This window comes from Erythrobacter sp. S267 (assembly GCF_057365045.1).
In genome coordinates, this window is sequence record NZ_CP200298.1 from 336,914 (window position 1) to 394,584 (window position 57,671).

The following is a 57,671-nucleotide window of genomic DNA, read 5'->3' on the forward strand; positions in this document are numbered from 1 at the left end:
CGAATGGTCCCGCAACGACGAGATTGCGTCCACCAAAGCGGCGCAAGGGGCGCAGTTCGGGGTCTTCGCCCGCGGCCCAGCTGGTGCCATCAGGTTCAAACTGCACGCCGTAGGCTTGATTGCCGGTTTCCCCCCAGAACAGGGCCGTGCGGGTCGTATCCTCAGGCTTGTCGGAGGGTGGCAGCAACACCATCCCCAGCGCGTCGAAGGACACCTTCAGCAGCGGCGTGACCGCTTTGGTGTCGAGCGTGACGAGGAAAAGCGCCGCCGGGCCGCCATCGCGGTGGTCGAGGATCACGACGTGATTCTCGTCCAGCTGGAACAGGCCAATCGGCTCATCAATGGCGGAGAGGTCAGCGAACCACGGATCGCCGACTGGCTTGTCGGTCTGTTCAGGGCCGTCCTCTGGCTGGAAGAGGGTGGGGGAGGGCTCTGCCGGTTCTTCAGTGCACAGGCTCAGCCGGTCGGTGACGCGGTGGAGCCTTTTCGCCGCTCCATCGAGCAGGAACGCACCGCCGCCGCATGCCGGAGCAAGCGCGGTGATGGTGAGATCTTCGGGCTGAGAAATGACAATCCGGTCAGGATCGCCGCCGCTGACAAGGTCAAACCGCAGCAGCTCGCTGGTGTCGAGAAGGGCGAGCAGATAGTCGCCTTCCAGCGCGATGAGGTCGATGATGCGGCGTGTTTCTTCGCGGCGCTCACAATCGACAAAGGCGCTTTCGCAAGGTGCAGGCTCGCTGCGTGGATCGGGCCAGAAGGGGGAGACTGTGCGCGTGCCCGCCGCTTGGACGGTCATGCCCGTCATATCGTCGGAGACCGCGTAGATATTGCCGTGCCGATCCGCCGCCGCGCCGCGCCTGTGGCTAAGGTCAAAGCGGACCTCTCCCGGTGTTGGCGGCAGATCCTGAGGCAGGCGCGCAATCGCAATCGCGGCCAAGTCCCCGCGCCATTCGGGCACAAAGCTGCGTTCTTCAAGCGAGAGCGGATCGTCCCACACCTCGTTCAAAGCGCGCACGCCATCGCCCGCCGCGACGCTGCATGCGCCCCAATCGGCTTCGCCCAGCAGCAGGTGGAAGAGAGAGCCGTTGGCGTTCATCAGCACGTCTCCGCCACGATGGGCACAGGCAGCAGACGGGTTGAGCTGTCGCTGCCATCGCCGCTGTCGTCACCAGTGCCTGCGCCGCGCAAGCTGTCGATGGGAGAAGCCGCGCCGACCGAAACCGAAATGCCCAGCACTTCGGGAAGCTCAATGCCCTGGATGGCGACCTCATCGACCACCGGCCCGGACCCTTGCGCCAGCAGCAATTCCGGCACTGAGACGACGCCGGGCGCGCGGGCCGCTTCGGCGAGCAGAGCAGCGGCGTGAACCGGGCGGTTGAGCGGCCAACCGCGCAATGCGGGATCAACCTCTGGACCATAGAGCTGCGGCATCAGCGCCGCGCCGCGCAGGGCTTCATTGGGCAGCGGGCTGAGGAATGCGGCAAGCCGCGCGCGCACAGCCTCAACCGTCTCAGGCACTGAATGGCCGCCGGCGACCTCGATCCCGACCGACAGCCAAATGCCTTTGTATTTCGGCCCATGCAGCGCGACCTCAGTCGTCACCAGACGGCGCGGTTCGAGATAGGCGCACAAAGTATCAAGAAAGCGTCCATCGGGTCGCGGCGCAGCGGGGTGAGCGGGATCGCTGCCCGGCACCACCATCAGTGTGACCGATCCGGGCGCGCTGTCGGGTGTCACCGGCACCACCGAAGGATGCGCGGCAGGGATCACTTCGACCCGGCCCAGCGCAATGCCCGGCGCGCGCCAGGCGATTGAGCGGAAATCTTCGGCGGTCACAAGCCGGTCGCGGTGCTGGAGCACGCGGCGCACTTGTTTCTCGCCATCCTCGGTGCTCTCCGCATCCGAGCCGCCCCATGTGGGAACGACGTTGGTGCTGGTCACGCCTGCGGGGATGTTCACGCCTTCCTTGAGCGCGCCTGCCCCGACATTGCCCGCGCTGCCCTCAGAATAACTGTAGCTTGCATAGAGCGTGTCACCATCGCGCGGGCGGCGGCCATTCATGCCGTCGCCAAAGCGGACAAGGCCTGCCTCTGCGTCGAGGGTAAAGACATCGGTTGGCGTATCATCGCCCGGAGCGCCATAGCCTTTGATCTCGGCCCCGGCTGCGCTCAGGTCGTCGATTGCGCTCCAGTCGCGCCGTTCATTGTTGCCAAGACTGATGATTGAGACGCTGCCTGCCAGCACCGGCGCGCGGCCCAGTTGGAAGGTCTGGTTCGGGCTGCCATCGCCTTCGCCCAGTCGCTCACTGCCCACGCTGATAAACTGGCGCACAGGAGCAGCGTTGATGCCCATCCAGTCGAAGCTGAAGTCGGCGCTGCTATTGGCGCTGACCTTGATCCAGGTGATGACTTTCCCGGCGAGCGCTGTGTCCTCAATCTGAGGGGGCAGGTCGCCCACACCAGCCTCCAGCGGGTCAAGGTCCGACCAGGTTGCAATTGCGCCCGCATCGCTGGGCATCTGCACTTGTACGACGCCCGATTGGCGCGTTGGATCAAAGTCGGCTTGCGTCTCCAGATCGCGATAAGTGGCAAGCGGGCGGTCATCTGCGTCAAAGGCGATCCCACCGGCAACCGACGGAAGCGCGAAATTCAGAAACTCGTCCGCATTGCTGCCCGGCGCGATGGGAATGAGCTTCTCCTCGCGCATTTGGCTCGGCACAAGACCCAGCGACAAGGTGCGCCCGGCAAGTGCCTTGCGAACATTGCCCCAAGGGTCGCTCGCGCCTTCATCGCGGTCACCATCGCGGCCTGCGAGCGCGATCCAGATTGAATTGTCGACCGTGCCGGAAAAACCAAAAGGCTGGCCCGGATCAATTTCGCGCGTGTCATACAGCGATAGCTCTGGCGGGACCTCTTTCCCGAACGAGGCATAGAGCAGCTCATAGCTCGCCAATTGGTTGGGATCGGGATTGAGAATGGGGACCTTGCGATAGAGCCGCGCTTCGAGCGGCAGCGCATCAATCGTCAGGCCGGTGCGGAACGGGACTTTGCCTGCCAGCAGCTCTGACCCCGATGCGATGGATGTTTTCTCCAGCGGGCCACGTTCGTTCTGGAAGGCAACCATACCGCGCGCTTCGCGGGCAGGCTCCAGCGCAATGCCGAGCAATTGCAGGAACTTCGCGCGGTTCAGATCAGGCACCTGATTGGCGCGGTAGATCATGCTTTCGGTCAGATGCGCATAGAGCTGGAGCAGCGTGATACCGGGGTCGGATGGGCCGAAATTGGTCCATTCCGGCGTGTGAACCGGGATCCGCGCGACCATATCATCGACGAGCTCGCGATAGGTGCGATTATCAAGCAGGGGAGCGGGCAGAGGCATCTCAGACAACCCCTTCAGCAGTGGCAGCCACCGGCACGTCGAGCGAGATACGCTCCACTTCGCCCGTCGCGACCAGCGAGTATGTGACCCTTGCAAGCGCTGTTTCGCGGTCGCTTGGGTGCGCGGTAACTTCGACATCCTGGACGTTGATCCGCGGCTCCCACCGGGCGAGCGCGTCCTTGATATATTTGGCGAGGCTTGCATGGGTCGCAGCGTTGTTGGGCTCGAACAGCAGGGTCGGCAGACCCGCCCCGAACTTGGTCAGAGCCACTCTTTCGCCGCGATCGGTCTGGAGAATGATGGCGATGCTTTCGCGGATGTTGCGCTCACCCTGCGACCAGGCGATCCGGCCATCGGCTCCGGCCATGAAGGGAAACGCGACACCGCGTCCAAGAGGATGGGTCATGTCGATCCCTCCTTTGCTTTGAAGTTTGGCAGCGGGAAGCAGGCGATCAGCCACGGCACCCACTTGAAGATGAAGTCGAGCAGTTGAACGATGATCATCAGCAGGATCAGCGCGCACAGAGTTACAATCGGGATTGAGAGCGAGCAGATCATGCCGATATCCTGGCCCCCGCCGCTCTTGCAGCCGCCGCCTGCGCCCATGTCGATGTCCTTGTGGAGCGGCCAGGGGAGCACTTGGCGGATGAGGTCGATCAGCCCCAATCCCTTCGCCCGCTGCACCTGTCCGCACAGCATGTCCGACATCACAAAAGCGGTGCCGCGTGAATGTTTGCGCAGGCCCGCCGCGCTGGTGTCGCGGGGCAGCATGATCTTGATCTCACGCGCCGGGGCGTCGGAATCGAAGAAGCTCGCCATGCGGAACAGCTCGGTCGGCTGAGAGAGCGTGGGCGGGTGGAGCGGCCCGCAATCCTCGTTCACATGGACAAAGCGGATGCAGAACAACCCTTCATCGCCTGCGGTGTCCTCCATGACTTTGGAGAGGCGTTCGGCGAAGGCCACAGGGCGCGCGCCCTCTTCCTGCGAGGGGCTGAGGGCATCCGCGATCAGCTTGGTAACGCCATCGACATTCGCGCATTGCTCGCCCGCCAGACCCATCAGGTCGCAAGCGGGGCAATCCGTTTCATCGTCATCGCATTCCTCGCAATCAGGTTTTGCAATCTGATCGGCGCGGGTTGGTTCGGGCAAGTCGCCTGCATTGGTGAATGGGCCGTCAATGTCGACACTTGCCCGCGTCCCATCACTCTTGAATCCGGCAAGGAGGAAGTGGAAATCGGGCCACGTGGTCGGATCGTCGGGCGGCAGATCGGCCACATAGTCGGTTTCGATGGTTTCGAGGATCTGCTCATTTTGAGTCTTCGACGCTTCGACGAGCGCTTCGCCGAGAGTTTCGAGGTAGTCCGTTCCAGCTGGCGCGGGCGCAAAGACATCTGCCATTGGGCCAATGGTGAGCGGTGCCTGGAGCCACTCAAGCAGCTCCGTTTCTCCATCCGAAAGGCCGGTCGTGGCTTCACCTCGCAAAGTGGCGATCACTGCCGGAATATGCCGTTCAAGGAACTTGGCGAAATCAAGCAGCAACAGCCAGCTCTGCATCTGCAATTGGTAGTTGCGAATGCGGATTTGCGGGCCGGCATTATCGGGCGTTGCGCCCTCACCAGTGTCGGTAGAAATGTCCTCAGCTTCCTTGGCAATCGCCCGCAAAGTCGCTTTCCATGGCTCGGCCACATCCATGCGGAATTCTGAAAGGCGGGCGCGGACATCATCGGGTTTGGTGATGGGCGCAGGCGGGATCAGCACGCCCTTCTGCCCCTCCACCAGCGAAACCGCCTCCCGCGTTACGGGGGCCGACAGATAATCCTCGCGCCGTGCGACGGGGATCGTTCCGCCCCAGGTCTTGCGCTTGATATTGTCGCCTTCAACGTGCCCCATCGGGAAGACGGGGAGCATCTCTTCACCCGGAGCGAGGGCTTCTGGCGCGGTGTCGGAGACCTTTTGCCAGCGCGGCTCATCACCCGGAATCCAGGCATATTCGACCACCTCGCCGCCATCCTTGCTTGCAGGCATCAAGCGGCGCAGCAGCATTCCGACCCGCTCATGCGCGCCGCCCAAAGCGCGGTCGGGCAGGCCCGATGTGGCGCAAGCGAGCGTTGCAGTGGCGACATAATGGCGCTGATGCGCGGGCTGGTAGAGTTTGAGGAGCGGCGTGTCGGCCTCCGCTTCCTTGATCGGCGTTGGCTCTTCCTTGCGCAGCAAAGCGCGGCGGTTTTGCTTGATCGTCGCAGGCAGCGGAATGCGCTGCGCCAGGTCGGGCGTCTGCGTTTGCGCGGCAGGCGTGCGCCAATCCTCGTACCGCGCAACGAAACTGCCGATGGCTCCCGGATCACTCGCCATCGCGCCAAGCAATTGGTCCGCGAAATCGTCCCGAGCAAAGCGCAGGATCGCAGGCTGCATCCCGGCTTGGCCGGCAGCGCGCCAGAGCGGGCGGGGCGAGGCCCAGGTGAGGGGATGATCGAGCTGCGTCACCAGATGTTCCCCGCACCCGGCGTGTAGGACGCACCGACAACGCTGTTAGCGATCAGCGTGTCCGCCTGCACCACTCCTGAAAACTTCGAGATGCCCGCGTTCACTGTCACCGCAGTGGCGTCGATCTGGACTGTGGTGGCCTCAACCTTGACCATCGCCGACGCCGTGACCGAGATACCAGAGGGGCCAAGCTTCACCGAATTGCCATTGCTGTCCTCAATCAGGATCTCGCCCGGACCATCGGTGAGGTGGAGCTTTTGCCCGCCTGGCGTTTCCAGCTGGAACTTCTCCTGACCCGACGTGTCATCCATGGTCATCTTGACCCCATTGCGGGTGCGGATGACCTTCTTGTTGTTCTTGGCGGAGTGCTCAGCCTCAGGCGGCTTATCCTTACCGTTCCACAGTCCGCCAAGGATATAGGGGCGGCGCGGGTCGCCTTGCTCGAAGGCAACCAGCACTTCGTCGTCTTTGTCGGGCAGGAACCAGCTGCCGCGATTCTTGCCCGCAAACAAAGTCGCCATGCGAGCCCAGGCGAGATAGCGCTCCGCATCGGGATCGGGCGACCATGGCAGCTCCACTTGCACGCGGCCCTGCCCATCGGGATCGTCGAGCGAAGTGACGATGGCGGGCGCGACGCCGTGGAACAGACCGCCAAGCCCTTCGGCTGAGCGCGGATCGCCGCTGGCTTGCGCGACGCCGGGATAGAACAGGCCGGGCTTCATGCCGCACCCCCAAGACCGGGCCGGTCGCAGCGGAATTCCGTGATCGCGCCGGAGGTCGGGTCGAATTGGTGAGTGACGCTGGTCGCGCGGTAGGTGCCGTTGAACAGCTCTCCCAGCCCGGCAAGCTCCAGCTTCGCGCCCACGTGGATCAGCGGATCGGTCTCACACAGGCCCTCTCCGGTCACGAAATCGCGCGCCATTGTGCGGTAGGCGGTCTCTGCAATTTCGCGCGCTTCGGAGTTGGAGGCAGGCATGCAATGGGCGAGCGTTTCGGGCCGTTCGCCCAGTTTCTCGTCCAGCAAGGCAGGGCCGCCCGTGTCGCTGCCAAGGTCGGAGCTGAGGATGGAGGCGTCGGCCGTGTGGCTGGCAATCGCCTTGCCTCCGACATCCCAGCCCGAAACGGTGATCGTGCTGCGCTGTCCCGAAAGGTCGGCGCACACATCAAAGGCGCGCAAAGTGCCTGACCAGCGCAGTTCAACCGCTGGCGTGCCGGGATCGCGGCGCACGAACAGAGTGCCATCCTCGACCGACACAGTCCCGCCAAAGCGGCGCGCGAGGTCGAACAGGAAGGCAAAGTCGGTCTGGTTGACCTGCGCGATAAGAGGCGCAGCGGCAGAATTGATCTCCACATCGGCAGCGAGCCCGTGACCCTGCGCAATAGCCTGCGCCACGTCCTCCAGCGTCGCGTCCTCGAAACTGCGCGTGCGCCGCGTCATGCGCAGCGCTTGCAAAGCGTCCTCTGCGCAGACCGAGATCGTCGGAGGCCCACCTTCGGGATAGTGACCGCTGATGGCTGAGATGCGCCCTTTGAACAGCGGCTCATCCTCTATCGCGACTTCGATCTCAGCCCCGAAATCAAGCAGAGCGCGGTCGTAATAGGTGAAGCCGTCATTTTCTTCTGAACCCCAATTGCCGAATTCGAGCTGGGCGCTGGCCATGTCTTCGAGCGAGGCGTGCAAGCGGTATCCGACCAGCGCGGCTTCGAGACGCGGCTGAGCCTCTCCGTTGATGGAGATCGTTGGCCTTGAAGGTCTACTTGGGAGGCGGGCTACGCTTGCGGTCATCGATGATCCCTCAATTCCGCGCCATGCGCAGGTGGCGGCTGGCGGCCATGCGCGCGCGGCGGCGGGCGGCACGCTCAGTCACTTCCGGAGCCGCGCCAGTGGCAGCTCCCGAGGTTGGAGGGGCCTCTCCCAAAGTCTCAAATTCGTTGATGACGACGGTCACTTGCGGCTCCTATTCGATCTTCAGCTTGGGCAAAGGCGGGGGGATGAGGCTTGGCAGAGCAACCTTGGGTGCCTGCGATCCAGCATTTGCCGAGAGGGTCGCGCCTAGGCCTGTGCCAGAGCCGGTTCCGGGCAGGCCAAGCGCTGCATTGGCCGAAGTGCCCAGAGCCGCGCTTGCGCCCCCAGGGCCGAGCGAGACACCCGCTCCCAGACCAATTGCTGCGCCCACTTTTGGCAGTTTGACTTTGGGCGCTTTGGGCAGCTTGGCGTTCAGATCGACGAGCTTGCCGGGCTTCATCCGCAGCGGGTCAGCGATGCCATTGGCCTGCGCAATGCCCTGCCATTTGCCGCCTTTGCCCTTCTGGTCGGCCATCTTCTGGACGCTGTCGCCTTGCTTGGCCTGCTCGCGCGGTTTGGTGCCGGGAAGCGAGACCTTGCCGCCGTCTTTGTCGTAGCCTTTGACGAGGATCTTCTGCTGCGTGAAACCCAGCGCCAGATTGGCGCGCAACGGGCGGCCTTCGGAGGAGAAGAATTCGAGATTCTCCTCAACCGAGGTGATCAGCCCGTCGAAAATCAGATCGCCCCAATGAAATTGCACGCCCGGCGGGACGAGGCGGGTGGCATCGCTCTCCGCTGCGCGAGGGGTCATGAAGAAGAGCACCTTTTCAGTCAGGCGCCGCACGTCATTGACCGGATCGGTCTCCATCGCGGTGACGTCGAACCAAAGGGTGACGGTCAGAGTGGTACTGCCCGCGCCGACAAATTGCTGGCCCGAAGTGCCGCTTTCCTGATCGCCCCCTTGCGGTTGTTGAACCTCGTTTGCAAAGGCGAGTTTGAGCGTTTCGGGGTTGAACTGAACTTCTACCTGATGGCCGCCTTCTTTTGGGGTTACGAGGTCATCCTTGAGCTCTTTCAGCTTGGCTTTGGCGAGTGTTTTCTCGGTCATGCCGCCGCTCCCGCAGCATTTGATGCTTGATCCTGCGATGGCTCTTCGACCAATTCAAACTTGTCGTAGGCGAGCTGGAATTCCTCGACCGCAATCGCCCCATCCTTGGCATTGAGTGCGGGCGCTTTCAGCTTGATCGGCAGACAGCGGGAGAGGCGGAAACGGGCGAGCTCTTTCTTGCCGTCATCACCCAGCATCACGACCTCTGCATCGGCGCGCAGGAACGGGTTCTCGATTGAGCTGCGGAACCACTTCCACAGCTCCATATTGCCCGTCATCCCGCGTTTGAGCGTCAGATTGGCGTAGTTGATGACCGCCGGCACACGCCAAGTCCGATCATTCGCGCCGCCTGATCGGATGGTCTGCACATCCATCGTCATGTCGAGCCCGTCGCACTCGGCAAAAGAGGCGTCGCACAAAGGCTTACTCTCGCCTTGCGGGATGATCTCCACGAGGAAGTTGAACGTGTTCCAGGGGCGGTCTTCGATTGCCATCAGGCCGCCTCCTCCAATGTCAGCCGCTCACCTTGCTGGACCAGCGCGACCTCGATGAACTCCATCGGATGGGAGGGCGCGATGCCAATGTCGGCAAGGATGCGGCCATTGTCGCGATCACCCCGCGTGCTGCGCAGGCGGATGAAATAGCTGTCGCGCGAGACTTCACCGGAGAACGCGCCTTGGCGTTGCAACAGGTCGAAATGGTTGGATAGGGTGCGCTCTATAGAGCGGCGCACAGTCGGCCCGTTCGGCTCAAACAGGAAGCGTTCGCCAACAATCAGCAAAAGCCGCCGCAGGAAGATAAACAGCCGCCGTACATTGACCTGCTGCCAATCGGCCTCGCCTGAAAGGCTGCGTGCGGCATGAGCGAAAAAGCCATCGGGGCGCGGCAGGACGAGATTGATGCGGGCATTGTCGCTGTCCAGCCAGTCTTCGCGAGCGATGGCAGGGTAGAGGCCCAGCGCATTGGCAAAATCGCGATTGGCAGGCGCGATCCATGCGCCGCGTTCGCGCGCGATTGTGGCCATATGCCCCGCGACCGCGCCTTCGGGCGGCAGAGTGATCAGCGCGTCCTGCGCGCCTCCGGCGATCCAGGGGTGGAACAAGGCTCCATAGGAAAGGCTGCGCGCCTCGCGATCATTGAGCGCCATGTCGCCCACACCCGGCGTGACCAAGTCGAGGGCATAGTCCTGAGCCTCATTCGCCTTGAAGCCGCGCGGCAGGCTCAACAAGGCGGTCATTGCAGCGGAGCCCGCGGCCAGCCGCAGCATGGCGATATGGATACGCAGCGTCGCCGCCGTATCGATCTCAGCGGCGACAAAGTTGGTGGCGCGCAGCACCACCACTTTGGCGGCAAAGGGCGAGATGTTCTCAGCCCTCTGAGTGCGCAGGCGGTAATAGTAGATGCCGTCAGTGCGGCCTGTCAGGATCAGCTCGCTGTCGGTCCCGCGATAGATTTCCGCTGCGTCGGCAAAGTCGTGGCGCGCCGCTTCCTCGAGCACGAATTCTACGTCTGTATCGGATGAGGAAAAGGTGAGCCGGATGCGATCATCGACAATCTCTGATCCAGCCGGGCCCAGCGTCGGCGTCGCGAGGACCACGACATCACTGTCGAGGAACCCGGCATAGTCCGGCGCGCTCAGCTCTTCATCCGTATCGACCGGGCAAGGGCCGGTGTGATCGCGCCAATTGGGCGGGGCGAGCGCTCCGGCATCAGGCTCAGGCAAGTCCGCACTGTCTTCAGCTAGCACCCATCCCGGCTGCACCGCGTCAGGCACGGCGAGGATGGAGGCCTCGCCCACGCTCTCGCCCGGAATGTCGTAGGCGGCGTGGATGCCGAACAGTTCTTGCTCATCCAGATCGTGCCGCTGGATCGCGTGCCGGTCGATGTTCTGGGTTGCCATGCCGGCGAAAGCAGGGTCGATGAACAGGCGATGGTCGAAGGGGACAAGGCCTGATTGCTCAAGCGGTTCCTCTGCCTCCATTGCCAAGGGGACGCTGACAGGCCGGAAGCTTGCATCAAGGCCGAGCGGCAGAAATGCCTCGCTGAAGATCAGGCGCTGTTTGGTTGCAGCGGTTTCCGCGACGAAGGTGGCGGCGAGGTCACTATCGCTCTGGTCCGGGGCATGGGCAACGCGGAACGCGTCAACCTCGGCGCCCGTTGCAGCAGGCAGCGCAAACAGTGGACGGCTGATCCCTTCACGCCGGTCTTCATCGGCATAATGCGCGTCGTCGCTTACGAAGTCGTAGAGCGAGTTGGCCGCTTCAGGTGTCAGACCGATGCGCCCGTCGATCCGCGTGAGCGAGCCCAGCTCGCTGCGCAGGTCGAGGGTCACATGTGTCGCGGTGAATGTGCTTGCGTTGCCGAGCCGCGATCGGCCCTGCCGCCATGCAGGCCCAAACGCTTGCCTGCCCTGCACCCGGTCAGCGCGCAGCCAATAAGTCGAGCCTGAATGGGTGATCTTTACCCAAGTGCCTGGAACTAGTTCACTGGCTTCGGCGTCGAGCACCACCCGGCTTTCAGCCCCTTCGAAGAATTGCGCTCGGACCCGAACGCGGCGTCCGGGCAGATGGGCAAAGCCATTCTTGGGTGGGCTTGTTTCTGAGATGGGCCGGAAGGAGTTGCACCACGCGGCCCAGTAATCCGATCCGTCGCGTTCAATGATCTTGACGTAGCGAAGGATGCCGGTGCCCTCTTCGCGCAGCTCCAGCAGATCGCCTTGGGCAAGCCGCGCGCGGGTGGAAAAGCGCACACCCCATTTGTGCTTGCGAAGCGCCGTGATGGAGACAGGCGCTTTGAGGACGCGGGCACTGAGCGCCAGCCCATCTGCCCATGCCCCGTGCGAGGATGCAGCAATATTGGCAGCCACGGTTTCGCCTCGCCCATTGGCAGCGATGCCATGAACGCCGAGCATCCCGCTGAGCGTGAAATGCTGGGTCTGCGCCGGTGTGACGCTGGCCGAAGCTCCCCAAGCCTCCACCAGCTCGCCTGTCCATGCGACCCGGATCACCCAGCACTCTTCGCCGCCATTGGAGAAGAAGGCGCGCACCGATGGCGCGAGATTGGCGGTGAGCGTCGTCCCGCTGTTTTCGTCGAAGGCTAGCTCGGTGGTCCCACCAAACACCGCTTCGAACGCGGCAACGGACTCGATCCGCACCGGGCGGTGGCAGGGCCCGCGCTCTGCGATGCCGACGAACACCGCCACATCCATGCGCGGGAAGCCCGTGCCCGGCGGCGCCGGCAGGCTGGTATCCACGCGGATACCGGGAAGGCGAGAGCGCAGGCCCATCGCGCTTATTCCATCTCCAGCCGTTCGTAGGCGAGGACAAGTTCCTCCATCGCCACATCGGTGCCCTTGGCGTTTAACGGCCCGCTGGTGTGCTTCATGATCCGCGCTTCGATCAGCTTCCAGGTCATGATCGTTTCGGAGTGATCCTCGCTTTGCAGCTGGATCTTGACCGTGCGGCTTGCATCGGTTGCGCCGTTGCGGATCGCGTCGAGCCATTTGTAGAGCGAGAGCGAGCCGATCACGCCGCGTTTCAGCGTCACGTCGGTGGCCTTCACCAACCCGTTCACCTTGATGACCGAGTTTTCCTTGCGGTTGCCGTTGCGATATTCGGCGATGGCCACTTCCATGCCCATGCCGCTGACTTCCTGAAAGCCCGCATCCACTCCGTCGGTGCCGGCACCGACATCGACTAGGAAGTTGAACTGGTTGACGGGCCGCTGTTTGAGGACTGCCATGATCTATTCTCCTCAGGCTTTGCTGTCGGCCGTCCATTGGCCGATGCGGAAGATGACAAATTCTGCGGGTTTGAGAGCGGCGACGCCGATCTGGCAGACGAGCCTGCCGTTATCGATGTCGTTCTGCGTCATCGTCGAACGGTCGCATTTGACGAAATATGCGTGCTCGGGACGCTCACCCAGTAAGGCTCCGTTCTGGAATTCGTTCAGAAGGAAATCCTCGATCGTGGTGCGCACATTGGCCCACAGCCGCTCGCCATTGGGTTCGAACACGGCCCATTGCGTGCCCTTGTCGATGGAGCGTTCGAGATAGGCGAAATAGCGCCGCAGATTGACGTATTTCCACTCCGGATCGCTGGTCGCACAGCGCGCGCCCCACAACCGGTTGCCGCGCCCTTCGAAGAAGCGGAAGCAGTTGATGCCTTCCGGGTTCAAGACTTCCTGCTGGCCGGTGTTGACGGTCTTCTCGAAGCCCAGCGCCAGGTTCACGACCTCGTTCGCTGGAGCCTTGTAGACCGCTCGTTCGACATCGTTGCGGGCGTAGATGCCAGCGACAAAGCCGGAAGGCGGATAGACATTCTCCAACCCGGTCACAGGGTCGATGGTCTTGACCCAGGGGTAGTAGAAAGCGGCATATTTGCTGTCGAACTTGGCGCGATAGCCGCGCACATCAGAGATCGACTGACCCTTGATGCTGTCCAGCACCGCGATGCGATAACGCATCCTTTGTGCGTGGCTGATCAGCAGGTTGCTGACCGATTGGCCAATTGTCGCGTCAGTGGTCGATCCGGGCGCTGCGACGATTGAGATGTCTTCAAGGTCCTCAAACGCTTTCAGACCCGTTGCCGCATTGGCGGTGTCAGCACCTTCGCCTTCATAGTCGGTGGCCTCTGGCCGATTGCCGTCATTGCCACCTTCAAGCTCAAATGTGACTGTCAGTTGGTCCGGCGTGCTTTCGTCGCTGAGGAGATTTTCCAGATAGACAACGGTCGTCGTGGTGGGGTCAAACGGACTGGCGCTGATGAAGTTGTTTGCGATCTCCAGACCCGTGCGGTTCGCTGCAGTTGGGGTGATAACGATCGGTGTTCGCCGCGCATCACCTGCATTGGGCAAATCCTGCGCAAACACGGCCAGCAGACTATCCGGTCGGCCATTGCTCAGATGGGCTGGGTCGAGCGGCAGGTCTGCCAAAGCAAAGGTGGGGATGTCGCTCGACACCGCTTGGAACAGCACCGACACGGTGAGTCGCCGAATGCTGGCCTCGGAGGTGAAGACCGCATCATCGCCTAGTTCAACATCGCTGGCGCCTTCGAAAGTGTAGCTTTCAGAAATCGCATTCCACGCGGCGGTGTAGAAGCCGTCGTCGACGTTATCGCCCGCAATGTAGACGACATCGCCGTTCGAAATGCCTTTGACTTCCTGCTCGCCTTGATTGTGGATGAAGCGATTGGGGCCAAGATTGAACTGGAACGACAGGCGGCCATTGCCTGCTTGTCCGGGGAAGCGGGCGGAGTAATTCAGCCCGTGCTCTGCCGTACTGCGGGCTGCACGCCCATCATCAGAATCGCTCGCTGAATTGAATACTCTTGAGACATAGAGTCGCTTGCCGCCTTCTTGAAAAAACGCTCGGGCGGCGTTCCACATGTAATTGTCGACGGACCCGCCGCTCAGATCTTCAAAGCTCAGCTGTTCGCGGCTGCCATAGACGCGCTCAAACTCGACCAGAGAGGTGATGATCTCAGGCTCTAGGTTGGTCGGGCCGTACCGCGTTGGGCCAACAAAGCCGGTGGTGGTTGTGCTTACGCCTTCGATGGATTTCGCGCGGTATGAAACCTCTTCCACGAATACGCCCGGGGCCAGATATTCAGGCATGGTCTTGCCTCCTTTGCTCAGCTCGCCTCAAGGAAGAGGCTGGATTGCGGTTGGTCCGAGGCGTCCAGCGTGCGCAGGATCAGCCTCTCTCCCAGCACCAGATCGGTGGCGGGGAATGCGGTTGTGTTTCCGAGTTTGCGAAGCGCCTTGGTCGTGCCGGAAAGCTGCCCAAGGATCGCGTCGAATTTGGGCGGCAGGTCTTCGCCCGTGCTCGACTTTTCAGTTGCCAGCGCGCCGTAATGCACTGCCACAGTGACCTGCCAGGACACTTTGTCACGTCCCGCAGCGGCTGCGGCAGGCGAAGCGAAATCGGGAAGGGCGGGGTAGGGAAAGGCAACTTCGGCATTGCCATTCGCGTCGGCGAGGCCGAGGCCAATGACGTTGCCTTGCAATCGCACGCTCAAAAGCGCCCAGGACGCAGCATGGTCCTTCCCATCGGCCTTGCGCGTCGCAATATGCGCGGCGACGCGGGCGATGGGCACTTCGTAGCTGCGACCCGTGCGGTTGAAGAGCGGGATGTAGTCCGCCTCTGTTTCCCCTGGCAGCAACAGAGTTGGGATATCTGCGGGTGCGGGCGAGCCCCAAACCGACCACAGACGCTGGGTCGGCTCAGGCATAGTGAAGTCGAAACGCGCAGGTAGATAACGCCCCAGCGTGTCGCTCACTTGCACTTCGAAATCGCGGGCCTGACCGGTCCATTCGGCGGGGAATTGACCGATAGTGGCCGGGTCAACCGGATCACGTTCGCCAATCGTCTTCAGCGCCAAGGGTGGGAGGAAAGTGTCGACACCTTTCACAGAACCCGGAACCCAGAAGCCCTTGCCGCGCGGGCTTAGTACATGTGTGTTGGCCGGATGCGCCTGGTCGATCATGCGCACGTCCAAGCCGGAGACCACCGTCGCCAGATTGCTCGCATCGACAAAGCGCAGCGCGCCAACGCTGCGCATCCGATATTTGTCGGGATTGACCAGGAGGCTCATGACGCGCCGCTCCGATCTGGCGGGGTCATCGCGCCATACTCAAACTCGCGTTCAACAACCGGCGGGTTCTCGCTCATCGCGATGTCGCTATCGATCAGCACCATGCGCAGCTGGTAGCTGGCGTAGAAGGGATGGCGCTTCATCCGCTCCCACAAGGTCAGGTGATCGGCGAGCGGGAGAGGGTCGGCGACCAGCTCCACGTCCTCTGTCACCGGGAAGATATCATCCTCCGCCAGATTTGCGTTGAGCATTGCGGGTGAGATGTGGCCAACATCGGCGAACATCCGCATCACCCAGCCCAGCATCCGGTGCTGGCGCTCGACCGAAGTGGCCCATGGGATCACCATGTAATGCAGGTCGAGCGGGAGCGAGGGGCGGAAGACTTGTCCGAAAACATCCTCACGCGGAGGCCTTGCGCGCAGCTCCTTATTGATCGTCACCCGCCATAGAAGGACCGAGAAGCCTTCTTGCGTACGGTGTGGAGAGCCATCGTCGGTGAATTGGTAATCATCGACCAGAAGAGTGTTGAATTCCGTGCGCGGATAGCGTTCCTCTATCAGCGCTTTAAGCGCAGCGCTGGTCGCGGCGATGGCTCTGTAATGCGCCATCAGCTGCGCCCCGCCGCAAGTGTGATCGCCTGTTCGAGCGCCATATGCGCGGTGCTTTCAAGGCTGAGCTCGTCATTGATCCGGCGGAAGACGGCGGCTTTGCGCCCTTCATGCCCGACCATCACGATGCCGTGCGATGGGCTGGGCGAATTGTAGCCGCTGGCCGACGCCTCTTCCTCAAGCGCGTTGAGCAACAGGACGTCATACTCGTCCAAGTCGTCAGCTTCGTTAGCCGTCACAATCTCAATATCGGGGGCATCGCGAAGGACATCGCGAATGATCGAATCGATCATCTTTGGCACCGCGCCGAGGACGACTCGGATGCGCTTCAAGGGAGGGTCACTTCATAGGACATAGCCCCATATTCGATGCGTTTTCGGCGGCGCGCATGAACCCAACGGTGAAATAATGGCCTATTTGATGGTCCAGATCATCGCGCTTTTGAGCCGGCGAACGCACGCCGATCGAGACCCCGCACCGCGGCATAGCCAACGGCAAACCCTTTGATTCCGGGCGCAAAGAGACAACGGTCTAGACCGTTTGTCCCGGACTGTTGGATCGATGCTTATGGTCTGGATGAACCGGCCAAAACGAACTTCGACGCATTCCTACAATCTGTCTGAACCGAATCGGATATGTTACAAGACATCAAATCAAATAATCGTCGTCGCGCTTTCTTGTTTGGCTATTCCGATGTCATGTCGGGAGAGGTGGGGTCATGTCCAATTTAGTTTCGAAGACTAACGGTAAGGTAAGAAGAGGTGCTCTTCCTACTTGCCTTATAGTCAGTGATGTACTTCTTTATAGAGAGGGCCTCGCTGGAGGATTACGGCGAATTGGCAAGGTGGATGTTGCCGGTTCGCTTTCCTCAAAAGAGGCTTTGGCGGCTCTTGAAGAGACTGCTCCCGACATTCTGGTGCTTGATGTCAGCCGCCGCGCAACGCTCGACGCTGTGCGACCCTTGCTGCACCGCGATCCGGCGCTCACCGTTGTTGGCTTTGGCATTGACGGGCAGGCAGACGCCCTGCGCTGCGCTGAGGTCGGGATCGCCTGCTTTGTCGGGCGCGAGGAAAGCATCGAGGATTTAAGCGGTGCGATCGAGAAAGCCGCACGCGGAGAAGCGGTGTGCAGTCCCACTCTTACCGCCCGTCTGATCCGGCACATGGCGGCTCTGATCGACAACGCGCAGGTCCAGACCAACAATTGCCTGACCCAGCGCGAGCGAGAGGTGGCGACTTTGGTCAAGCGCGGCCTGTCGAACAAGGAGATCGCCAACGAGCTCGGCATCAGCCCAGCGACGGTGAAGAACCACGTTCACATGATCCTTGAAAAGCTCAACATGCCGCGCCGGACCTCTATCGGCCTGGTTGTCTAGCAGGCTTGGCGCAGCACTGTCTAAACCGGTTTCGCTAGTCCTAGGACCTTAGCAAAAATCCACCCCCCAATCCCTCCGGCAAGCACTTGCGAGGCAAAGCCAGCGGCCGAACGCGCTCCGCTGATCGGGACGGTCTGGAAGATCATATACATCAGCCCCAAGGTGACGCCGATGGCAGCGGCCCCTGCGACCGGATAGGCAAAGCGCGAAAGAGCAGGCAGCAGCTTCTTGACCAAAGCCGCGATCAGAAATCCGATCAGCAAAGCGACCGCGATGATCGCCAGATAGAGCCCCATATTCGACACATCGAAGGCGGTCATGTTGAGCCGGTCGCCGATGCTCACCGGAACGCCATGTCCCGCGATCACGAATTGCGCGTTGAGGATCACTGCCAGCACATAGGTCGCGACAGCAGCGACAAGCAGAGCGGCAATCGAAAGGGCAAAGCGCAGCATGGATATCTCCTTGGACAGCTGCGAGCATGGCGGGGTTTGGGCAAGCGGGTCAAGCATGTCCGGGCAAGAGTGGACAAACGGCTGCCGCAATCTGATAGGTGGGGCGAACGTACATTCTCGAAGGAAACACGATGCGACGCCTCCCGATGACAGCCGCCCTTGCGATTGGCCTGATGGTGACGGCGTGCTCCAATCAGGGCGCTTCGGATGTTGGCGAGAAGACCAGCGTGCTCGCAGGGCGTGTGGATGCGGGGCCGATCAATTACACGCTCGACACGGTGGTAGAGGGGCTGGACCAACCTTGGTCGCTCGCCTTCCTGCCTGAAGGTGAGATGCTGGTGACACAGCGGACCGGTGCTCTGCTGCTGATCGGAGCGGATGGTTCCAAGACGCAGGTCCACGACTTCAACGACAACAGCGCACTTGGTGGAGACTTGCCGCCCGTCCACTTTGGCGATGGGATGCAAGCGGGCGTGTTCGACGTCGTGCTCCACCCGAATTTCGCGGAGAACGGCCAGATATTCATCGCCTATGCGGGAAAGGTGAGCGCGGACGAAAACACGCTGATCCTGGCGCGCTTTACCTATGCGGACGGCGCCCTGTCCGACGCGCGGCAGCTTTTCACAGCCACGCCTGCGCGGGTTCAGGGCAACCATTATGGCGGGCGGATGGTGTTCCAGCCTGATGGCACTTTGCTGCTGACCACGGGAGAAGCCTTCCACTTCCGCGAGGAAACGCAAAAGCTCGACAACCACTTTGGCAAGATCGTCCGGCTCAGTGACGATGGCACGGTGCCTGCGGACAATCCCTTTGTCAGCGAAGAGGGCGCTCTGCCGGAAATCTGGTCCTATGGGCATCGCAACCCGCAAGGGATCCTTCTTGCTAGCGATGGCCGCGTGCTGGCGAATGAGCATGGTCCGGCGGGCGGGGACGAAGTGAACCATATCAAGCCGGGTCTCAATTACGGCTGGCCCACCGTGACCTATGCGCTCGATTACTCAGGCGGGCGCGTCTCTCCCTATGAGGCGCTGGACGGGACCGAGCAGTCGCTGGTCCACTTCACCCCTTCCATCGCGCCATCAGGCTTCGCGCAATATGCAGGGGAGGCCTTTCCCGATTGGCAAGGCGACCTGTTTCTCTCCGCCCTCGCGCTTCAGCATGTGCGGCATATCGACATGACCGCCGATGGGTCTTTGGGTGAGCAAGCCGAGCTGTTCGAAGAATTGGGCGTGCGGTTTCGCGATGTTCGCACCGGGCCGGATGGCTATCTCTACCTGCTCACCGAAGAGCCTGATGCAGCAAGCCGGATATTGCGGGTTCGACCTCAAAGCACTCCCGCGAGTTAAGTTGCGCTGCACAGTATAAGTTCGGCGTCTACTTCAAATTAACCAATATTGACTAACCCCTTGACTGTTGGGCGTTTACTCGCTTGGTAAGCGCCCTTGGGGGTCGCAAATCATGCCATCACGAAGTGACATGCCTTTTGGGCAAAGGGCACAAGGCGTGCCTGACGATGCGTTGGTCGAAGGATATGTCGCACCGGGTTTCAAGCCGGTTGCTCACGCATTCGAAGCATCGATCCGGTCCGGGACTGCTCTGGGAGCTGCCTGCACTATCATGCACCGGGGGGAGGTCGTCATTGACCTTTTTGGTGGGTGGAAGAACGCGGCACGCGATGCGGCTTGGAAAGCCGATGACATTGCTCTGGTCTATTCGCTGACCAAGGGGCTGACCGGCATGGCGGCCGCTGTCGCGGTGTCGCGCGGACTGTTCGCCTATGAGGATAGGGTGGCCGATATCTGGCCCGAATTCGCCGCCCACGGCAAAGGTGAGGTGACAGTGGGTCAGGCCTTGTCAGAGCAAGCCGGCCTTGCCGCGATCGACTACAAATTGACGCTCGAAAATCTCGGGGATGAGCCCGCGATCTGCGCAGCGATTGCGGCTCAGAAACCCAATTGGAGGCCGGGCGATCATTCAGGCAATCACGCCTATACGCTCGGCTGGATCGCCAGCGAGCTGATCTTCCGCACCGATCCCGGATGCCGCCGCCTGCCGCAATTCTTTGCAGAGGAAATCGCGCAGGCCGTGGGCGCTGACGTCTTTGTCGGCCTGCCCGAAAGCTTTGACCGCAACCGCATTGCGCGGATCGCAGGGTTTGGGATGGCAGACCTGTTCCTTCACCACACCACCATGCCCTGGGCGCTCACGCTGGCAATGTGCATTCCCGGCACGCTCCAATTCCGCACCCTCAACAACCCGCTGGTTCTCGCCGGACCCGGAGCGCTTGATACCGAAGAGTTTTGGAAGGTCGGGCAGGGCGCGGCTGGCGGCATGGCGTCAGCCCGCGGGCTCGCCACGCTCTACAGCGCCTTTGCCATGGGCGCGGAGCAATTGGGCGTGACGCCGGAAGTGATGGCGAAACTCTGCCAAGGCCACCCACATCCCGCCAAGGGCCTCAAAGACAAAATCCTGACCGAGGACATGTATTACTCCTACGGTTTCGAGAAACCCTTCAGCGGCTGGGAGTTCGCCCGCACACGCAGCGCTTTTGGCAGCTTTGCAGTTGGCGGCAGCCTCGCCTTTTGCGATCCCCATGACAGCGTATCCTATGCCTGGATCACCAATCAGCTTGGCACTGGCAAATGGGATGACCCGCGCGAGAAGATGGTGCGCGATGCGTTCTACACCTGTCTGGCGAACCGCAAGTAAAGCACGTTTTCGTCTGGCAGTGGAATTGGGGACGAGGCTGGTCTAAGCCCTTGCGCATAGACGATTCCCACCTCTCTCCAGGAGCCGCCATGCTGCGCCGCTTTCTTGCTGCTTTTTCTGCCGCTTTCGTTCTCACCTCCGCACCCGCTGCCGCTGAAACGGTCGAGTACTTTCAAGTCGATGGCGTCACTTACGACGAAAGTGTGCCCTTCTTCGAAGACGTAATCCCCTACGAGATCGGCGAGAAAACCGTCCGCTTTGATGACATGCTCACATACTTGCGCGGGATTGCAGCCAGTTCTGACAGGATCACGGTTGAGACGATTGGCTACTCGCATGAACGCCGCCCGATCCTGACCTTCACCGTCACCAGCGCGGCCAATCACGCAAACCTTGAAGGCATTCGCCAGACCCACCTTGCCCGGCTCGAGGGCCGCGCCGCTGCGGATGCGGCACCCATGGTGCTGTGGATCAATTTCGGTGTGCACGGGTCGGAGACGTCTTCGATGGATGCCGCGATCCCGCTGCTCTACCACTTTGCCGCGGCGAGTGAGGCCGATGTCGGCGCGCAGCTCGACAATGCGGTGATGATCTTCACTGTGGTTTACAACCCCGATGGCCATGCCCGCCGGATCGATCACACCGAGAAATTCGGAGGCTATGCCGACAACACCGACCCCAATGATGAAGCCCACAATCTGTGGGTAGAGGCGCGGACCAATCACTATTGGTTCGACCTCAACCGTCAGTGGCTGTTGCTGACCCAGCCTGAGGCGCAGGCCTGGATCGCCAAGTGGCATGAGTGGAAGCCGATGGTCTCTGCCGACTATCACGAGATGGGATCGGCCAGCCCCTATTACTTCCACCCCGGTGAAGAGAACCGCCGCAATCCGCTGATTCCTCTGCGCGCGCGTGAGTTGACGCAAGGGATCGGAGAGCGGCACGCCGCCTTCCTCGACAGCGAGGCGCGGCTCTACACCACGGAAGAGCGCTTCGACAATTTCTACATCGGCAAGGGCTCGACCTACCCGCAGATCAACGGCTCGCTCGGCATCCTGTTTGAGGCGGGCAATTCTGGCGGCGGCGCGGTGATGACCGAGCGTGGGTTAGTGACCAATGCCGACAACACCCGCACCCAGTTCCGCACTGCGCTGACAACGATCCAGGGCTCGCTCGATCTGCGCTCAGAGATCACTCAGTATCAGCGCGATTTCTTTGCGGAGAATTCACGCTTTGCCTCGGGCGGAGGCGGATATGTCTTCACAGCAGACGGCGATCCCGAACGCGCGCGGCGCTTTGTGCGGCTCTTGAATATGCACGATATCGAAGTGCGCGCGCTCTCCTCCAACCTGTCCGCAGATGGCCGGACTTACCCCGCAGGCAACAGCTATTTTGTGCCGCTGGCGCAGACCAACAACCGCATGATCCGCGGCATCTTTGAACGCGTCACTGAGTTTGAGGAGGAGGTCTTTTACGATGTCTCCGGCTGGACGATGCCGCTGACCTATGACCTTGAATATTCATCCGTCAGCCGCGCTCCGTCGGGATCAGCGGCGACCGGAGACTTCCAGAGTGCCGCTGCGCCGGGAGAGGCACCCTATGGCTATGTCTTTGACTGGTCGCACACCTATGCGCCGCGCGCCCTCAACCGCGTGCTGTCTGCCGGGCTGATGGCCCGCGCGGCTACTGAGGGCACGGTGGTCAACACGCTTTCGGGTCAGGTGACTTTGGGCAGAGGCGCGATCTTTGTGCCGCTCGCTCGCCAGAAATCCGACCCAGAGGCGATCCACCGCATCATGACGACCATCGCTGCCGAAGACGGTGTGCCGGTCTATGCGGCTACCTCTGGCCTGACGCCTGTCACGGGGCGCGATCTGGGCGCGACCAACATCTTCCGCACGCTCACCGCGCCGCGCGTCGTGTTGGCCTTTGACGGTGGCATTTCGCGCTATGATGCGGGTGAGGTGTGGTGGACGCTCGACCACCAGCACCGCATGCCGATCACGCTGGTGCACAAGGATGATCTGGGCGGCCTTGATTGGGACAATTACACCCACCTCGTACTGGTCGGCGGCAATTCGGGGTTGAGCGAGCGCCTGACCGGGGGCTTGCAGACATGGATCCGTGGTGGCGGCACTCTGATTGCCACGCGGCAAGGCGCGCGCTGGGCCGAGCAAGCTGTGCTGGGCCGTCAGCCGGAAGAGGATGAAGGCGAGGAAGAGAGCGCTCCTGAGCGACTCAATTTTGAGGATATGGGTATTCGCGATGCCGAGCATGTGATCGGCGGGGCGATCTTCGCGGCGGATCTGGACACCTCACACCCGCTGGGCTTTGGCTTTGCCAATCGCGACCTGCCGGTGCACCGCAATGTCAGCTTCACCCTGACGCGGCCGGAGGAAAACCCTTACGCCGTGCCGGTCGAGTATACCTCAGACCCGCTGCTGTCGGGCTACGCGTCAGAGCGGCGGCTGGAGGAGATCGCAGGCACGCCTTCTGTCGTTGCCGAGCGGATGGGACGCGGCGCGGTTATCTTGATGGCCGACAATCCCGTCTTCCGAGGGACCTATCCGGGCACCGAGAAGCTGCTGATGAACGCGATCTTCTTCGCCGATCTGATCGACCGCCCGAGGGGTGATTACTCGGACGAAGAGGAGTAGGCTTAGGCCGCCTCTGCCACGTCCTCAGCCGGTTCGTTGCGGATGAGGTAGTCGAACGCGCCCAGACCTGCCTTCGCGCCTTCGCCCATGGCGACGACGATCTGCTTGTCCGGAACTGTGGTCGCGTCCCCTGCGGCGTAAATGCCCGGCAGGTTGGTCGCGCCATGCTCGTCGACGATGATCTCGCCATATTTGGAAAGCTCAATGCCGGTGCCAGCCAGCCATTCGGTGTTGGGCACAAGGCCAATTTGCACGAACACGCCTTCCAGCGCGATTGTGCGTTCCTCACCCGACGCGCGGTCTTTCAGGACCAAGCCGTTGCAGCGTGAGCCATCGCCGGTGATCTCGGTCGTCTCTGCGTTGAGGATGATTTCGACATTGGGCATCGAGCGCAGCTTGGCTTGCAGCACTTCGTCGGCGCGCAGCTTGGTGTCGAATTCGATCAGAGTGACGTGGCCGACGATCTTGGCGAGGTCGATGGCCGCTTCGACGCCGGAATTGCCGCCGCCGATGACCGCGATGGGCTTGCCCTTGAACAGCGGGCCGTCGCAGTGGGGGCAGTAAGCCACGCCCTTGTTGCGATATTCGGCTTCGCCCGGAACGCCCAGATTGCGCCAGCGCGCGCCGGTTGAGAGGATCAGCGAGCGGCTCTTGAGAACAGCGCCATTGGCCATAGTGACCGTGTGCATCCCGCCTGCTTCGCTGGCTGGCACAAGCTCGGTTGCGCGGGTCAAGTCCATCAGGTCGATGGTGTTCTCAGTGGCCTGCGCTTTCAGGCTGTCGGACAGCTTCGGCCCTTCGGTGTAGCTCGTCCCCGGCAGGTTCTCGATCCCCAGCGTGTCTTGCAACTGCCCGCCAAAACGCTCGGCCGCGATGCCGGTGCGGAAGCCTTTGCGCGCGGTGTAGATGCCGCTGGCGACGCCCGCCGGACCGCCGCCGATGATGAGGACTTCGAACGGATCCTTGGCAGAGAGCTTCTCCGCCGCCTTGGCGTCAGCGCCGCTGTCGAGCTTGGAGAGGATTTCGGCCAGCTCCATCTTGCCGTTGTAGAACAGATCGCCGTTGAGGAAGGTCGAGGGCACGGCGAGAATGTCGCGCGCCTCGACTTCGTCCTGGAAGGTGCCGCCTTCGATTAGAGTGGCGGTGATGTGCGGGTTCTCCAGCGCCATCAGGGTCAGCGCCTGCACCACGTCGGGGCAGTTGTGACAGGTGAGCGAGAAGAACATCTCGAAATCATAGTCGCCTTCCAGCGCGCGGATCTGCTCGATCAGATCGGCGTCAACCTTGGGCGGGTGACCACCGGCCCACAGCAGGGCGAGCACCAGAGAGGTGAATTCGTGACCCATTGGCAGGCCGGCAAAGCGGACCCACTTGGTCGCGTCAGACCCACGCCGGATGATGAAGCTGGGCGTGCGATCATGCGTACCGTCGAAAGAGGCCGTGACCATGTCGTGCAGCTCGGCGATCTCGGTCAGCAGCTCGCGCGTCTTGGCCGAGGTCTCACTGTCATCAAGCGAGGCGACAAGCTCCACCGGCTCGCGCAGATTGGCGAGATATTGCTTGAGCTGTGCCTGCATGTTCGCGTCGAGCATTATGGTCTCCAGAATCGCAAATTGTGTGGTCTTTAAAGGGCAGTGTGGGCCGAAATGTCTCCTCACGTGGTGAGAGACGTTCCGGCCCATCTGCGCGCCCGAGGTGTTCGCTCGGGTGGGTTGAGGCAGCGCAGCGGGGGGAGAGGGAGAGGGGCTGCGCTGCCTCTGGAGGGAAGGGTTTAGATCTTGCCAACCAGATCAAGCGACGGGGCGAGGGTGTCTGCGCCCTCTTCCCATGCTGCCGGGCAGACCTGACCGGGATTGGCGCGCACATATTGAGCGGCCTTGATCTTGCGGGTCAGTTCGTTTGCGTTGCGGCCAACGCCTTCGCAGGTGATTTCCATGATCTGGATGACGCCGTCCGGATCGACCACGAAGGTCGCGCGGTCGGCAAGGCCAACGCCTTCACGCAGCACGCCAAAGTTGTTGGTCAGGACGTGGTTCTGGTCGCCCAGGAACGGGAAGGTCAGCTTGCCGATCTTGTCGGAGGTGTCGTGCCATGCCTTGTGGCTGAAGTGGGTGTCGGTCGACACGGCGAACACTTCTACGCCCATCGACTGGAGCATCTCGTACTTCTCGCCCAGGTCTTCCAGCTCGGTCGGGCAGACGAAGGTGAAGTCAGCCGGGTAGAAGAAGAACACGGCCCACTTGCCTTCAATGTCCTTTTCAGTGACGTTGTAGAAATCTTCGCCAGCCTTGAATGCGGTGGCGGTGAACGGTTTGATGGTCGAGCCGATAATGCCCATGGTTTAGTCACTCCTAGTGTTTGAGAATTCGGGTGTCAGATAGGCAAGCAACGCGCGAAGTGCAGTATTTGTTGCGTCGCACAACGATGCATTGTTGCGATTGCACAAATCGCTTTTTCCGATCAATCAGGGGGAAGCCCTATGTCGTAGCGTCAATTGCCGATTAAACCGGCATCGCCTTCGATCTTGGCGGCTTCATAGCGCTGCATCACAAAGTCGAGCGCGTCGCGTAAAGTGCTCTCACCCATGTCGCGCAGAATGAAGACGATGCGTGAGCGGCGGTCTTCGCTTGGCCATTCAGGCATGACAGCGGGTGGGTGCCAGACATGCTGGACGCCGTGGATGACCAACGGGGTCTCCATTTCGGCAATATGGATGAGACCCTTGACCCGCAGCATGTTCACGCCCGCCAGCTGAGAGAGCAGCCCGAACCACTGATCGAACACACTGGCGGGCAGCGGCTCGTCCAAGGTCAGGCTGATAGAAGTGATGCGGTCGTCGTGACGGTTGATGTCGTGGTGGTGGTGGTCGTGGTCATGGTCGTGATGATGATGGTGGTGGCCTTCGTGAGCCTCCTGCTTGAGCCACGCGATCACATCTTCGCTCTTCAGTTCCGGATTGAAGTCCGCCCCGTTGAACAGCGCCAGCGGGTTAGCCTCATGCTCGGCCGTGGAGCGGATTTCCGCGGCGGGGTTCAGCGCGCGCAAGCGGGCGGTGAGCGCATCGACCTTGGCCTTGTCCGCTATGTCGGTCTTGCTGATCAGCAGCGTGTCGGCAACCGCCACCTGCTTGCCCGCCTCAGGCTGCGCATCCAGCGTCGCATCGCCGTTCACGGCATCGACCAAAGTCACCACTTCGGCCAGGCGATAGGTCGAGATCAGGTCGCCATCGCTCATAACCGTGTGGATGATGGGGGCGGGGTCGGCGAGGCCGGTGGTCTCGATAATCACCCGCTCAAACCAGCGCTTGCCTTCGCGCGCATAGCGCCAAGGTGCGTCTTTCAGCGTCTTTTGCAGGTCGCCCTTGATCGTGCAGCACAGGCAGCCGCTCGACATCTCGACCACGGTGTCGTCTTCATTGCTGCGGGCGATAAGGTCATGGTCGAGGCCGACCGATCCAAACTCGTTGATGATGACGAGCGTGTCCGCCATCGCCGGATCGCGGATCAGGCGGTTGAGCAAGGTCGTCTTGCCCGCGCCCAGAAAGCCGGTCAGCAAAGTGACGGGGATAGTGTTGGCGGGTTTGGTCATCAGGCTCGCTTATGCGGGTTCAGGTGCGGGTTGCGGCTCACCCCAGACGGGGAAGGGGTCTTCCATATCCGCCCAAGCCTCAGGCGTGAAGCTGTCGGCATCGATCAGGCACGCGTCGAGCGCGGCGCGGATTGCCGCCTCATTCATGTCGATCCCGATAAAGACCAGCTCCTGACGCCGGTCGCCCCAGGGTTGCTCCCAGTTTTGGATCACGAATTCCTCAAACGTGCCATTGTCGGGCCATTGGTTCTTGGGCACCGCTGCCCACCATTTGCCCATCCGACTGACGCTTTTCTGCCGCCCGGCAATCGCCAGATCGCCGAGCCAGTCGGGGCGCGTCGCAAGCCAGAAATGCCCTTTCGAGCGGATGACCTTGTCCAGCGCCTCTCCAGTCAGGAAGGCGTAGAATTTCGCCGGATCGAACGGCTTCTTGGCGCGGTAGACGAAGCTTTCGACGCCATATTCCTCGCTTTCGGGGCGATGGCTGGCAAAGTCGTAGAGCTCCTTCATCCACAGCGGGTGCTGTTCGGAGGCTTCTTCGTCGTAGAGCCCTGTGCCCATCACCTGATCGAGCTCAACCCTGGAATAGTCGGACGTGATGATCTTGGCATCGGCGTTGAGCGAGGCGACGACTTTCTTGACTACGGCCAACTGCTCTTCGCTGACTTCGCTCGCCTTGTTGACGATCACGACGTCGGCAAATTCGATCTGCTCAACCAGCAGCGCGACCAGACTGCGATTGTCGTCCTCGCCCGCTGTTTCTCCGCGATGGGCGAGCAGATCGTCGCTCGAATAGTCAGCCAGCAGGTTCACTGCGTCCACTACCGTCACCATCGTGTCGATTGTGGAAACATCGCCCAAACTCGCGCCATCCTCATCGCGGAAGGAGAAGGTGGCAGCCACGGGAAGCGGCTCGGAGATACCGGTGCTCTCGATCACGAGATAGTCGAACCGGCCATCCTCGGCGAGCGTGCGGACCTCTTTCAGCAAGTCATCGCGCAAGGTGCAGCAAATGCAGCCATTGCTCATCTCGACCAGCGTTTCTTCCGAGCGTGACAGAGCCGCCTCGCCCCCGCGCACGAGGTCGGCGTCGATATTCACCTCCGACATATCGTTGACGATCACCGCAACGCGCCTGCCTTCGCGGTTGGAGAGGATGTGGTTGAGCAAGGTCGTCTTGCCCGCGCCCAGAAAGCCGGAAAGGACGGTGACGGGCAGGCGTTTTTCTTCGGGCAGCATTCCAAGCGCTCCAGTTGGGAGGATGTTACACTATCACATTTTGTGGGCAGGGCGAGTGGATTCAACCTGCCCGCAACAATAACTGCCGCGGCTCAATACCCGCTGGCTTGGCCGTCCTTGCGCATCTCGGTCGCGCCGGCAAGGACGCCGGTTTCCGGGTCACGCATGATTGCCTGGTAGCCGCCGAACATGATGCCGTTGGAAACGACGCGGACATTGTGACCCATCTCCCGAAGCGCTGCGATGGTCTCGTCCGAGATACCCGGCTCAACATTCAGCGTGCCGAGCGGGTCGGCGTGGGTGCCCAATCCTTCGGTTGGCTGGGGGCCACCATCATGGTTGAGCCGTGCCGCATCGCCCGCTTCCTGAATGTTCATGCCATAATCGACCATGTTGATCAGGATCTGGACATGGCCCTGCGGCTGCATCCCGCCACCCATCAGGCCCAGCGTCATGAAGGGCTCACCATCCTTTTTGACGAAAGCGGGGATGATCGTGTGGAACGGGCGCTTGCCGGGCTCGTAAGCATTGGGATGCTCGGGATCGAGGCTGAAGAGCTCCCCGCGATCCTGGAACATGAAACCCAGACCGTCAGGGACCAACCCGCCGCCCATGCCGCGATAATTGGACTGGATCAGGCTGACCATCATCCCGTTGCCATCGACAACGGTGAGGTAGGTCGTGTCACCTTCGCCTTCGAGCTTTGGCTCTCCGGGACCAAACTCCGGCGTCGCGCGCGCTGGATCGATCAGCGCGAAACGCTGCGCGCCATATTCGTCGGTGAGCAGCTCTTCAGGGAAGGGCGCGAAGTCCGGATCGGCGTAGAAGCGCGCGACATCGGCATAGGCCAGGCGCTTGGCTTCGGTGATGTAGTGGAGGACTTCGGGGCTGCCCCGCTCCCACTGCGCAAGATCGACATTTTTCAGGATGTTGACCATTTGCAGCGCGGCGAAACCCTGCGTGTTGGGTGGCAGCTGGCACATCTCATAGCCGTCGCGATATTCTGCACAGGCCGGATCGACCCACTCCGATGTGTGCGCCGCGAAATCCTCAAGCGTGTAGGCGGAGCCCTGCCGCTGGAGGTAGTCGACCATCACTTGCGCCAGAGCGCCTTCATAAAACGCATCGCGCCCGTCCCGCCCGATTGTTTCAAGCGTATTGGCGAGGTCAGGGTTTTTGAAGAGGTCGCCTGCTTCAGGCGCGGTTCCGTCTGGGAAATAGGTCGCGCGGGCATTATCGAACTCGAACGAATAACTCTCAAGCCGGCGGGTGTAAGCGGCGAGCGAGCGCTGGTAGTACATCGCAATCACCGGGGCGACCGGGTGACCTTCGCGGGCATAGCGCACGGTCGGGGCAAGCACGTCGCTCATCGGCAATTTGCCAAAGCGGTCGTGCATCGCGAACCAGCCATCGACGGTGCCGGGGATGGTGACGGGCAAGTGGCCGACGGGAGGAAGCGAGGTGGCTCCGTCCAGCTCCTCCAGCACATCCTCCAACGTTTGCCCGCTGGGCGAGCGGCCCGAACCGTTGAGGCCGTAAAGCTTGTCCGTTTCCGGATCATAGATGATCGCAAAGATGTCGCCGCCAATGCCGTTGCCGGTCGGCTCCATCAGGCCGAGCGCTGCATTGGCAGCAATCGCTGCGTCCACTGCGGAGCCACCGTCACGCAGCACGCCCAGCGCGATTTGCGTGGCGAGCGGATGCGCGGTCGCGGCCATGCCGTTCTGCGCGTAGACCGGGCTGCGCGACCAGTTTGCCCCCACTGGACGACCGCCTCCGCCGATTTGCTGCTCAACCGGGCGAGCTTCCTCCATCGGTTCGGCATCCTGAGCCACGACTGGCGTTGCCGCCATGGCAAGGGCTGAAAAGCCGCTAAGAATTGCAAACCGCATGGAAGGTCTCCTTGAAAGTGGCGCGCTTTTGATGAGCTACTTTGCCCGCTTCTTTCGCGCTTTCGCTATACGAGGTAACAGAAACAGATAGCCTCCGGTTCCCCACATGATGATGAGCAGGATGCCGGTTGGCAGGAAGATATAGAGCTTGACCCAATCGGCAAAGAACGACCCGTCATGGATCGTCTCGATCAGGTCAGAGCGGCGATAGGCGACTTGGAGGACTTCGGCGGTCTTGGTGTCGACTTGCACTTCCCATCCGGTGAGGCTGCGGAATTTGGCGATGCCTTTGTCGACGCGCAGGTCGATGCGGTCGATGTCAGCCCACTCTTGAATGCCGGCTTGCGGGTGGGCGCGTGCGGCGTTGAGCATTTGTTCAAGGCTGGCTTCGGGCAGCTGGTTCTCAACCGCGCCGCTCATGGTCGCCGGCTGGATCCACTCGACTTCCTTTTTGAGCATAAGGAAACCGCCCGCCACGAACATAATCGCGGCGGGCACAAAGACTGCGAGCGAGAGCCAATAATGGACCTGCCGAAACAGCTTTTTCCAGTTCATCCCATATCCGGTTCTTGGGCGCTTATGGCAACTGCGCGCCAGGCACGTAAGGCGCCCCTGCTGCTGTCAGCTCTGCCTCAAAGGCCGGGATCGTCTGCTCGGTCAAAGTCCGCATCCGCGCTTTGATCGCATCGAAGTCTGCCTTGGCATAGGCAAGCTGCTCACGATGCGTTTGCGTCGGGCCGTAAGTTGATCCGAACATGCCGAAATAGACCCGGCCAAGACGGCTGCGAACGGTTGGCTGCGTGCGTTCATAGATCGCGTTGCGGGCCGCATTGCCGTTGAGCAATTCGTCCAGAGCGTAAACCTCAGCCTTGATGCTGGCGAGGCGGTCATCGAAGGTCTGCGGATCACCGCCCGGCGTGCGCTGAACGGCGATTTCGAGCAGGTTCACCTTCTCCTGAGCCTCACCCAGCGTCTGCGCGGTGGCGTTCACCTGGCGGCCAAAGCTCGTCACCTCAGCCCAGAATTCGTGGACATCGGGTTGAGCAGGCAGAGCGCTTTCACTGCGCAGCGGCTTCACGGTGAAGGGCTGCGGACCGACAAGCTGCGTGGTGCGACCGCGCACTCGGCTCGACAGATCGACCGTGTATTCACCGGGAGCCACGAGGAAACCCGAGGGTTCATTGTCGCCGCGTGCTGGGCGGGCAATGGAGGTGTCGGGATAGCGCAGGTTCCAGTTGACGCGGTGGAAGCCTTTCTTCGCCGGGCCTTGAATGCGGCGGACGACATTGCCGTCCGTATCGCGCACCGTCAGCCAGATCGTCGGCTTGTCCTCTTGCAGCTCGGCTGTGAGAGATTCAAAGCTGGGGAAGGGCGTATCGCCGCCTGCCTCCACAATCGGACGCTCCCGCTCCTGACGCTGCTGTTCGAGCGACTGGATGTCGTCGGCGAGGTAGTAGGTGAAGTTGGCGCCAAAGTCAGGGTTAGGGGCCATGTAATAGCCATTGCCCTGCGACCCGCCGCGCGAGAAAGCGAGTTCCGGCTTCTCGATATACCACAGCGCATCACGGCCAGGGAACAGCATCGCCTGTTGCGACAGGCTTGCCTCGGTCAGTTCGCGCAGAGGTGAGATGTCGTCGACGATGAAGAAACCGCGGCCAAAGCTCGCTGCGACCAGATCGTCCTCGCGCCGCTGGATCGTCACATCGCGGAAAGCGATGGTCGGCGCATCGCCCGACAGTTTGACCCATTTGCGCCCGCCATCCAGCGTGAAGAACAACGCAAACTCGGTGGCCGAGAACAGCAGGTTCGGGTTTACGTGATCCTGCACGACGCGCCAGACAAGGTGACGGTCAGGCAGGTCGCCGGTGATCGAACGCCAGGTGCGGCCTTTGTCGGTGCTCTTCAGCAGATAAGGCTTGAAGTCGCCATATTTGTGATTGTCGAGCGCGACATAGACTGTGTTGGGATCGTGCAGATCAGCGCGGATATCGTTGACGAAAGCGCGGTTAGGAACGCCCGGAAGCGAGCCGACTTCGACCCGGCGCCATGAGGCTCCGCCATCTTCGGTGACTTGGATCAGGCCATCGTCGGTGCCAACGTAAAGCACATTCTCGTCAAACGGAGACTCTCCGATTGAGGTAATCGTGTTGTATTGCGACATCGCATAGATGTCCCAGCCCGCATCCCAGCTCCACTGACGGCCCTGGACCGGCAGCTGCATGCGGTTTTCGTTGCGGCTGAGGTCGCCAGAGATCGGCGTCCAGCTGTCGCCGCGATTGTCCGAACGCCACAGGCGCTGCGAGGCAAAGTAGAGGCGGGTCGGCTCGTGCTGGCTGACCCAGATCGGTGCATCCCAGTTGAAGCGCGGAATGTCGTCACCCGGAGCAGGCTGCGGCTGAATGCGCACAACTTCGCCGGTGATCCGGTCGATGCGCGCCAAGTTACCCTGCTGCGACTGGGCGTAAATGATGTTGGGATTGCCCGGCTCGGTCGCGGATTGGTGTCCGTCGCCGCCAAGCGTCACGAACCAATCGTCATTGCGAATGCCCTGACGGTTATCAGTGCGCGAAGGGCCACCTTGCGAGTTGTTATCCTGCGTCCCGCCATAGACGTTGTAAAACGGCTCCGCATCGTCGACCGCTACCTTGTAGAACTGCGTGATCGGCAGGTTGTCGATGAAGCGCCAGGTCGCGGTGTGGTCCCAGCTTTCATACAGGCCGCCGTCAGAGCCGAACAGGATGTAATCGGGATCGGTCGGGTGGAAGGCGATGGCGTGGTCGTCAACGTGCTTCAGATTGTTGTTGAGATCGTTGAACGTCTTGCCGCCATCATAGGAAATCTGGCTGGTGTTGGAGACCAGATAGATCCGGTCGAAATGGTGCGGGCTCGCATAGAGCTCTTGATAATAGTGCGGGCCGGTGCCGCCGCTGACTTCGTCGGACATCTTCGTCCAGCTCGATCCGCGGTCGGCAGAGCGCCACACGCCGCCTTCGCGCCGGTCGGTCTCAATCGCCGCATAGACAACGTCCGGCTGCATGGGAGAGATCGCAATGCCGATCTTGCCCATATTGCCGCTTGGCAGACCGGTCTTCAGCTCAGTCCAGGTCTCGCCGCCATCTTCGGAGCGCCAGATGCCGGTGTTCGGACCGCCGCCAACATAGGCAGCAACGGTGCGGTGACGCTGCCACATGGCAACATAGAGCCGATCCGGATTGCTCGGGTCGATCATCATGTCGCCCGCGCCGGTGTACTCGTTGTCGCTGCCGAGCACGAGCTCCCAAGTCTCTCCGCCATCGGTGGTCTTGTAGACGCCGCGTTCTCCGCCGCCGTTCCAGATCGGGCCTTGCGCAGCCACCCAGACGGTGTTCGAATCTTCGGGGTGGACGATGATCTTTCCGATCCGCTCGGAGTCGCCGAGGCCCTTGTTCACCCAGGTCTTGCCGCCATCTTCCGACAGGTAGATGCCGTCGCCATAGCCCAAGTGACGCCCGCCATGGTTCTCACCCGTGCCGACCCAGATGCGGCTGGGGTCAGACGGATCAACGCCAAGCGCGCCGATGGAGTAGGAGCCTTGACCGTCGAACAATGAGGTCCAAGTCGTGCCGGCATTATGCGTCTTCCACACGCCGCCAGAGCCAACCGCGACATACCAGGTTGCGGGGTCGTCCTGATCAATCGCAATGTCGGCAATGCGCCCGGACATGAAAGCCGGGCCAATGCCGCGCAGCTCAAAGGCCGAGAAAGTGCCGCTGGAAAGCGCCGGTTTGTCATCTCCATCGTCATTCTGAGCGATGGCGACCGTGCTCAGGCCAAAGACAGCCAGCAGCGTGATGAAGATATTTGCGATTCTCATTTCTCAGCCCCGTTCTGGAAAGGACGCCACGGTTCCGCCGTACCGGCCGGACCGCAAACTCAAGCCGATGAACGACTCACTGCGGTCGACCACCGGCATGGGATGCGGGTTCTATGGCAGCACTTTGGCCGCTTTTCCAATGAGGCAATGGGTGGAGGCGCAAAAAGCTCCCGTGTTTGAGAGGGCTGTGACTGTCAGGTCACGATTTCGCGCTGACCCTCGCGGCCCATGGCGAGGAGGAAGGGATCGGAGGATTGGCGCTCCATGAAGGCCTCCCGCGATGTAAGACCCTTCCAGCGATGCGCGATCAGGCATTGAGCAACGGGCGCGCCCAGCGAAGAGCCTGGCCCGAGCAGCACAAGCCGGTCGGGCGCGAATTCCTTCAGCGCGACCTCGACCGATTTGGCGAAGTCGTAGGTCTGCGTGATCTGCGCACCGAGCGTGTAGCTGTGGAGCGCAGCCAATTCGCTCGCCTCTGGCGTCCAGACTTTGCCGGTGCCGTCGATCATCGGGATTGCGGGAGAGCGGAACAGGGCGGCGGGCAGCGTCGCTTGCGCCTTCTCGGCGATGTAGTCGAGCAGACTGGTGTGGAACGCCGCATGGCGCGGCAGGATCGGGGGCGGGTTACCGTCAATCGGCGGCAAACCTTTGCGCAGGCTCTCAATCGCGGCGTCGTCTCCGGCCAGCACCAGCGTGCCGCCAAGGTCGATGGAGAGGAAGGCATTGGGCGTGGCCTCAACCTGTTGGAGCACTGCGGCACGCTTGGCCAAGTCCACACTCCAGTCTTCGGCAGCGACCGGATAGAGCAGCTGTCCACCGACCCCTTCGCGCTCCATCAGGTGGCCCATTGTGCTGACCAGATGGGCGCCATCCTCCAGGCTCAATGCCCCTGCGCAGGCAAGCGAAAGATACCAGCCGAGCGAGTTTCCGCACACGGCCACGACTTCGAAGCGGTCGGTATCAATGGCGGCAAAGTCCATCAGCGCGCTGGTGTAGATCAGGTTCGAAGCATTGCCGCCGGGGAGATGCTTGGAGGGTGAGAATTTGGGCAGGGCGTCAAGCGTCGCGACCGCCTCTGCACCCTCCTGCGCGCGCTTCGCATCGAGAGCCTCGACTTGATCGTACCGCGCTGCGTGGTGCTTGGCGAGGTAGCCCAGTTCTGCGGCGGCATAGGAACCCCGGCCCGGACAGATGACGACGATGCGTTCTCTCGCGCTCATGCTGCACCTCCCTTGGCGAGGCCCTGCGCGGCGGTGATGATGTCCTCCTCATGCAGCAGGACCGTGTCAGCCGCCGGGCCGAGCGGGATAAAGCTGTCATCGCCCGACAAGCGCTTGATCGGCTGGGAATGTTCGGCTTCGACCAGTTTGGTGAACAGTTCCTCGCCCAGCGAGCCACTCTCGCGGCATTCATCAACAATCAGCACGGGCGTATCGGGCAGGTTTGCGAGCACACTGTCCATCGGCAGCGGGACGAGCCAGCGCAGGTCGATCACGCGGGCATGGACGCCTTGCTCTGCCAGCTTTTTCTGAGCGCGGCAGGAGAAGACTGTGCCATTGCCATAGGTGATGATGGTGAGGTTTGGCGCGCTCTGGGCGTCAAACACACCGACCTCGCCCAGCTTCGCCGGGCCAGTTTCATGGCTCAGCAGCAGGCCATCGCCCTCGCTATGCAAATCCTTCGTGCCATACAGCGCGATTGGTTCGAGGAAGACGACGACGCGGCCCTCTTCGCGCGCCAATCGGATAGCCTCTTGCAGCATGACCACCGCCTCGCTCGCGCAGGATGGGCAGGCGAGGATGATGCCGGGAATGTCGCGGAAGACGCCAATCGCGTTGTCATTGTGGAAGTGCCCGCCGAAGCCCTTTTGATAGGCAAGGCCTGCGATCCGGATCACCATCGGGTTGGTGAACTGCCCGTCGGAGAAGAAGGAGAGCGAGGCTGCCTCGCCCCGGATCTGATCCTCCGCATTGTGAACGTAAGCAAGGAATTGAATCTCCGGCACCGGCACATAGCCATTGTGCGCCAGTCCGATGGCCATGCCGAGAATGGTCTGCTCGTCGAGCAGCGTGTCGAACACGCGGCCCGGCCCAAAGCGTTTCTGCAAGCCCGTAGTCGCGCCATAAACGCCGCCTTTGCGTCCAACATCCTCGCCGAACACGACGACGTCGGCGCATTCCTCCATCTCGGCAGCGAGCGTGGCGGAGATTGCGCGGGACATGTGCACAGGTTTAGGCGTGGGCCACTCTTTCTGCGCGGGTGGAGCGGGAGAAGCGGGCGGCACAATCGGCGCCATCACCTCTTGCGCCGAGGATAGGCGAGGTCGCGTGGCCGCTTCCTCCATCACCGCTGCGACCTGCCCCGAGATACGCGTATAGAGCGCTTCGACATCGCTGAGCGAGCCGCCGGTCGCCTCCATCACATGGCGCGCGGTGTGGAGCAGCGGGTCCTGATCCGCCTCGCGCTCAATTTCGTCACGGGTGCGATATTGCGCTTCGACGTCTGAACCAGCGTGGCCCATCAGGCGCACGGTGCGCAGGTGGAGGAAGACCGGCTTTCGACGCTCACGCGCGACAGCTTCGGCCTCCTTAGCGACCCGCATCGCGTCCACCACATCGCGGCCATCGCCAGCGAGATAGGTGAGGCCGGGCCGGTGTGCGAAGTTCGCTTGCACCCAGCTTTCCGGCGTGGGCACAGAGATGCCGATGCCATTGTCCTCGCACAGGAAGACGAGCGGCAGAGGCAGCCCGCGATAGGCAGTCCATGCGGCGGCGTTGAATGCGCCTTGGGCGGTCGAGTGGTTGCTCGAGGCATCGCCAAAGCTCGCAATCGCAACGCTGTCAGCGGGGAGAACAGCGTTCTTGCGCTGCCGAGGCTTGCCCATCGTAATGGAGAAAGCAGCGCCGACCGCTTTGGGCAAATGCGAGGCGATGGTGCTGGTCTGTGGCGGGATGAAGAGGTCCTTCGACCCGATCACCTTGTGGCGTCCACCGGAGACCGGGTCTTCCGATGACGCCGCAAAGGACAAGGCCATGTCCCAGATCGGCGTGGTGCCGGGCAGTTTGCGCGACCGCTCAATCAGAAAGGCGCCGCTGCGATAGTGCAAGAAAGCAATGTCGTCGCGGCGGAAGGTGCGCGCGATGGCGGCGTTGCCTTCATGCCCCGAACTGCCGATGGAGTAAAAAGTCTGACCCTTACCTGCCAAACGGCGGCTTTCGAGGTCCAGACGGCGGCTGGTAATCTGCGTCTCGAACAGCTCGATCAGATCGCTGGTAGTGAGCCCAATCGCCGCAGCGCTCTTTGTGGTCAGAGCCGCCGGGATCGCGCCTGCTCGCAAGCGCTCCAGAAAGCCGTCGCTCGATGCCTGAATCGCACCCGCCATTGATCCTCCCTTGATGAGCCCTGTGCCGCAAATGTCCGGTCCGCGACGCTCATTTTCGATCCGTTATGCGCCCTCAAGGCCCATGCGCGTGCTTTGTCAATGCGCCTCTTGCAATCTGCGCGCAAAGACTTGCCGCTAGGGCATACTGGCCTTGCGGCAGTTCCCGTGTTGAGAAATTCGCACCAGCGCAAAAATACGCGGATTCCCCCTTCAAGAAGCGGCGCTCGCATGGCTATAACAGTGCGCAATCAAAACTGATTGGTCCGTTAGAGACCCCAACATGACGACTGCCGAGAGAGATGCATCATGAACCTTGATTTCACCCCCGAAGAAATCGCCTTCCGCGAAGAAGTGCGCGCCTTCATCGAAGAGAACCACCCGAAGCACCTCGAAGGGATGGGCAACCGTGAAGACATGTCGCCCGAAGACATGACCGCGTGGCACAAGATCCTTGGCAAGAAAGGTTGGTCTGCGCCCGCCTGGCCAGTCGAGTATGGCGGAACGGGGTGGAGCGCGACGCAGCGCTACATCTGGTCAGAGGAAAACGCCCGCGTCGGCACCTTTATGCCTCTGCCCTTCGGCGTCTCGATGGTTGGCCCCGTCATCTACACTTTCGGCAATGACGCGCAGAAGCAGCAGCACCTGCCGGGCATTTTGAGCGGTGAGGAATGGTGGTGTCAGGGCTATTCAGAGCCGGGCGCGGGTTCGGATTTGGCCAGCCTCAAGACCACCGCTGTGCGCGATGGCGACCACTATGTGATCAACGGCCAGAAGACCTGGACCACTCTGGCGCAGCATGCCGATTGGGGCTTCTTCCTGTGCCGCACTGACCCCGATGCCGCGAAGCCGCAGGAAGGTATCAGCTTCATCCTGATCGACATGAAGACGCCGGGCGTTGAAGTGAAGCCGATCAAGCTGATCGACGGCGGGTATGAGGTCAACGAGACGTGGCTCACGGATGTCCGTGTTCCGGTCGAGAATCTTGTCGGGGTTGAGAATCAGGGCTGGACCTATGCCAAGTTCCTGCTCGCTCACGAACGCTCCGGCATTGCCGGTGTTGCCCGTTCCAAGCGCGGCGTCGAAAAGCTGCGCGATATCGCTGCGAGTGAAGCGCTCGACGGTAAGCCGCTGATGAGCGACATGGATTTCGCCCGTAAGGTCAGCCAGCTGGAGATCGACCTCGCCGCGCTCGAAATCACCGAGCTGCGCACGCTGGCCGGAGAGCAGGCAGGCAAGGGACCGGGCCCGGAAAGCTCGATCCTGAAGATCAAGGGTACCGAAATTCAGCAGCGTCTCACTGAACTGACGCTGGAAGCGGTCGGTTCCTATGGCACGCCAATGTATGGCAGCATCGCGGATGTCGGCTCCAACGAGTACCCGATCGGCCCGGACTACGCCCAGCACTCGGCTGCGACCTATTTCAACATGCGCAAGACATCGATCTATGGCGGATCGAACGAAATCCAGCGCAACATCATCACGAAAATGATCCTCGGACTCTAAACAAGAGCCGGGCGGGAGAGACATACAGTGGACTTCAACTTCACCGAAGAACAGGACATGGTGCGCGACGGTTTGTCGCGTCTGGTCCGCGAGGAATATGGCGCAGAAACACGCCGCGAAGTGATCGGCAGCGATGCCGGTTGGCGGCCTGAGATTTGGGCGCAGCTGGCTGAGCTTGGCATACTGGGCATGCCGTTTTCCGAGGATGATGGCGGCTTTGGCGGCGGCGCGGTCGACGCGATGGTTGTCATGGAGGAGTTCGGCAAGGGCCTCGTGGTCGAGCCGTTTGTTCCGACCGTCGTTTGCGCAGGCGGCTTTCTTAAGCACGCAGGCACAGCAGCTCAGAAGGAAGAGCATATTGGCGGGATCGTGTCGGGCGAGCGCGTCTTCGCCTTCGCCTACGCCGAACCGCGCGGGCGCTATGACCTTTTCGACCTTGAGACGACGGCCAAGAAGCAGGGCGACGCTTACGTTCTCAACGGCCATAAGGCGGTTGTCATCGGTGCGCCTTGGGCGAGCCATTTGATCGTCACCGCCCGCACCGGCGGAGATCGCCGCGATGCAGAAGGCGTCTCGGTCTTTGTGGTGGACAAGAGCGCCTCGGGCGTCGTCACTCGCGACTACGCAACCGTCGATGGCCGCCGCGCGTCAGAGGTTTACTTCGAGAATGTCGAAGTGCCAGCGGACGCTCTGATCGGTGAAGAAGGCAATGGCCTACCGCTGATCGAGCTTGTCACCGACGAAGCCATCGCAGCGCAATGTGCGGAGGCTGTGGGTGCGATGAAGGTCGCGCATGCCATGACGCTCGAATATTCCAAGCAGCGCAAGCAGTTCGGTGTTCCGATTGGCAAGTTCCAGGTCCTCCAGCACCGCATGGTCGACATGTATACCGAGTATGAAAGCTCGGTCTCGATGACCTATCTCGCCACGTTGAAGCTCGGCGAAGAAGCCAAGGCGCGCAAACTGGCGGTCTCAGCGGCGAAGGTCCGCGTGGGCCAGGCGGCGCACAATATCGGGCAGGAAGCGATCCAGATCCATGGCGGCAATGGCATGACCGACGAATATGCCATCGGGCACTATTTCAAGCGCCTCACGATTTTCGATTCCGAGTTCGGCAATATCGATCACCACATGAAGCGGCATATCGCCCTTTCGGCGTAAGCCCTTACGGAACAAACAAAAAGGGTCGGAGCGTTATATGCGTTTCGGCCCTTTTTCGTGGCTCTTCTGGGGTTCTCAGAACTCCAAACCCCAAGCGCGGTAGGTGGCTTCAATCGAAGGGGTCATCGCCAGCGCGAGCTCAATATCCTCGCGCCCGCCAGCCTCGTCGCCCTGGCGCAGCTTGATCACGCCGCGCAGCAGGATGGATGCGGTCAGGCCTGGTTCTGCAAGCAAGGCTGCTTCCACATCAGCCATCGCCGCGTCGAGATCGCCCATCCGAAAATGCGCGAGCGCCCGGCTGTCGAGCGCGGCAGCGGAATAGTCCGACTTCTCAACCGCATCGACACAGGTAGCGAGGCGCTCTTGCGTAACCACGTCCCAAGTCGCTGCTTTCCAGCACATCGTGTTGAGCAAAGTGCCATCGCCCGGACGCCGTCGGATCGCGGTTTCGAGCAGGCTCATCGCTTCGTCAATCTCGCCATTCCACGCATAGGCGGTGGCCAGCATGTTGGCCTCAGACACGGGATCATCGGCGAAGCTGCTGTAATCCTCGGCCAGGAAGACGCCTTCCTCCGCTTGGCCGAGCAGCGCGAAAATCTCGACCTGCACGGCATAGGTGGAGCCATCGGGCTGGAGGTCTTCGGCGAGCTGATAGTCTGCCAAAGCGCCCTCCAGATCGCCCAGCTCCCGCCGCAAACGGGCGCGGGAGAGGTAGAGGTTGCGTGACGCTTCGATGGCGATGGCCGCTTCGACATCCTCCATCGCGCCCGCATGGTCATAGACGCCCATGCGGAAGCCAGCGCGGTTCAGAAGCGGTCCGATATCATCGTCATCGGCATCGGCGATGGCATCGGCATAGATCGCTTCATAGGGAGCAAGCAGCGCGCGCCCCTCGCCAAAATACTCCCACAATTCGCGCACACCGCCGACCGATTGCAGCACTGGCAGCGAACGGTCGAAACGAGCGAGCGCGCGGCGGGCGACAGGGATCTGATCTGCGGCGAGCTCCTCATCAACGCTGCGCATCCTCTGCGTCAGCGTGAAGGTCTTGCCTTCGACCCCAGCGGTTGAGGCAACCTCGACCCCGCCGATGATCTGGCTCGCTTCTTCACGACCCTTCAGCTCGAAGGTGGTGCTTTCAGGCAGAGTGATCTCAAACTCGGATGCGAAGTAGGTGGGGCCGTTCAGGCGCAGCGGAATGTCGCGCCAATCGGCGCGCGCGCGGTCGGCGCTGAAACCGATGGCCTTTGCAGCCTGCGCGGGTGCCTCAAGCTCATATTCGATATCGTCGCGCGCCCATGGCGAACCAACTGCGCCGCGCGCGGTGATGTAAGCAACGCCTGCATCGACGTCGTAGGAGATGTCCTGATCAATCAGCTGCGCCCCGCCGACGAAACCAGCGACCGCGCTGTAAACCGCATTGTCGCGCGCATCTTCATCGCCTTGGTCAGCAACCGTGCGCCACTGCGCCCCGGAAAGCCCGCGAAACTCGATTGAGATGTCGAACAATGCGGGCAAGCGCACGCCCGCACTCTGGTCGAGCTTGAGCCGCACGATCCGGTCAGGTGTTTCTTGCGGGCGCACGTCCATCTTGACCAGCTCGGCGCCTTCTTCGCGCAACGGCAAAGCATAGTGGAAGCGCGGCACCTCATCCATCGTATCGATCCGGGTGCCGCCCGATGTTCCGTCGAGCCAATAGACCGTCCCGTCGATCTCAGCGCGGACAATCATATGGTCGAAATTGCCCGGCATGGGGGCGAGCAACGGAAGCGCATCGCCACCTTGCGTGCGGACCAGAACAACCTCTGATGTGACACCCAGTTGCTGTAGGATTGCGTGAAGCAGCACGGACTTCGCCTTGCAGTCGCCAAAGCGATTTTCCCATGTCTCTTCAGGGCTTTGGGGCAGGTAATTGCCGCCATCAAGACCGTCCAGAAGATAGCTCACATCGTCCTGCACCAATTGCAGAGCGAGAGCGGTGCGGGTCATGGGATCATCGCTGGCCGCTGCGATACGCGCGATTTCTGCGGCGAGCTCTCCGCCCGGTGTAATCGCGCCGTCTACGGCGTAATGCGGCGCCATCTGGGAGGACACATCCTGCCAGCTTTCATAGGTCGTCACCTGCATCAGCTCACCCAGCTGGAAGCGCGCGGGCGCATCGCCGGGGAAGGGGTCGACCTCTGCCACGGGAAGCTCCGCTGTCCAGACCTTGTAGCCGTCCACCAGCTGGGGTTCGGGCACATCGGCCTCTCCCTTGCGCAGGATCGTGACCGGCAAGTCTTCAGGCCACGAGACGCTGACCCGACCATCGCCAAGCGGGAAGGGCTCTGCGATCAGGCCCGTCTGCCACTGGACATTCTCGCCCATCGCCTGATCGCTCAAAGTGGTGGAGTATGACAGCCGCAACACATCACCCAGCCGCGCGCCGGGGACAGTCATCGTTGCGGTCAGCGCGCCATCAAGCAGGCGCGATTCCAAGCCTTGTTCGCGGCGCAGGATTTCAAACTTTTCCTCGCCTTCCAGCAGATTGATCACCTCATCCCCGCGGATCAGCTCAGCCGCGTGGATGATCAGGTCGCCTTTGTCGGGCAGCCAAGTGGCAGAGAGCGTTCCCGCCTGCGTCAGCGTCTGCGGGGAATCGAGCGCGATGGCCGTGTCGAGATAGGTCCACAGCTGTCCGCTTTCGATCCGCGCTTGCTGGTCGATCAGGACAACCGGCTCTCCCGGATCGCGGTTCTCGACATCAATTGCGCGCTCATCCACCCAAGCTGGTGCTTCTTCATAAAGAACCTCGTCCCCGGCCAAGGCAGGCTGGCTCAGCAAAGCGGTGGTGACGAGGAGCGACCCGATAAAACGCATGAAGTTAGAATCCTTTGTGGGAAGAGAGATTTGCACCTTTGAACAGCGCCTCGGCCCGATTTGCAAGGCAAATGAGCCGTGCATGACGTGCGACGGTTTGACGCGACCTTACAAGCCATGCTCGTCGTCGCAGGGTATCTCGGCATGGAAACGGCTGTTGCAGCTTTTTTTAGGGACTTAGCGCGCGCTCAGGGCTTGCGAGCGGGGCGTGAAAGTTGCACAGTCTCTCACATCTCGTGGGGGGAATGAGATGGCAGTGTCAGGGACGAGTTGGGGATTCGCAAATCCCTTGAAGTGGGGCCGGGCTGGTCTGGTCAGGCTGCTCGCTGTTTTGAGCCTTGTTGCCCTCTACCCTTCCGCCAGCGCTATCGGTAACGGCATGTTCGAAGGCGTCGCGTCCTGTGCGGGCTCGACCTGCCACGGGCGTGCTGAGGGCAATGGCGCGGTTGTGCGTCAGGATGAGATTGCGACCTGGCAGGAACCGTCTTCGCCCAGCGGCGCACACAGCCGGGCCTATGCGGTCTTGCTGGGTGAGCGCGGTCGGCAGATTGCTCAGAGCCTTGGCTATTCCAGCGCAGCATCAGCCCCGCAATGCCTAGGCTGCCACTCCACCTATGCCCCGCAAGGTCAGCGCGGCGACCGTTTCCGCCTGTCCGACGGTGTCGGGTGTGAGAGCTGTCATGGTCCGGCGGGCAATGCGTGGCTTTCGAGCCACTATGCGCGCCCTGCGACCCATGCGTCGAACGTTGCCGACGGGCTGATCCCGCTCGAAAATCCGCAAGTGCGCGCCAATGTCTGTCTCGATTGCCACTATGGTTCGGAGAAGACCGGGCAGTTTGTCACCCACTCGATGATGGCAGCGGGCCATCCGCGCGTGTCTTTCGAGCTCGACTTGTTCAGCGCGCTTCAGCAGCACCACTCGGTCGATGATGATTATGTCAGCCGCAAGCGCCGCCCGAATGCGGTGCGTTTCTGGGCGGTCGGGCAGGCCGAAGCGGTCGAGCGTTCGACGCGGCTTTTCGCGCAGCCCAAGTTTTCGCAGGAAGGCCTCTTCCCGCAATACTACTTCTTCGACTGCCATTCGTGCCACCGTGAAATTCAGGATTCGAGCAAGCGTCGCCTGACCTTTGAGGAAAATGCAGGCCGTCCGATCCCGTTCGGGAATGCGCCGTTCAATGATGAGAATATCATCATGCTCAACGCCGTGGCGAAGGCGCTGGCACCGGCCCAGGCGGATGAATTCAAGGCCGCGAGCCGCGCCTTCCACCGCGCGATGGGAGGGCAGGGTGATGCAAGAGCAGCCGCGCGGGCCTTGTCGCAGAGGGCGGGGCAGCTCTCCAACACGCTGAGCCAGCGCGCTTACATCGATAGCGATGCGTTCCGCATCATCGGCATCATCGGCGACAATGCGACACGGCCTTTGTTCACTGACTACTCCGGTTCTGTTCAGGCGGTCATGGCGATCGACACTTTGCTCAATGGCCTCGTCACCGAGGGCCGCGTGACACCCGGAGCAGCAGCGGGAATTCGCGCCGACATCAACCGGGCCTATGCCGCGGTGAATGAGCCCAATGCCTATCGCCCCGCCGACTTCCGTGCCTCGCTCGCCAGCGCAGTCGCTGCCATTCGCAGGTTGCAATAGGCGTGGGGGCGGGGTGGAAAATTGTGGTCGGAGCACCGCTTTTGGTGCTCGCCGCTTGCGGGGGCGGCGATAGCAGCGCGCCTTCGGGTGGTGGAACCGGTGGCAATCCGCCTCCTGCCCCGCCGCCAGCGCCTCCGCCTGCCGGATCGTTCTTCAGCGTCCCCGCGCAAGAGAGCCTGACCGCCGCCGACGTTGAGACCGTGATCGCTCGGGCGGCAGCACAAGCAACATCGCAAGGCACGCCCGCGACCATCGCGGTGGTCGACCGGGTTGGCAATGTGCTCGCCGTGTTCAAGATGACGGGCTCTCCCGACACGGTGAAAATCCCCGATGCGCCCAATGGGCAGAATATCGACATCCAAGGCCTCGACATTGTGCCTGCCGCAGGCTCAGCCATCGCCAAGGCGATAACGGGCGCTTACCTGTCGAGCGGCGGCAATGCTTTCTCGACCCGCGTCGCCTCGCAAATTGTGCAAGAGCACTTCCCGCCTGCGCCCACTACAGTGGGGCTGGAGAGCGGGCCGCTATTCGGAGTGCAGTTCAGCCAGCTGCCCTGCTCTGACCTCTCTTCGCGGGCCAGCGATGGGATGATCGGGCCGCAGCGATCTCCGCTGGGGCTGTCGGCTGATCCGGGCGGCTTCCCGCTCTACAAGAACGGCGTGGTGGTCGGCGGGATTGGCGTTTCGGGGGACCCCGATTACACCTTCGACCCGAACATCCTCGACGTGGATATCGATACGGATGAGCGGATTGCACTGGCTGGCACGGTGGGTTTTGAGGCTCCAGTCGAAATCCGCGCCGACCGCATCTCCGCTGATGGCACCTCGCTACGCTACACCGACGCGACCTATGCTGGACTATCAGACGTGACGGGCGCGAGTTTTGTCGGCACTCCGGGCGCGTTGCAGCCAGTAATCGGCTATTTCGATGGCACTTTGCGTGCCGGCATGGCCTACGGAGCAGAAGCCTCCGGCATTCGCGCGTCGACCCCGGCAGAGTTCTCACTCCCCGACGCTTTCGTACTGACCGATGGGGCGGGCACCAACCGCTTCCCGGTCCGCGCGGGGACCGACGCAGCCGATGTGGGCACGCCGATCACCACGGCGGAGGCAACTGCGATCCTTGAAGAGGCGTTCACGGTGATGACCCGAGCGCGCGCTCAGATCCGCCGACCACTTGACAGCCGCGCGCAGGTGACGATCAGCCTGGTTGATACGCGCGGACAGATCCTTGGCATTGTGCGGAGCCCCGACGCGCCCATCTTCGGCACCGATGTGAGCTTGCAGAAAGCGCGCACCGCGAACTTCTTCTCCGGAGCCTTCGCGGCTGGCGACCTGCTCGCCGGAGACCGCGAAGTGCCTGAGTACGTGGCGCGAGTTCGGACGTTCCTGAACGATCCCAATGCGCTGACAGGCGGCTTTGCCTTTGCGGATCGTTCGGGCGGAAACCTCTCGCGCCCCTACTTCCCGGATGGCGAAGTCGGCACGCCGCCGGGGCCGCTGTCTCGCCCGATTGAGCAGTTCAATCCCTTCTCAACCGGCCTGCAATCCGCGCTTATCCTCAGCAATCTGGAAGAGCATCTGGGCTTTGTCCTTGGCGCGTCACCTACCGACACAGCGCGCGGCTGCACCAAGCTGCCCGATGTCGCAGGCGGCGGATCGCGGCTGGGCAATGGAATTCAGATCTTCCCCGGCTCCGTCCCGGTCTATCGCGGCGGACAGCTGATCGGAGGACTGGGCGTTTCGGGTGACGGGATCGATCAGGATGACATGATCAGCTTCCTTGGCGTCCACAATGCAGGCGTGCGCACCGGCACGATCAACAACGCGCCCAAAGACATTCGTGCTGACCGCATCCTTGTGAACGTAGGCAGCCGTCAGGTTCGCCTGCGCTATATCAACTGCCCCTTCGCGCCGTTCCTCGACGACCCGACACAGAATGTCTGTGAGGGGCTGTGACGATGGCGGGGCTTTCACTCCTACCGATGGTGGCTGTGCTGCAGCCCCAAGTTGCTGAGGCACCGCAGGACGCTCAAGCAGAGCCTGCTCCTGAGGCCGAGGAGCAAGACGAGCTCGAGCACAATGAAAGCGTCGGCGAAGGGCTGAACACCAGTGCCAATCCTGACCCTGAGCCGCTCGACCCGCAGATCATTGAGGGCCGCGAACGCCCCGGCTTCAACGCGCAGCTGCCCGAGCGGATCGAGCAGGAAAACCCCGGCGCCGTGCGCGCGCCGCCTCCGCAGGCTTTCTCTGCTGCCCGTGTGCCGATCCCGGACCGCTGGCGGCTGGTCGACCCGGCGAGCGATCTGGTTGAGCAGATCACGGGCCAGCCAATGGTCACGCACAATCTGCTCGACCCCTATCACCAGAACACGCTCAAGGGCGACCGCCCGATTGACCGGGCAAAAGTGCCGTGGCTGCCGATCAAGGAGGATGACTGGTTCTTCGTCCTCAACGCGGTCAGCGACACGATATACGAGCCGCGCACTTTCCCGATCCCCGTCGGCATCCAGACGACCGAGGACCCGGATCGGCTTGATGTCTTCGGCAATGACTTCTCGCAAGTCTTCGCGCAGACCTTCATCGTTGGCGCAGCGCTGCTGAAGGGGAGCACCGCCTACAAGCCGCCCAGCGTCGAATACCGCCTGACCCTCGCCTACAACGTCAACTATGTGACGGTGCCCGAGCGACGGGTGCTCTTCGTGGAGCCGAGCAAAGGCACGACCCGGCTCGACCAATTTCTGGGCGTGCAAGAGGCGTTTGTGGATTATCACTTCACCTCGCTCGACAATGATCGGTTTGATTTCATCTCCGTGCGCGCTGGAATCCAGCCGATCCAGACCGATTTCCGCGGCTTCCTGTTCAACGATCTCCAATTGGGCGTGCGGCTGTTCGGCAATCGCGACAACAACCGCTTCCAGTTCAATCTGGGCGCTTTCTGGCGGTTGGAGAAAGACACGAATTCTGGCCTCAACTCGGTCGTCCAGAGCCCGCGCGATGACTTCGTTTTTATCGCCAATGCGTACCGTCAGGACTTCCTGATCCCGGCGCTGACCAGTCAGGTGAGCTTCGTCTACAATCGCAACCGCGAAGGCGACGATATCGAGATTGACGATAACGGCTTTCCAGTGCGCCCCGCACTGCTCGGAGACCTGCGCGGGCGCGATTACGACGTGTTCTATCTCGGCTACAATGCTGACGGAAGGATTGGCCGGATCAACGTCACCGCAAGCGCATATTGGGCGCTGGGCGAGGATCGCAACAACTTCTTCACCGGAGAGCCCGCCGACATTAACGCGCAGTTCGGCGCGATTGAGCTTTCCTACGATAAAGACTGGATGCGCTTTCGCCTGTCGGGCCTCTACCAAAGCGGCGACGGCGATCCTTACGACAACAAAGAAACCGGCTTCGACGCGATCTTTGAGAACCCCGTCTTTGCAGGGGCGGACACGTCATACTGGATCAGGCAGACCATCCCCTTTGCAGGTGGTGGGCGTGCGGTCTCGGTCAATGGCCGCAACGGGATTTTGAACTCGCTGCGGTCGTCGAAAGAGCAGGGCCAGTCCAACTTCAACAATCCCGGCCTATGGCTGGTCGGGGTGGGTGCGGACTTCGACCTGACGCCGGAGTTTCGCGTTACCGCCAATGCCAACCATCTGTGGTTTGAGGATACGGCGACGCTTGAGAACCTGCGGATCGAAGGCTCTATCCCAAAGGATATTGGCTACGATCTGTCGCTTTCGGCAATCTGGCGGCCCAAGGCGAACCAGAACATCGTCTTCCGTCTATCGGGCGCGACGCTGGTTTCGGGAGCAGGCTTTCGTGATCTGTTCGACAATCTGGGCAATCGGGATGACTATGTCTCGATCCTTGCTAACGTGACGCTGACTTACTGATGGTGGGGGGAACCATCTTGACTGACCGGCTATTGAAGCCCGCTTACATGATGCTCGCTTTGGCCGTGTCCGTGCTGGGCCTGGTGGTCTTCCAGTCTGAGACACAGGCTGCGGGCGACGAAGCGCCGGTCTATCGCGATTATGAGAAGATGGGCGTGATCGTGCCGCCAGCCCCTGCACGTCAAAGCCAGGCAGAGGCGGATGCGAAGTCAGACGGCTGCCTCACCTGCCACCGGGCCAGCGATGCGCCGACCATGCACGAAACGCCAGCGGTTGTGCTGGGCTGCACCGATTGCCATGGCGGCAATGCGGACATCGCGGGCAATCCGCAGCTACCTTACGATCACCCCGATTACACGTCTGCGCGCGATGCAGCGCACGTCCTGCCCAAATATCCCGACAGCTGGCACTTCCCTTCATCGGCGAACCCGCAGCGCTCCTACGCACTGCTCAACAAGGAATCGCCCGAATTCGTGAAGTTCGTGAACCCCTCGGACTACCGCGTTGCGCGTGAGGCCTGCGGATCGTGCCACATTCAGGCGATTGAGAGTGCGGAGCGCTCCATCATGGCCACCGGCGCGATGCTGTGGGGCGGGGCGAGCTACAATAACGGCATCCTGCCCTTCAAGAATTACATCCTGGGGGAGGCCTATACACGCGGCGGCGAAACCGCGACCATCAGCAGCGTAGGCAATGTCCTTGGAACCCCAGCCACCGATGACGAAGAAGAGCAGCGCCTGCGTGAAGAGCGCGGTGTGCTCGCCCAGCTCTATCCGCTGCCGACTTGGCACGTCTTGCCGCCCGCCGATGTGTTCCGCGTTTTCGAGCGGGGTGGGCGCAACATCCTCTCGCAATTCCCGGAGATCGGCCTGCCCAATCCGACCGGCCTGATCCAGCGTCTGGAGGAGCCGGGGCGGCCTGACTTGAAGCAGTCAAACCGCGGTCCGGGCACGGGGCTGAGGGTGGCGATCCCGGCGCTCAACATTCACAAGACGCGGCTCAACGATCCCTTCACATGGTTCATGGGCACCAATGACCAGCCGGGCGATTATCGCCATTCGGGCTGCGCGTCGTGCCATGTGGTCTACGCCAATGACCGTGAGCCGCGCCACTCGCTGACCTACGCGCAATATGGCCGCGACGGGCAGACAGTGACAGTTGATCCGTGCATCAACCCGGCGGCGAATGCGTCGGCAGATGCGTCGATGCAATGCTATTCGCGTCTGTCAGCAGGCGAGGGCGCCCGCATTCCGGGTGAGGCAAGCGGCGGCCACGGATATGGCTATGACGATGGCATGCCGGATAGCGGGCTGAGCGGTATCAGCTCTGGCCATGGCGCGCTCAAAGGCCCTGAGGACCATGCGGAGGATCACTCCGCACCTGTCCCTGAAAGCGGCCACCCGCTGCGGCACGTCTTCACGCGTTCAATCCCGACCTCGCAATGCATGAACTGCCACATGCACCAGCCCAACATCTTCCTGAACTCCTACCTCGGCTACACGATGTGGGATTATGAGAGCGACGCGCCAATGATGTGGCCGGGGCCGGAGAACACGACGCCGCGCCCGGAAGGCATGAGCGACGAGGATTATCAGGCCTTCTACAAGACTCAGCGCTTCCCGACCGCAGAGCAAGTCCGCGCCATCATTGACCGCAATCCCGAAGGCGCTGCGCCGCGCGGGCTGTGGGCGGATGTCGACTTCCTGCGCAATGTCTATGAGCTCAACCCCGTGCTCGAGACGACGCAATTCGCTGATTATCACGGCCACGGCTGGAACTTCCGCGGCATCTTCCGCCGTGACCAGGAGGGCAATCTGCTCGACGCGGAGGGCGAGATCCTGCGCCCCGGCAATCCGGAAACCGACACTCCGGAGGAATTCGCCTATCACGAGGATCGCTGGCGTCAGCGCTGGCGCAAGGATGGCGAAGACCTGTTCGTCGATGTCGAGCGCAATCCGGCGGAGAACGGCACCAACAATCCCGGCATGGCGGTCCACATGATGTCGATCCATGCCGAGGCGGGCATGCAATGCGTCGACTGCCATTTCGAGCAAGACACGCACGGCAATGGCCTGATCTATGGCGAGGTCGCAAACGCGATCGAGATCGGGTGCAAGGATTGCCACGGCACCGCCGACGCCTATCCCACCCTGCGCACAAGCGGCCCTGCCGCTCCGCCTGAGGGGCATAACCTTGCTCTACTGCGCAATCCCGACGGCCAGCGCCGCTTCGAGTGGGTCGAGCGTGATGGGAAGCGCGTGCTGATCCAGCGCTCTCTGTTGGACCCTGACCTTGAATGGCAGATGAGCCTGACCAAAGACGCGGTGAACCCCGAGCTTCCCCTGTGTGGCAGCGAAGGTGTGAAGCCGGGCGACAGCTGCTTCAACCCCGAAGCCGCGCGCGCCAAGCTTATGAGCGTGATGGGCGATGACACGGGCCGGTTCGAGTTCGGCGACGGCATCGCGCCAGAAGACCGCGCGCATAAGGACGAGGAGATGGCATGCTTCACCTGCCACCTCTCCTGGACGACTTCATGCGGCGGCTGCCACCTGCCGATTGAGGCCAACTGGAAGACCAAGACGCACCGTTACGAAGGCAAATCGACACGCAACTTTGCGACCTACAACCCGCAGGTCGCGCGCGATCAGATGTTCCAGCTGGGCATTCACCAGACGACCAAGGACAACCAGATCGCGCCGGTGCGTTCGTCCTCGGCGCTGATCCTGTCCTCGACCAATATCAACCGCGAGCGGATCTATATCCAGCAGCCGCCGATCAGCGCGGTGGGCTTCTCTAGCCAAGCCTTTGCGCCGCACTTCCCGCATACGGTCCGGCGCGAGGAGACCAAGAAATGCTCCGACTGTCACGTGGCGGAGGGCGAGGATAACAACGCGCAGATGTCGCAGCTGATGCTGCTCGGCACCAACTTCGTGAACTTTGTCGGGATGCACGCCTGGACCGGTCTGGAAGGCGGCCTCACTGCCATCCGCGTCACCGAATATGACGAGCCGCAAGCGGTGCTCGGCTCTTACCTCCACCGCTATTCCTACCCCGACTATTGGCGCATGCATGTCGAGGATAACGGCATGGAGCTGAGAAACTGGGTGCGCGGTGATGCGTTTGACGAGGACTTCTCAGGCGAAACCAAGCCGTTCGAGGAATTCGTCAATGTCCATGAGGGCACACGCGACCGCGTGACTTGCCTGCAATTGCGCGGCGAGTATCTTTTCACCGCAGAGGGCAGCGGAGGCTTCCGCGCCTATGACGTCGCCTCCATCGGGAACAAGGGCGTTTCCGAGCGGATCATCACTGCGCCGTTCTCGCCGCTGGGCCATGACACCCACGTCCGGACTGAGAATGCTACCTGCATGGCACTCGCCACGAACCAGCCGGTTGCGCCCGAACGCAACACGGCGCGCATGCGGGAAGTCAATCAGGAGCAGCCCTTCAGCCCGATTTACGACTACGCCTTTATCACAGACAGCGTCGAAGGCCTGATCGCGGTCGATGTGAACACGCTGGCGGACGGAGAATTCCGCGACAACTTCTTCAAGCGCGCGACCTTCCCCGACGGTTCGGATGCTTGGAACCCGGATGGCGTGCTGAACGGCGCGAGCCACATCACGCTGGCGGGAGATTACGCTTACATCACCGCCGATGTCGGACTGGTCGTGGTCTATCTGCCCAAGGATGTGCCCGACAATCCGGCGACCGCGCATTATAAGGAAGAGTGCGAGCTTGATCCCGAGAACCCGGCGGAGAGCTGCCTCGCCCCGCGCGTGACAGCGGTGATCCCGCTGACCGATGCGCGCGCAACGACCGTGCAGTTCCGCTATCTGTGGGTTACCGATGCTGAGGGTCTGAAGGTCTTTGATGTGACCGAGCTTGGCTCTCCAGTCGCAATCCCAGAGGCAACGCAAGCCATCACCGATGCGCGCCGCGTCTATGTTGCGCGCACCTATGCCTATGTCGCGGCGAAGGGGCAGGGACTGATGATCTATGATGTCAGCAATCCGCACAGCCCCTCGCTCTACCAAGCGGTGACGCTCGGCGGAGAGCTGAACGATGCCCAGGATGTGATCGTGGGTTCGACGAATGCGACCCTGTTTGCCTATGTCGCTGATGGCCGCAATGGGCTGAAAGTTCTGCAACTGACCTCGCCCGACAGCCAGCGCAATTTCTACGGTTTCAGCCCTGCGCCAATGCCGGAGATGATCGCCTGGGCCAAGACGCCGACGCCTGCGATTGCGCTTTCCAAGGGCCTCGACCGCGACCGCGCGGTGGACGAGACCGGCGGGCAGATGGCGGTGTTCGGCAGGCTTGGCTCACGCCCGATGAACCGCTGCGAGATGGAGCAATTGTTCTACACTCGCCCCGCGCTCGAAGGTGACGAAAGCGAGCTAACACCTTGCGAAGAGGGCCGTCCGGGCCGTGTCTGGCGTGTCACTGACGAGGTCGATATGAGCCGCTGGGTTGGGCGCGACAATCCATGGCGCCGCGCTGAGGCGGAAGCTGAGCCAGATATGTCAGAGGAAGTTGCACTCGCGGGCGAGTAAGCCTGCCAGAGCTCTATTCGCGCTCTTCAAACAGGCCCTTGATCATCGGCTTCAGCCGGTCTTCATAGCGAGCCAGCGTTTGCCACTCACCGACCGGCTGGAAGTGCGAGACAAGACTTCCATCGCGCCACAAATGCAGGCTGTAAAAGGGCGGTTCGGCATCGACGATCGCCCGCTTGTCGGCTTCATCTGGAGAGATCGGGCGCATGTCGAGCGAAACCGCAGGCGCGACCGCCGGGGTCACGCTGATTGGAATGCCCTCAACGCTGGAATGTAGTGGGCGGTGCAAGTGTCCTGCCAGAATTGCGATGATCTGATCGCGGCCTCTAACGGTGTCGTGGAAGCGTTGGAACCACTCCTCATGCGGGCGTGGGTCCATCCACTCGATCCCGGCGACGACCGAAGGGTGGTGCATGACCAGAACGGTGGGCGTGTCCGGATGCTGATCGAGTTGATCAGTCAGCCACTTGGCCCGCGTCTCGCAAAAGGCGCCGCCATGACGACCCGGCTCGAAGGAATCGAGGCACAGGACGCGCAAGGGAGCCTGATCTCCGCCCAGCTCCAGCGCGAACTGGGCAAAGCCATCATGCGTCTCGCAATCGGGGAAGGCAGCGAGCATTTCCTCGCGGCTGTCGTGGTTGCCGGGGATGACATAGGTCGGGAAGGGGCAGTCGGCGACGACGTCCTTGATCAGCGCGTAGGAGGCCGCTTGCCCACCGTCGGCAAGGTCGCCGGACAGGATCAGCAGATCGGGCTGGACGGGCAATCCGCGCAGATGCTGGACGACTTGGCGAAAGCGGACGAAGTTAAACTCGCGCGTCCCCGCATCCGGCTCGAACCCGACATGGGTGTCCGTGATTTGTGCGATGAGCACGCCTTTGGGATCGCTCGCCATAGTCACTGTCCTACGCTGCTTAGGATCGAAGCGACAGTGTCATTGGCTCCAGTGCCGCGCGTTCCGCCGGGTCGCCAGGGCGGGAAGCTAGGGTGATCCTCTGGTTTCCAGGGTGCGGTGGGCGTGTGATAGCCGTGGCACATTGCGCAGCTGGAGGGGACAATCTCTTCGGTGCGGATGGCGGTCTCACCCAAGTGGCAATCGCGGCAGCTCTCAACGTCCGGGATAAGCAGATCGGTCGCGGCATTGGAGTCAGATGTCGCGTGGCAGTCCGCGCATTCCGCCACATCGTCGCCATGCGCCGCGTGATTGAACGCGCCTTTGGTGAGGAAGCGATACGGCAGGTTGACCGGAGTGAGATCGCGCCGCCCTTCATTGAAGGTCGGGATATGGCACTCTCCGCACACGCCAGTGGGCTCAAGCGCGCGGTTGATCGCGATGTAGGAGCTCATCGGCCGGCCAAAGTTTGAATAGTAACGCCCGCCGCGTGCGAATTGTCCGGGACGAGTGCGGCCTGCCACGACAGGCCGCCGCGGCCCGCGATCCATTGCGCCAAGCTCCGCCATCAGCGTGTCGACGTCGCCGTGGCTGAGCGAGCGGAAAGCAGGACCGGCGCGCTCGAACACAAGGCTGTGACAGGCCTCGCAGGACTCCTCCATGATGACCGGCGCAAAGTCGCCATAGTCGGACGGGACGCCGCCCGTCTCCGCAACTTGGACGATCAGGCCTTCATTGCTCCACTCGGCATGGCAATCGCTGCATTCGAGCGGCGCGCCATATTGGTCGAGGCTGATCGCCATGCGCGCGACGCCGCCTTGCGGGTCCATATGCTCGTCATGGGTGAATTTGAGCCCGCTTTGCTCGACCGGATTGTCGTCAAAGGACACGCGCGCCGGAGCATCGGAGAAGTGGGCGGTGTAGATCGAGGGTCGGAATTGCGGGTGCTTCTCGCCAAAGTCGGAGGCGTTGCCGAATTGCGGCTTGCTGATCCGTGTGTCCATCGCATCGTGGCAGTCCGCACAGAAGGCTTCGTCTGCGCCTGCAAATCGAACCTGGCCCTCATGTTCGGAGTGGCAGGACACACAACCCAGCGGCCCTTCTTTGCCGAGCGCCTCGCCAATCGACCACTGGATCACATCGCCGGTGGAGAGCGGAGCCATCCCTTCGGCCAACCGGTCCATGCTTGCGTGATCGCCCAGTTCCTCGTGACAGGTGAGGCAGGTTTCATCCTGAACTGAGACGAAGGGGGTAACGTGGCAGGCCTCGCAATTGCCCTCCAGATCGTGGTGCAACATGCTGAGGTCACCGGTGCTCCACGATGCGTCCATCACAACCTGGCCTTGGTCGAGATTGTCCGGATCATTCTCAACTGGGCTGCGGGTGAGGTGGCTGATGATCGGCACGCTCAAAAGCAGGATCAGGATGACGCTGGCGAAGATCCAGGCCATGCCGCGTTTGCTGGGCAGCGCGCTGGCAAGGGCGAAGCCTGCGATAGGGTCTTTGGCAGCGGCCTCCCTTTCGGCCTGCTCGATCACGATCTGGACAAAGCCGTCTTCGCTGCGCGAGATGGCAAGGCGTGCCGAGCCGACCGCTACCTGTGCGCCCGTATCGGGATCAACGCTGGCATTGGTGGAGCTTTGGCCGTCGAGCTCAAAGTCGAGCGAGCCGACCGCCTGGACATAGACTTCACCACTGGCGGTGTTCGACATCCGGATATGGTGCAGATCAACCGCGAGATCGGGCAGGTGGATGTCGTTGTCGGGCGCGCGGCCTACGGTCAGCGCATCGGCCTCAACCGTGCGATCACGGGTGATCTTACGGCCCGACTTTGCCGTGGCGATGGTGCGGATCAGGAATGCCATTCTCTGTCCCCCCTCACCAATAGTAAAACACGCTGATGACGTGCGCCAAAAGGGCGGCGAGCAAGGCTATCGTCGCCGGGATATGGATGAACAGCCAGACTTCAAGCAGGCCTTTGGTGCGCAGGTTGCGCCGGATCTGCGCGAGTTGCTCGGCGCGTTGTGTCAAAAGCCCATGAACTTTGCTCTCGACCTCGCCACCACCGGGGGCAAAACCTGCAAGAGCGCGCTTGGTCTTGCAGCCGGGATAGGCGCCGGAGAGGCGCGCCAAAGCCCCGCCATAAAACACGTCCTGGCCAAGCGCCGCGATGATGAGGTCAGCTTGCTCCCGCTCCAGCGGCTGGGCCGCATTGTCGAGCTGGCGGTCGGTGACAGAGATCTCCTCCAGCATATCGGCGCGGGTCTTCTGACTGCGTCCGGCGGAGAGCGTGGTTGGCAGCTTGGCATAGGCGACGACGCCGTAAATGCCGGTGATGATGACCAGCAGCATCAGCACATAGGCGAGCGTGTGGACGTTCCATCCGATCTGAAAGCCGGTGTGCAAAGTGCCCACCACAATCAGCGCAAGGCCGAGATAGACATGGGCCGACGTCCACGCCTTCAGGCTCCATGCCCCTTCCGATATCCGGCGTTTGCGCACGCCGAGCAGCGACAGCCACACGATCAGGCCAAGCCCGATTGTGCCCAGCGTATAGCCATACCAACTCCCGCCACTGGGCCGCGGCTCCTGATCGATCAGCGCGTAGCCAAGGATCGAGACGAGGCAAAGCGTCAGCGCAATCCACAGCCAGCGGAAACGCTTATGTTTCAGGAAGCTCACATGATCGGCATTGCGCCGCTTTTCGTCTTCGGAGAACCGGTTGTTCGGGAGACTCGCCATCAGTTTTCGACGTCCTCCGTGATCTTGGCAAAGGTCAGGAACTTGTCAGGCGAGACGCGGATGGCCGCGCCCGTTGGGCAAGCGCGCACGCATGACGGGCCGCCTTCAATCCCAGCGCACATGTCGCATTTGACGGCTTTCTTGGCGGTGTTGGGATCGCCATTTTCCTTGCGCCACGCGTAAGGAGCCTCTCCCGGGCCGGGCCCGCTGCCAAACATTAGCCATTTGAGGAGGCTCGGCTTTTCCGGTGGCACTGGCTCCATCTCGATCACGCCATAGGGGCAGAAGCTCTTGCAATTGCCGCAGCCGATGCAGGTTTCCGCATTGATGTTGACCTCCCCATCCGCGCCGCGCTGGATTGCGTTGGGCGGGCAGTCGGCCATGCAATGCGGATGCTCGCAGTGGCGGCAGGAGATCGGAACGTGGAGATAGGCGAAGCTCTTGCCAGCCTCTCGATTGAGGCGGGAGAGGCCATCATGCGAATCCGCGCAGGCTTTTTCGCAATTGTCGCAGCCCACGCACAGCCGCTCATCAATCAGCAGCGCGTCGGTTGCCTCGCCCATACCCTGTTCGAACAGGAAGGCCGCGGTGCCGGAAAATTTGCCGACCGTATCATCGGCATTGTCGTTTTGGCGCTCAATCTCTTCGTTCGATGCGCGCCGCTCGGCCATGACGTCGAGCGCGCGCTGGCGCAATTGTGGCTTTTTCGCGAGCAGGTCGAGGAAGCCATCGCCCGGAATGCGGATGACTTCGGACTTGATCGAGGCGATGACGCTGGAGGTCCGCTTTGACCCGTCGATGATCGCCATTTCGCCAAAGAAATTGCCCGCCGGGATCAGCGAGAGGAAGACTTGCTTGCCGTCGATCTGTTTCTCGACCTTCATCGACCCGATGCGCACGATATAGAGGTCTTTGTCGTCCGCGCCTTCCTCGATCACGGTCTCGCCCGCTTTCACTTCTTGGATTTCCGCGCTTTCGATGATCGGAGCGATGTCTTCAGGCGTCAGGCCTGATCCGAAGAGTTGCAGGATCTGCCGCTCGATCGAGATACGCTTCACTGCCGCGTCTGCCGCTGGCGAGGAGCCAATCAGCTTGAGCGCTGCCTTGCGCGACAGCTCCACCACGACCGTGTCGGTCGCAGCGCGGATGGTTGCACCCCGGCGGCGGCCTGAGACAAGGCCAACCTCACCAAAGATGGAGCCTTGGTCGATGGGCACTGTGATCGAAGGATCGTTCGGATTGACCTCCACCGCCACGCTTCCCTCGGCAATTGCAAAGAGCGACGACCCCGGATCGTTGCGACGGAAGATAACC

General features: G+C 61.8%; 40 protein-coding genes (2 of these 40 running past the window's edge). 10 read left to right on the plus strand and 30 right to left on the minus strand.

Annotated elements, in window-relative coordinates; genetic code table 11:
• The 15 genes in view from AC0V6X_RS01445 to AC0V6X_RS01515 are tightly spaced (at most 17 nt apart) and all read right to left on the minus strand, a layout consistent with a single transcriptional unit that may run on beyond the window.
• On the minus strand, nt 1–1,096 hold the 5' portion of the coding sequence (locus tag AC0V6X_RS01445) for a phage tail protein (protein ID WP_486182814.1). Its footprint begins 1,733 nt before the window's first position; only the first 1,096 of its 2,829 coding nucleotides appear in the window; its start codon is at nt 1,094–1,096; its stop codon lies beyond the left edge, outside the window.
• Nucleotides 1,096–3,378, minus strand: a complete 2,283-nt coding sequence (locus tag AC0V6X_RS01450) for a baseplate J/gp47 family protein (RefSeq protein WP_486182815.1) — start codon at nt 3,376–3,378, stop codon at nt 1,096–1,098. Before AC0V6X_RS01450 ends, AC0V6X_RS01445 begins: the two co-directional genes overlap by 1 nt.
• A gap of 1 nt (nt 3,379) precedes the next feature.
• Nucleotides 3,380–3,784, minus strand: coding sequence for a GPW/gp25 family protein (locus AC0V6X_RS01455; protein WP_486182816.1), 405 nt, complete (start codon nt 3,782–3,784; stop codon nt 3,380–3,382).
• On the minus strand, nt 3,781–5,862 hold the full coding sequence (locus AC0V6X_RS01460) for a hypothetical protein (protein WP_486182817.1): 2,082 nt from the start codon (nt 5,860–5,862) through the stop codon (nt 3,781–3,783). The genes AC0V6X_RS01455 and AC0V6X_RS01460 overlap by 4 nt, the downstream gene beginning before the upstream one ends.
• Complete coding sequence (locus tag AC0V6X_RS01465; protein ID WP_486182818.1) at nt 5,859–6,584, minus strand: phage baseplate assembly protein V; 726 nt, start codon at nt 6,582–6,584, stop codon at nt 5,859–5,861. The genes AC0V6X_RS01460 and AC0V6X_RS01465 overlap by 4 nt, the downstream gene beginning before the upstream one ends.
• On the minus strand, nt 6,581–7,648 hold the full coding sequence (locus AC0V6X_RS01470) for a phage late control D family protein (RefSeq protein ID WP_486182819.1): 1,068 nt from the start codon (nt 7,646–7,648) through the stop codon (nt 6,581–6,583). The genes AC0V6X_RS01465 and AC0V6X_RS01470 overlap by 4 nt, the downstream gene beginning before the upstream one ends.
• A gap of 10 nt (nt 7,649–7,658) precedes the next feature.
• On the minus strand, nt 7,659–7,811 hold the full coding sequence (locus tag AC0V6X_RS01475; protein ID WP_486182820.1) for a hypothetical protein: 153 nt from the start codon (nt 7,809–7,811) through the stop codon (nt 7,659–7,661).
• Nucleotides 7,812–7,820: 9 nt separating this feature from the next.
• A complete protein-coding gene (locus AC0V6X_RS01480; protein WP_486182821.1) occupies nt 7,821–8,756 on the minus strand; it encodes a CIS tube protein in 936 nt (311 codons plus the stop codon).
• On the minus strand, nt 8,753–9,250 hold the full coding sequence (locus AC0V6X_RS01485) for a phage tail protein (RefSeq protein WP_486182822.1): 498 nt from the start codon (nt 9,248–9,250) through the stop codon (nt 8,753–8,755). Before AC0V6X_RS01485 ends, AC0V6X_RS01480 begins: the two co-directional genes overlap by 4 nt.
• Nucleotides 9,250–12,042, minus strand: a complete 2,793-nt coding sequence (locus AC0V6X_RS01490; protein ID WP_486182823.1) for a phage tail sheath C-terminal domain-containing protein — start codon at nt 12,040–12,042, stop codon at nt 9,250–9,252. The genes AC0V6X_RS01485 and AC0V6X_RS01490 overlap by 1 nt, the downstream gene beginning before the upstream one ends.
• A gap of 5 nt (nt 12,043–12,047) precedes the next feature.
• The gene (locus tag AC0V6X_RS01495; RefSeq protein ID WP_486182824.1) at nt 12,048–12,497 is read right to left on the minus strand and encodes a phage tail protein; all 450 of its coding nucleotides are present in this window, start codon (nt 12,495–12,497) and stop codon (nt 12,048–12,050) included.
• 12 nt (nt 12,498–12,509) lie between these two features.
• On the minus strand, nt 12,510–14,369 hold the full coding sequence (locus AC0V6X_RS01500; RefSeq protein WP_486182825.1) for a phage tail sheath subtilisin-like domain-containing protein: 1,860 nt from the start codon (nt 14,367–14,369) through the stop codon (nt 12,510–12,512).
• Between the two features lie 17 nt (nt 14,370–14,386).
• On the minus strand, nt 14,387–15,349 hold the full coding sequence (locus AC0V6X_RS01505) for a hypothetical protein (RefSeq protein WP_486182826.1): 963 nt from the start codon (nt 15,347–15,349) through the stop codon (nt 14,387–14,389).
• Complete coding sequence (locus tag AC0V6X_RS01510) at nt 15,346–15,957, minus strand: Pvc16 family protein (protein ID WP_486182827.1); 612 nt, start codon at nt 15,955–15,957, stop codon at nt 15,346–15,348. The genes AC0V6X_RS01505 and AC0V6X_RS01510 overlap by 4 nt, the downstream gene beginning before the upstream one ends.
• Nucleotides 15,957–16,289, minus strand: coding sequence for a hypothetical protein (locus tag AC0V6X_RS01515; protein WP_486182828.1), 333 nt, complete (start codon nt 16,287–16,289; stop codon nt 15,957–15,959). The genes AC0V6X_RS01510 and AC0V6X_RS01515 overlap by 1 nt, the downstream gene beginning before the upstream one ends.
• Nucleotides 16,290–16,801: 512 nt before the next feature.
• On the opposite strand from AC0V6X_RS01515, the gene AC0V6X_RS01520 reads away from it, so the two are divergent.
• Nucleotides 16,802–17,332, plus strand: coding sequence for a LuxR C-terminal-related transcriptional regulator (locus AC0V6X_RS01520; RefSeq protein WP_486182829.1), 531 nt, complete (start codon nt 16,802–16,804; stop codon nt 17,330–17,332).
• 20 nt (nt 17,333–17,352) lie between these two features.
• Here the strand turns inward: AC0V6X_RS01520 and AC0V6X_RS01525 are convergent, their stop codons facing one another.
• Nucleotides 17,353–17,787: a hypothetical protein gene (locus AC0V6X_RS01525; protein ID WP_486182830.1), complete on the minus strand. Its 435-nt coding sequence runs from the start codon at nt 17,785–17,787 to the stop codon at nt 17,353–17,355.
• Nucleotides 17,788–17,918: 131 nt separating this feature from the next.
• Here AC0V6X_RS01525 and AC0V6X_RS01530 point away from each other — a divergent pair, with 131 nt between their 5' ends.
• From AC0V6X_RS01530 to AC0V6X_RS01540, 3 genes are all read left to right on the plus strand, one after another.
• Nucleotides 17,919–19,133, plus strand: a complete 1,215-nt coding sequence (locus tag AC0V6X_RS01530; protein WP_486182831.1) for a PQQ-dependent sugar dehydrogenase — start codon at nt 17,919–17,921, stop codon at nt 19,131–19,133.
• Nucleotides 19,134–19,290: 157 nt separating this feature from the next.
• On the plus strand, nt 19,291–20,496 hold the full coding sequence (locus AC0V6X_RS01535; RefSeq protein ID WP_486182832.1) for a serine hydrolase domain-containing protein: 1,206 nt from the start codon (nt 19,291–19,293) through the stop codon (nt 20,494–20,496).
• 89 nt (nt 20,497–20,585) lie between these two features.
• A complete protein-coding gene (locus tag AC0V6X_RS01540) occupies nt 20,586–23,153 on the plus strand; it encodes a M14 family zinc carboxypeptidase (RefSeq protein ID WP_486182833.1) in 2,568 nt (855 codons plus the stop codon).
• Between the two features lie 2 nt (nt 23,154–23,155).
• Here AC0V6X_RS01540 and ahpF read toward each other — a convergent pair whose 3' ends face one another.
• The 9 genes from ahpF to AC0V6X_RS01585 form a co-directional block, all read right to left on the minus strand.
• The gene (gene ahpF, locus AC0V6X_RS01545) at nt 23,156–24,745 is read right to left on the minus strand and encodes an alkyl hydroperoxide reductase subunit F (RefSeq protein ID WP_486182834.1); all 1,590 of its coding nucleotides are present in this window, start codon (nt 24,743–24,745) and stop codon (nt 23,156–23,158) included.
• A 179-nt stretch (nt 24,746–24,924) separates the two neighbouring features.
• A complete protein-coding gene (gene ahpC, locus AC0V6X_RS01550; RefSeq protein ID WP_486182835.1) occupies nt 24,925–25,491 on the minus strand; it encodes an alkyl hydroperoxide reductase subunit C in 567 nt (188 codons plus the stop codon).
• A 152-nt stretch (nt 25,492–25,643) separates the two neighbouring features.
• Nucleotides 25,644–26,741: a CobW family GTP-binding protein gene (locus AC0V6X_RS01555; RefSeq protein ID WP_486182836.1), complete on the minus strand. Its 1,098-nt coding sequence runs from the start codon at nt 26,739–26,741 to the stop codon at nt 25,644–25,646.
• A gap of 9 nt (nt 26,742–26,750) precedes the next feature.
• A complete protein-coding gene (locus AC0V6X_RS01560; RefSeq protein WP_486182837.1) occupies nt 26,751–27,980 on the minus strand; it encodes a GTP-binding protein in 1,230 nt (409 codons plus the stop codon).
• A gap of 92 nt (nt 27,981–28,072) precedes the next feature.
• Nucleotides 28,073–29,872 carry a gamma-glutamyltransferase gene (gene ggt / locus AC0V6X_RS01565; protein WP_486182838.1) on the minus strand — a complete coding sequence of 600 codons (1,800 nt, stop codon included), beginning with the start codon at nt 29,870–29,872 and terminating at the stop codon, nt 28,073–28,075.
• Between the two features lie 36 nt (nt 29,873–29,908).
• A complete protein-coding gene (locus AC0V6X_RS01570) occupies nt 29,909–30,427 on the minus strand; it encodes a PepSY domain-containing protein (protein WP_486182839.1) in 519 nt (172 codons plus the stop codon).
• Nucleotides 30,428–30,449: 22 nt separating this feature from the next.
• Nucleotides 30,450–33,725: a WD40/YVTN/BNR-like repeat-containing protein gene (locus tag AC0V6X_RS01575; RefSeq protein ID WP_486182840.1), complete on the minus strand. Its 3,276-nt coding sequence runs from the start codon at nt 33,723–33,725 to the stop codon at nt 30,450–30,452.
• A 194-nt stretch (nt 33,726–33,919) separates the two neighbouring features.
• Nucleotides 33,920–34,945: an ACP S-malonyltransferase gene (locus tag AC0V6X_RS01580; protein WP_486182841.1), complete on the minus strand. Its 1,026-nt coding sequence runs from the start codon at nt 34,943–34,945 to the stop codon at nt 33,920–33,922.
• Nucleotides 34,942–37,107: a dehydrogenase E1 component subunit alpha/beta gene (locus AC0V6X_RS01585; RefSeq protein ID WP_486182842.1), complete on the minus strand. Its 2,166-nt coding sequence runs from the start codon at nt 37,105–37,107 to the stop codon at nt 34,942–34,944. Before AC0V6X_RS01585 ends, AC0V6X_RS01580 begins: the two co-directional genes overlap by 4 nt.
• 306 nt (nt 37,108–37,413) lie before the next feature.
• On the opposite strand from AC0V6X_RS01585, the gene AC0V6X_RS01590 reads away from it, so the two are divergent.
• Both AC0V6X_RS01590 and AC0V6X_RS01595 read left to right on the plus strand, forming a co-directional pair.
• A complete protein-coding gene (locus AC0V6X_RS01590; protein WP_486182843.1) occupies nt 37,414–38,610 on the plus strand; it encodes an acyl-CoA dehydrogenase family protein in 1,197 nt (398 codons plus the stop codon).
• A gap of 27 nt (nt 38,611–38,637) precedes the next feature.
• Complete coding sequence (locus AC0V6X_RS01595; protein WP_486182844.1) at nt 38,638–39,771, plus strand: acyl-CoA dehydrogenase family protein; 1,134 nt, start codon at nt 38,638–38,640, stop codon at nt 39,769–39,771.
• A gap of 75 nt (nt 39,772–39,846) precedes the next feature.
• On the opposite strand, the gene AC0V6X_RS01600 is transcribed toward AC0V6X_RS01595, so the two are convergent.
• Nucleotides 39,847–42,630, minus strand: a complete 2,784-nt coding sequence (locus tag AC0V6X_RS01600) for a DUF3857 domain-containing protein (RefSeq protein WP_486182845.1) — start codon at nt 42,628–42,630, stop codon at nt 39,847–39,849.
• A gap of 250 nt (nt 42,631–42,880) precedes the next feature.
• On the opposite strand from AC0V6X_RS01600, the gene AC0V6X_RS01605 reads away from it, so the two are divergent.
• From AC0V6X_RS01605 to AC0V6X_RS01620, 4 genes are read left to right on the plus strand one after another with little or no spacing between them, the layout of a single operon-like run.
• Nucleotides 42,881–44,272, plus strand: a complete 1,392-nt coding sequence (locus AC0V6X_RS01605; RefSeq protein ID WP_486182846.1) for a multiheme c-type cytochrome — start codon at nt 42,881–42,883, stop codon at nt 44,270–44,272.
• Between the two features lie 23 nt (nt 44,273–44,295).
• Nucleotides 44,296–46,230 (plus strand): heme-binding protein, encoded by a 1,935-nt coding sequence (locus AC0V6X_RS01610; RefSeq protein WP_486182847.1) that lies wholly within the window; start codon nt 44,296–44,298, stop codon nt 46,228–46,230.
• Between the two features lie 2 nt (nt 46,231–46,232).
• Nucleotides 46,233–48,167 (plus strand): P1/P2 acidic ribosomal protein, encoded by a 1,935-nt coding sequence (locus AC0V6X_RS01615; protein WP_486182848.1) that lies wholly within the window; start codon nt 46,233–46,235, stop codon nt 48,165–48,167.
• 50 nt (nt 48,168–48,217) lie between these two features.
• Nucleotides 48,218–52,723: an LVIVD repeat-containing protein gene (locus tag AC0V6X_RS01620; protein WP_486185495.1), complete on the plus strand. Its 4,506-nt coding sequence runs from the start codon at nt 48,218–48,220 to the stop codon at nt 52,721–52,723.
• Between the two features lie 13 nt (nt 52,724–52,736).
• Here AC0V6X_RS01620 and AC0V6X_RS01625 read toward each other — a convergent pair whose 3' ends face one another.
• The 4 genes in view from AC0V6X_RS01625 to AC0V6X_RS01640 are tightly spaced (at most 13 nt apart) and all read right to left on the minus strand, a layout consistent with a single transcriptional unit that may run on beyond the window.
• Nucleotides 52,737–53,618 (minus strand): metallophosphoesterase, encoded by an 882-nt coding sequence (locus AC0V6X_RS01625; RefSeq protein WP_486182849.1) that lies wholly within the window; start codon nt 53,616–53,618, stop codon nt 52,737–52,739.
• Between the two features lie 2 nt (nt 53,619–53,620).
• On the minus strand, nt 53,621–55,480 hold the full coding sequence (locus AC0V6X_RS01630; RefSeq protein ID WP_486182850.1) for a cytochrome c3 family protein: 1,860 nt from the start codon (nt 55,478–55,480) through the stop codon (nt 53,621–53,623).
• Nucleotides 55,481–55,493: 13 nt separating this feature from the next.
• The gene (locus AC0V6X_RS01635; protein WP_486182851.1) at nt 55,494–56,357 is read right to left on the minus strand and encodes a hypothetical protein; all 864 of its coding nucleotides are present in this window, start codon (nt 56,355–56,357) and stop codon (nt 55,494–55,496) included.
• On the minus strand, nt 56,357–57,671 hold the 3' portion of the coding sequence (locus AC0V6X_RS01640) for a cyclic nucleotide-binding domain-containing protein (protein WP_486182852.1). 1,253 nt of this gene lie beyond the right edge of the window; 1,315 of the gene's 2,568 nt are visible here — the last part of the coding sequence; the start codon falls outside the window, past its right edge; it ends in the stop codon at nt 56,357–56,359. The genes AC0V6X_RS01635 and AC0V6X_RS01640 overlap by 1 nt, the downstream gene beginning before the upstream one ends.

Bases quoted from the DNA above. Each gene is read 5' to 3' on its own strand.
- AC0V6X_RS01450 (WP_486182815.1), bottom strand. From the start codon at position 3,378: ATGCCTCTGCCCGCTCCCCTGCTTGATAATCGCACCTATCGCGAGCTC.
- AC0V6X_RS01455 (WP_486182816.1), bottom strand. From the start codon at position 3,784: ATGACCCATCCTCTTGGACGCGGTGTCGCGTTTCCCTTCATGGCCGGA.
- AC0V6X_RS01465 (WP_486182818.1), bottom strand. From the start codon at position 6,584: ATGAAGCCCGGCCTGTTCTATCCCGGCGTCGCGCAAGCCAGCGGCGAT.
- AC0V6X_RS01470 (WP_486182819.1), bottom strand. From the start codon at position 7,648: ATGACCGCAAGCGTAGCCCGCCTCCCAAGTAGACCTTCAAGGCCAACG.
- AC0V6X_RS01480 (WP_486182821.1), bottom strand. From the start codon at position 8,756: ATGACCGAGAAAACACTCGCCAAAGCCAAGCTGAAAGAGCTCAAGGAT.
- AC0V6X_RS01485 (WP_486182822.1), bottom strand. From the start codon at position 9,250: ATGGCAATCGAAGACCGCCCCTGGAACACGTTCAACTTCCTCGTGGAG.
- AC0V6X_RS01490 (WP_486182823.1), bottom strand. From the start codon at position 12,042: ATGGGCCTGCGCTCTCGCCTTCCCGGTATCCGCGTGGATACCAGCCTG.
- AC0V6X_RS01495 (WP_486182824.1), bottom strand. From the start codon at position 12,497: ATGGCAGTCCTCAAACAGCGGCCCGTCAACCAGTTCAACTTCCTAGTC.
- AC0V6X_RS01500 (WP_486182825.1), bottom strand. From the start codon at position 14,369: ATGCCTGAATATCTGGCCCCGGGCGTATTCGTGGAAGAGGTTTCATAC.
- AC0V6X_RS01505 (WP_486182826.1), bottom strand. From the start codon at position 15,349: ATGAGCCTCCTGGTCAATCCCGACAAATATCGGATGCGCAGCGTTGGC.
- AC0V6X_RS01510 (WP_486182827.1), bottom strand. From the start codon at position 15,957: ATGGCGCATTACAGAGCCATCGCCGCGACCAGCGCTGCGCTTAAAGCG.
- AC0V6X_RS01525 (WP_486182830.1), bottom strand. From the start codon at position 17,787: ATGCTGCGCTTTGCCCTTTCGATTGCCGCTCTGCTTGTCGCTGCTGTC.
- AC0V6X_RS01530 (WP_486182831.1), top strand. From the start codon at position 17,919: ATGCGACGCCTCCCGATGACAGCCGCCCTTGCGATTGGCCTGATGGTG.
- AC0V6X_RS01540 (WP_486182833.1), top strand. From the start codon at position 20,586: ATGCTGCGCCGCTTTCTTGCTGCTTTTTCTGCCGCTTTCGTTCTCACC.
- ahpF (WP_486182834.1), bottom strand. From the start codon at position 24,745: ATGCTCGACGCGAACATGCAGGCACAGCTCAAGCAATATCTCGCCAAT.
- ahpC (WP_486182835.1), bottom strand. From the start codon at position 25,491: ATGGGCATTATCGGCTCGACCATCAAACCGTTCACCGCCACCGCATTC.
- AC0V6X_RS01555 (WP_486182836.1), bottom strand. From the start codon at position 26,741: ATGACCAAACCCGCCAACACTATCCCCGTCACTTTGCTGACCGGCTTT.
- AC0V6X_RS01560 (WP_486182837.1), bottom strand. From the start codon at position 27,980: ATGCTGCCCGAAGAAAAACGCCTGCCCGTCACCGTCCTTTCCGGCTTT.
- ggt (WP_486182838.1), bottom strand. From the start codon at position 29,872: ATGCGGTTTGCAATTCTTAGCGGCTTTTCAGCCCTTGCCATGGCGGCA.
- AC0V6X_RS01570 (WP_486182839.1), bottom strand. From the start codon at position 30,427: ATGAACTGGAAAAAGCTGTTTCGGCAGGTCCATTATTGGCTCTCGCTC.
- AC0V6X_RS01575 (WP_486182840.1), bottom strand. From the start codon at position 33,725: ATGAGAATCGCAAATATCTTCATCACGCTGCTGGCTGTCTTTGGCCTG.
- AC0V6X_RS01580 (WP_486182841.1), bottom strand. From the start codon at position 34,945: ATGAGCGCGAGAGAACGCATCGTCGTCATCTGTCCGGGCCGGGGTTCC.
- AC0V6X_RS01585 (WP_486182842.1), bottom strand. From the start codon at position 37,107: ATGGCGGGTGCGATTCAGGCATCGAGCGACGGCTTTCTGGAGCGCTTG.
- AC0V6X_RS01590 (WP_486182843.1), top strand. From the start codon at position 37,414: ATGAACCTTGATTTCACCCCCGAAGAAATCGCCTTCCGCGAAGAAGTG.
- AC0V6X_RS01600 (WP_486182845.1), bottom strand. From the start codon at position 42,630: ATGCGTTTTATCGGGTCGCTCCTCGTCACCACCGCTTTGCTGAGCCAG.
- AC0V6X_RS01605 (WP_486182846.1), top strand. From the start codon at position 42,881: ATGGCAGTGTCAGGGACGAGTTGGGGATTCGCAAATCCCTTGAAGTGG.
- AC0V6X_RS01615 (WP_486182848.1), top strand. From the start codon at position 46,233: ATGGCGGGGCTTTCACTCCTACCGATGGTGGCTGTGCTGCAGCCCCAA.
- AC0V6X_RS01620 (WP_486185495.1), top strand. From the start codon at position 48,218: ATGCTCGCTTTGGCCGTGTCCGTGCTGGGCCTGGTGGTCTTCCAGTCT.
- AC0V6X_RS01625 (WP_486182849.1), bottom strand. From the start codon at position 53,618: ATGGCGAGCGATCCCAAAGGCGTGCTCATCGCACAAATCACGGACACC.
- AC0V6X_RS01630 (WP_486182850.1), bottom strand. From the start codon at position 55,480: ATGGCATTCCTGATCCGCACCATCGCCACGGCAAAGTCGGGCCGTAAG.
- AC0V6X_RS01635 (WP_486182851.1), bottom strand. From the start codon at position 56,357: ATGGCGAGTCTCCCGAACAACCGGTTCTCCGAAGACGAAAAGCGGCGC.